53 protein-coding genes and 1 pseudogene (1 of these 54 running past the window's edge) are annotated in these 57,671 nt (G+C 33.8%); 19 read left to right on the top strand and 35 right to left on the bottom strand.

Annotation, left to right across the window (positions count from 1 at the left end; all coding sequences use genetic code 11):
* Positions 1 to 116 precede the first annotated feature (116 nt).
* Positions 117 to 617, bottom strand: coding sequence for a hypothetical protein (locus ACTNEP_RS15870; RefSeq protein ID WP_441163003.1), 501 nt, complete (start codon positions 615 to 617; stop codon positions 117 to 119).
* A 57-nt stretch (positions 618 to 674) separates the two neighbouring features.
* On the opposite strand from ACTNEP_RS15870, the gene ACTNEP_RS15875 reads away from it, so the two are divergent.
* Positions 675 to 1,797 (top strand): IS3 family transposase gene (locus ACTNEP_RS15875; protein WP_099098695.1). Its coding sequence is split into 2 segments (ribosomal slippage): positions 675 to 949 and positions 948 to 1,797, totalling 1,125 coding nucleotides; the frame shifts between segments, so codons are not numbered across the junction.
* 101 nt (positions 1,798 to 1,898) lie between these two features.
* On the opposite strand, the gene ACTNEP_RS15880 is transcribed toward ACTNEP_RS15875, so the two are convergent.
* The 5 genes from ACTNEP_RS15880 to ACTNEP_RS15900 all read right to left on the bottom strand — a co-directional run bounded on the left by ACTNEP_RS15880 (position 1,899) and on the right by ACTNEP_RS15900 (position 6,595).
* The gene (locus ACTNEP_RS15880) at positions 1,899 to 2,852 is read right to left on the bottom strand and encodes a hypothetical protein (protein ID WP_441163004.1); all 954 of its coding nucleotides are present in this window, start codon (positions 2,850 to 2,852) and stop codon (positions 1,899 to 1,901) included.
* Positions 2,853 to 2,874: 22 nt separating this feature from the next.
* Positions 2,875 to 3,900 carry a restriction endonuclease gene (locus ACTNEP_RS15885; RefSeq protein WP_441163005.1) on the bottom strand — a complete coding sequence of 342 codons (1,026 nt, stop codon included), beginning with the start codon at positions 3,898 to 3,900 and terminating at the stop codon, positions 2,875 to 2,877.
* A 648-nt stretch (positions 3,901 to 4,548) separates the two neighbouring features.
* The gene (locus tag ACTNEP_RS15890) at positions 4,549 to 5,037 is read right to left on the bottom strand and encodes a hypothetical protein (protein WP_441163006.1); all 489 of its coding nucleotides are present in this window, start codon (positions 5,035 to 5,037) and stop codon (positions 4,549 to 4,551) included.
* A 685-nt stretch (positions 5,038 to 5,722) separates the two neighbouring features.
* Positions 5,723 to 6,019 carry a hypothetical protein gene (locus tag ACTNEP_RS15895; protein WP_441163007.1) on the bottom strand — a complete coding sequence of 99 codons (297 nt, stop codon included), beginning with the start codon at positions 6,017 to 6,019 and terminating at the stop codon, positions 5,723 to 5,725.
* 336 nt (positions 6,020 to 6,355) lie between these two features.
* A complete protein-coding gene (locus tag ACTNEP_RS15900) occupies positions 6,356 to 6,595 on the bottom strand; it encodes a hypothetical protein (protein WP_441163008.1) in 240 nt (79 codons plus the stop codon).
* Between the two features lie 555 nt (positions 6,596 to 7,150).
* On the opposite strand from ACTNEP_RS15900, the gene ACTNEP_RS15905 reads away from it, so the two are divergent.
* The 3 genes from ACTNEP_RS15905 to ACTNEP_RS15915 all read left to right on the top strand — a co-directional run bounded on the left by ACTNEP_RS15905 (position 7,151) and on the right by ACTNEP_RS15915 (position 8,083).
* The gene (locus tag ACTNEP_RS15905) at positions 7,151 to 7,360 is read left to right on the top strand and encodes a hypothetical protein (RefSeq protein ID WP_100332641.1); all 210 of its coding nucleotides are present in this window, start codon (positions 7,151 to 7,153) and stop codon (positions 7,358 to 7,360) included.
* 71 nt (positions 7,361 to 7,431) lie between these two features.
* Positions 7,432 to 7,788 (top strand): ankyrin repeat domain-containing protein, encoded by a 357-nt coding sequence (locus ACTNEP_RS15910; protein ID WP_441163009.1) that lies wholly within the window; start codon positions 7,432 to 7,434, stop codon positions 7,786 to 7,788.
* Positions 7,789 to 7,882: 94 nt separating this feature from the next.
* The gene (locus ACTNEP_RS15915) at positions 7,883 to 8,083 is read left to right on the top strand and encodes a hypothetical protein (RefSeq protein ID WP_441163010.1); all 201 of its coding nucleotides are present in this window, start codon (positions 7,883 to 7,885) and stop codon (positions 8,081 to 8,083) included.
* Between the two features lie 178 nt (positions 8,084 to 8,261).
* On the opposite strand, the gene ACTNEP_RS15920 is transcribed toward ACTNEP_RS15915, so the two are convergent.
* From ACTNEP_RS15920 to ACTNEP_RS15930, 3 genes are all read right to left on the bottom strand, one after another.
* Positions 8,262 to 8,549 (bottom strand): nucleotidyltransferase family protein, encoded by a 288-nt coding sequence (locus ACTNEP_RS15920; RefSeq protein ID WP_441163011.1) that lies wholly within the window; start codon positions 8,547 to 8,549, stop codon positions 8,262 to 8,264.
* Positions 8,550 to 8,574: 25 nt separating this feature from the next.
* A complete protein-coding gene (locus tag ACTNEP_RS15925) occupies positions 8,575 to 8,817 on the bottom strand; it encodes an HNH endonuclease (RefSeq protein ID WP_441163012.1) in 243 nt (80 codons plus the stop codon).
* Positions 8,818 to 9,313: 496 nt separating this feature from the next.
* Positions 9,314 to 9,556, bottom strand: coding sequence for a YesK family protein (locus ACTNEP_RS15930; protein ID WP_100332646.1), 243 nt, complete (start codon positions 9,554 to 9,556; stop codon positions 9,314 to 9,316).
* Positions 9,557 to 9,900: 344 nt separating this feature from the next.
* On the opposite strand from ACTNEP_RS15930, the gene ACTNEP_RS15935 reads away from it, so the two are divergent.
* Both ACTNEP_RS15935 and ACTNEP_RS15940 read left to right on the top strand, forming a co-directional pair.
* Positions 9,901 to 11,217: an IS1380-like element ISBco1 family transposase gene (locus ACTNEP_RS15935; RefSeq protein WP_441163013.1), complete on the top strand. Its 1,317-nt coding sequence runs from the start codon at positions 9,901 to 9,903 to the stop codon at positions 11,215 to 11,217.
* Between the two features lie 252 nt (positions 11,218 to 11,469).
* On the top strand, positions 11,470 to 12,006 hold the full coding sequence (locus ACTNEP_RS15940) for a hypothetical protein (RefSeq protein WP_441163014.1): 537 nt from the start codon (positions 11,470 to 11,472) through the stop codon (positions 12,004 to 12,006).
* A gap of 113 nt (positions 12,007 to 12,119) precedes the next feature.
* Here ACTNEP_RS15940 and ACTNEP_RS15945 read toward each other — a convergent pair whose 3' ends face one another.
* The 9 genes from ACTNEP_RS15945 to ACTNEP_RS15985 form a co-directional block, all read right to left on the bottom strand.
* The gene (locus ACTNEP_RS15945) at positions 12,120 to 15,308 is read right to left on the bottom strand and encodes a DEAD/DEAH box helicase (protein ID WP_441163015.1); all 3,189 of its coding nucleotides are present in this window, start codon (positions 15,306 to 15,308) and stop codon (positions 12,120 to 12,122) included.
* Positions 15,309 to 15,335: 27 nt separating this feature from the next.
* Positions 15,336 to 17,831 carry a BREX-1 system phosphatase PglZ type A gene (gene pglZ / locus ACTNEP_RS15950; protein ID WP_441163016.1) on the bottom strand — a complete coding sequence of 832 codons (2,496 nt, stop codon included), beginning with the start codon at positions 17,829 to 17,831 and terminating at the stop codon, positions 15,336 to 15,338.
* Between the two features lie 49 nt (positions 17,832 to 17,880).
* On the bottom strand, positions 17,881 to 21,381 hold the full coding sequence (gene pglX, locus ACTNEP_RS15955; RefSeq protein WP_441163017.1) for a BREX-1 system adenine-specific DNA-methyltransferase PglX: 3,501 nt from the start codon (positions 21,379 to 21,381) through the stop codon (positions 17,881 to 17,883).
* A 51-nt stretch (positions 21,382 to 21,432) separates the two neighbouring features.
* Positions 21,433 to 24,996 (bottom strand): BREX system P-loop protein BrxC, encoded by a 3,564-nt coding sequence (brxC, locus tag ACTNEP_RS15960; RefSeq protein ID WP_441163018.1) that lies wholly within the window; start codon positions 24,994 to 24,996, stop codon positions 21,433 to 21,435.
* Positions 24,997 to 25,007: 11 nt separating this feature from the next.
* Entirely contained in the window at positions 25,008 to 25,556 is a 549-nt protein-coding gene (locus ACTNEP_RS15965) for a BREX protein BrxB domain-containing protein (RefSeq protein ID WP_441163019.1), read from the bottom strand.
* The gene (locus ACTNEP_RS15970; protein WP_441163020.1) at positions 25,553 to 26,155 is read right to left on the bottom strand and encodes a DUF1819 family protein; all 603 of its coding nucleotides are present in this window, start codon (positions 26,153 to 26,155) and stop codon (positions 25,553 to 25,555) included. The genes ACTNEP_RS15965 and ACTNEP_RS15970 overlap by 4 nt, the downstream gene beginning before the upstream one ends.
* 18 nt (positions 26,156 to 26,173) lie before the next feature.
* Positions 26,174 to 26,422 carry a TIGR04540 family protein gene (locus ACTNEP_RS15975; RefSeq protein ID WP_047184324.1) on the bottom strand — a complete coding sequence of 83 codons (249 nt, stop codon included), beginning with the start codon at positions 26,420 to 26,422 and terminating at the stop codon, positions 26,174 to 26,176.
* 126 nt (positions 26,423 to 26,548) lie between these two features.
* Entirely contained in the window at positions 26,549 to 27,400 is an 852-nt protein-coding gene (locus ACTNEP_RS15980) for an ATP-binding protein (RefSeq protein ID WP_100332653.1), read from the bottom strand.
* Entirely contained in the window at positions 27,345 to 28,268 is a 924-nt protein-coding gene (locus ACTNEP_RS15985; protein WP_144089683.1) for a hypothetical protein, read from the bottom strand. Before ACTNEP_RS15985 ends, ACTNEP_RS15980 begins: the two co-directional genes overlap by 56 nt.
* Positions 28,269 to 28,833: 565 nt before the next feature.
* Between ACTNEP_RS15985 and ACTNEP_RS15990 the strand changes: the two genes are divergently transcribed.
* Both ACTNEP_RS15990 and ACTNEP_RS15995 read left to right on the top strand, forming a co-directional pair.
* Positions 28,834 to 29,091 carry a hypothetical protein gene (locus tag ACTNEP_RS15990; protein WP_100332655.1) on the top strand — a complete coding sequence of 86 codons (258 nt, stop codon included), beginning with the start codon at positions 28,834 to 28,836 and terminating at the stop codon, positions 29,089 to 29,091.
* Between the two features lie 426 nt (positions 29,092 to 29,517).
* Positions 29,518 to 31,014, top strand: a complete 1,497-nt coding sequence (locus tag ACTNEP_RS15995; protein WP_100332656.1) for a recombinase family protein — start codon at positions 29,518 to 29,520, stop codon at positions 31,012 to 31,014.
* Between the two features lie 100 nt (positions 31,015 to 31,114).
* On the opposite strand, the gene ACTNEP_RS16000 is transcribed toward ACTNEP_RS15995, so the two are convergent.
* The 7 genes from ACTNEP_RS16000 to ACTNEP_RS16030 form a co-directional block, all read right to left on the bottom strand.
* Positions 31,115 to 31,423, bottom strand: a complete 309-nt coding sequence (locus ACTNEP_RS16000; protein WP_062351127.1) for a nucleotidyltransferase family protein — start codon at positions 31,421 to 31,423, stop codon at positions 31,115 to 31,117.
* Positions 31,424 to 31,632: 209 nt separating this feature from the next.
* Positions 31,633 to 33,273, bottom strand: coding sequence for a mercury(II) reductase (merA, locus tag ACTNEP_RS16005; protein ID WP_040037805.1), 1,641 nt, complete (start codon positions 33,271 to 33,273; stop codon positions 31,633 to 31,635).
* Between the two features lie 24 nt (positions 33,274 to 33,297).
* Positions 33,298 to 33,690, bottom strand: a complete 393-nt coding sequence (gene merR, locus ACTNEP_RS16010) for an Hg(II)-responsive transcriptional regulator (RefSeq protein WP_040037804.1) — start codon at positions 33,688 to 33,690, stop codon at positions 33,298 to 33,300.
* 209 nt (positions 33,691 to 33,899) lie between these two features.
* Positions 33,900 to 34,133 (bottom strand): arsenic metallochaperone ArsD family protein, encoded by a 234-nt coding sequence (locus ACTNEP_RS16015; RefSeq protein WP_438819050.1) that lies wholly within the window; start codon positions 34,131 to 34,133, stop codon positions 33,900 to 33,902.
* Positions 34,134 to 34,222: 89 nt separating this feature from the next.
* Positions 34,223 to 34,642, bottom strand: a complete 420-nt coding sequence (arsC, locus tag ACTNEP_RS16020) for an arsenate reductase (thioredoxin) (protein ID WP_040037803.1) — start codon at positions 34,640 to 34,642, stop codon at positions 34,223 to 34,225.
* 15 nt (positions 34,643 to 34,657) lie between these two features.
* Positions 34,658 to 35,956, bottom strand: coding sequence for an arsenic transporter (locus tag ACTNEP_RS16025; RefSeq protein ID WP_040037802.1), 1,299 nt, complete (start codon positions 35,954 to 35,956; stop codon positions 34,658 to 34,660).
* Between the two features lie 15 nt (positions 35,957 to 35,971).
* Entirely contained in the window at positions 35,972 to 36,316 is a 345-nt protein-coding gene (locus tag ACTNEP_RS16030) for an ArsR/SmtB family transcription factor (RefSeq protein ID WP_087941717.1), read from the bottom strand.
* Between the two features lie 296 nt (positions 36,317 to 36,612).
* Here ACTNEP_RS16030 and ACTNEP_RS16035 point away from each other — a divergent pair, with 296 nt between their 5' ends.
* Complete coding sequence (locus tag ACTNEP_RS16035; RefSeq protein ID WP_040037801.1) at positions 36,613 to 37,566, top strand: arsenic resistance protein; 954 nt, start codon at positions 36,613 to 36,615, stop codon at positions 37,564 to 37,566.
* A gap of 166 nt (positions 37,567 to 37,732) precedes the next feature.
* Here the strand turns inward: ACTNEP_RS16035 and ACTNEP_RS16040 are convergent.
* Positions 37,733 to 38,084, bottom strand: a pseudogene (locus ACTNEP_RS16040) (P-type ATPase); the annotation flags it as partial.
* A 271-nt stretch (positions 38,085 to 38,355) separates the two neighbouring features.
* Entirely contained in the window at positions 38,356 to 38,988 is a 633-nt protein-coding gene (locus tag ACTNEP_RS16045; RefSeq protein WP_441163021.1) for a YdhK family protein, read from the bottom strand.
* A gap of 481 nt (positions 38,989 to 39,469) precedes the next feature.
* Between ACTNEP_RS16045 and ACTNEP_RS16050 the strand changes: the two genes are divergently transcribed.
* Both ACTNEP_RS16050 and ACTNEP_RS16055 read left to right on the top strand, forming a co-directional pair.
* Positions 39,470 to 40,942 carry a multicopper oxidase family protein gene (locus tag ACTNEP_RS16050; protein WP_441163022.1) on the top strand — a complete coding sequence of 491 codons (1,473 nt, stop codon included), beginning with the start codon at positions 39,470 to 39,472 and terminating at the stop codon, positions 40,940 to 40,942.
* Positions 40,943 to 41,224: 282 nt separating this feature from the next.
* Positions 41,225 to 41,614 carry a hypothetical protein gene (locus tag ACTNEP_RS16055; protein WP_040037995.1) on the top strand — a complete coding sequence of 130 codons (390 nt, stop codon included), beginning with the start codon at positions 41,225 to 41,227 and terminating at the stop codon, positions 41,612 to 41,614.
* A 144-nt stretch (positions 41,615 to 41,758) separates the two neighbouring features.
* Here ACTNEP_RS16055 and copZ read toward each other — a convergent pair whose 3' ends face one another.
* The 3 genes from copZ to ACTNEP_RS16070 are packed head-to-tail and all read right to left on the bottom strand — an operon-like array spanning position 41,759 to position 44,651.
* On the bottom strand, positions 41,759 to 41,965 hold the full coding sequence (gene copZ, locus ACTNEP_RS16060) for a copper chaperone CopZ (protein WP_040037994.1): 207 nt from the start codon (positions 41,963 to 41,965) through the stop codon (positions 41,759 to 41,761).
* Between the two features lie 36 nt (positions 41,966 to 42,001).
* Positions 42,002 to 44,386 carry a heavy metal translocating P-type ATPase gene (locus ACTNEP_RS16065; protein ID WP_441163023.1) on the bottom strand — a complete coding sequence of 795 codons (2,385 nt, stop codon included), beginning with the start codon at positions 44,384 to 44,386 and terminating at the stop codon, positions 42,002 to 42,004.
* Between the two features lie 13 nt (positions 44,387 to 44,399).
* The gene (locus ACTNEP_RS16070; protein ID WP_046128617.1) at positions 44,400 to 44,651 is read right to left on the bottom strand and encodes a metal-sensing transcriptional repressor; all 252 of its coding nucleotides are present in this window, start codon (positions 44,649 to 44,651) and stop codon (positions 44,400 to 44,402) included.
* Between the two features lie 312 nt (positions 44,652 to 44,963).
* Here ACTNEP_RS16070 and ACTNEP_RS16075 point away from each other — a divergent pair, with 312 nt between their 5' ends.
* The 8 genes from ACTNEP_RS16075 to ACTNEP_RS16110 all read left to right on the top strand — a co-directional run bounded on the left by ACTNEP_RS16075 (position 44,964) and on the right by ACTNEP_RS16110 (position 52,979).
* The gene (locus ACTNEP_RS16075; protein WP_441163024.1) at positions 44,964 to 45,689 is read left to right on the top strand and encodes a cytochrome c biogenesis CcdA family protein; all 726 of its coding nucleotides are present in this window, start codon (positions 44,964 to 44,966) and stop codon (positions 45,687 to 45,689) included.
* Positions 45,690 to 45,701: 12 nt separating this feature from the next.
* Entirely contained in the window at positions 45,702 to 47,090 is a 1,389-nt protein-coding gene (locus ACTNEP_RS16080; RefSeq protein WP_441163025.1) for a sensor histidine kinase, read from the top strand.
* A complete protein-coding gene (locus ACTNEP_RS16085) occupies positions 47,083 to 47,763 on the top strand; it encodes a response regulator transcription factor (RefSeq protein ID WP_204798084.1) in 681 nt (226 codons plus the stop codon). Before ACTNEP_RS16080 ends, ACTNEP_RS16085 begins: the two co-directional genes overlap by 8 nt.
* 187 nt (positions 47,764 to 47,950) lie before the next feature.
* Positions 47,951 to 50,113, top strand: a complete 2,163-nt coding sequence (locus ACTNEP_RS16090; RefSeq protein WP_441163026.1) for a copper-translocating P-type ATPase — start codon at positions 47,951 to 47,953, stop codon at positions 50,111 to 50,113.
* 196 nt (positions 50,114 to 50,309) lie between these two features.
* Positions 50,310 to 50,885, top strand: coding sequence for a thiol-disulfide oxidoreductase ResA (gene resA / locus ACTNEP_RS16095; RefSeq protein WP_040047918.1), 576 nt, complete (start codon positions 50,310 to 50,312; stop codon positions 50,883 to 50,885).
* A 33-nt stretch (positions 50,886 to 50,918) separates the two neighbouring features.
* Complete coding sequence (locus ACTNEP_RS16100) at positions 50,919 to 51,623, top strand: cytochrome c biogenesis CcdA family protein (protein WP_060681782.1); 705 nt, start codon at positions 50,919 to 50,921, stop codon at positions 51,621 to 51,623.
* 163 nt (positions 51,624 to 51,786) lie between these two features.
* Positions 51,787 to 52,314: a CueP family metal-binding protein gene (locus ACTNEP_RS16105; protein ID WP_062351106.1), complete on the top strand. Its 528-nt coding sequence runs from the start codon at positions 51,787 to 51,789 to the stop codon at positions 52,312 to 52,314.
* A 335-nt stretch (positions 52,315 to 52,649) separates the two neighbouring features.
* Entirely contained in the window at positions 52,650 to 52,979 is a 330-nt protein-coding gene (locus tag ACTNEP_RS16110; protein ID WP_062351103.1) for a four-helix bundle copper-binding protein, read from the top strand.
* Between the two features lie 342 nt (positions 52,980 to 53,321).
* On the opposite strand, the gene merA (ACTNEP_RS16115) is transcribed toward ACTNEP_RS16110, so the two are convergent.
* The 5 genes from merA (ACTNEP_RS16115) to ACTNEP_RS16135 form a co-directional block, all read right to left on the bottom strand.
* Positions 53,322 to 54,968 carry a mercury(II) reductase gene (merA, locus tag ACTNEP_RS16115; protein WP_062351100.1) on the bottom strand — a complete coding sequence of 549 codons (1,647 nt, stop codon included), beginning with the start codon at positions 54,966 to 54,968 and terminating at the stop codon, positions 53,322 to 53,324.
* A 41-nt stretch (positions 54,969 to 55,009) separates the two neighbouring features.
* Positions 55,010 to 55,408 (bottom strand): Hg(II)-responsive transcriptional regulator, encoded by a 399-nt coding sequence (merR, locus tag ACTNEP_RS16120; RefSeq protein WP_062351096.1) that lies wholly within the window; start codon positions 55,406 to 55,408, stop codon positions 55,010 to 55,012.
* 223 nt (positions 55,409 to 55,631) lie between these two features.
* Positions 55,632 to 56,156 (bottom strand): spore coat protein, encoded by a 525-nt coding sequence (locus ACTNEP_RS16125; protein WP_062351093.1) that lies wholly within the window; start codon positions 56,154 to 56,156, stop codon positions 55,632 to 55,634.
* 61 nt (positions 56,157 to 56,217) lie between these two features.
* The gene (locus tag ACTNEP_RS16130; RefSeq protein ID WP_188383800.1) at positions 56,218 to 56,778 is read right to left on the bottom strand and encodes a hypothetical protein; all 561 of its coding nucleotides are present in this window, start codon (positions 56,776 to 56,778) and stop codon (positions 56,218 to 56,220) included.
* A gap of 284 nt (positions 56,779 to 57,062) precedes the next feature.
* On the bottom strand, positions 57,063 to 57,671 hold the 3' portion of the coding sequence (locus ACTNEP_RS16135) for a multicopper oxidase family protein (RefSeq protein ID WP_062351088.1). The gene runs 864 nt beyond the window's last position; only the last 609 of its 1,473 coding nucleotides appear in the window; its start codon lies off the right edge, out of view; its stop codon occupies positions 57,063 to 57,065.

Consider the following 57,671-nt stretch of genomic DNA (forward strand, 5'->3'; position numbering starts at 1 on the left):
GGATTTGGACGGGTTTACCACCTGACTTATCCATTATAAAGGACTTTTTCTTTGCGCAAAACAATAAAATTGAACATTTCGAGTATTTTTAATAATAAAATTAATTTAATGTAACGCTAGTGAAATAAAATGACCCCTTTAAAGAACTTTAGATCGACATAATCAGGGTATAGCGCTATGGCTTTTTCAATTCCAGGCAATGCAGTTTCGAATGTACCTGTCGCAATTAAGACAGAATATTTTAATTTGTATACCATAGATGGAGGAAGAACCTTTTCAGTCAAGAAGGTGAGAATGGATAAATTCACACGTTCTAATGCCTTTTGAAATTGTTGCTTGTTATAGTATTCCAAAGCTATATAATAATGGGCCCAGGCAACATCTTCTCCTGTCTTAATTTGTTGTTCTAACATCATAATGTTTCGCTCAGCCTTTTCCTTTTTCTCAATAATTGGAATTAGGTAACCATAATGATGCACTTCGATATCCAAATGTCCTATTTTACTTTTCTCTATGTTTGTCAGGTCTAAACGTTCATGCATTTTTTTGATGAATTTAATTCCTTTATTGCGGAACATTCTTGTATGGGCCATATCGGCAGATTTATTTTTATCCATTTTTTATAATGGACCCAAGATTTTAGACAGCAAGAAAGGATATGTTAAGGTAGGTTTATGAAACAAAAAAGGAAACGATATTCACCAGAATTTAAAGCACAAGTTGTATTGGAAATTCTTAAGGAAGAGAAGTCTTTAACTGAGCTGTCCTCTGAATATGGGATTCATGTTAATCAGCTGCGGAAATGGAAAACACAATTTCTAGAACAAATGCCGCAACTGTTTCAAAAGCAGAACAAGGATCAAGAAAAGATGAAAGCTGATTATGAAGAACAAATTGAAAATCTATACGCTGAAGTAGGCCGATTAACCACGCAATTGTCGTGGCTCAAAAAAAAATCTGGCATCTACCACAACTAGGCAAGAACGTGTGAATATGATCGAATGGCAAGACTCAGAATTATCCATTACAAAACAGGCAGAGCTATTAAGCCTTAACCGTTCAAGCCTTTATTATAAACCAGTCGGGCCTTCAGCAGAAGATGTAGCCATCAAGCACCGTATCGATGAAATTTATACAAAATACCCATTTTATGGGTCTCGTAGGATAACAGCACTGCTAAACCAAGAAGGAGTGAATATCAATCGCAAAAGAGTACAACGTCACATGCGAGAAATGGGGATTCAAGCTGTTTATCCGGGTCCAAATTTAAGTAAACGGAATCTACAACATCGAATTTATCCATATTTACTGAAAGGAGTGAACATTAACTATCCAAATCACGTTTGGAGCATTGACATTACCTACATTCGACTCCAACGAAGCTGGATGTACTTAGCAGCGGTTATTGACTGGTATTCCCGCTATGTCATTAGCTGGGAGCTGGATCAATCCCTAGAAATTGGATTTATCCTAGATGCCGTTCAAAGGGCCTTCTCTATAGCTAAACCCGTTATCTTTAATAGTGATCAAGGCAGCCATTTTACCAGTCCCAAATATATCAATCTACTAAACTCTAAGGAAGTTCAAATCAGCATGGACAGTAAAGGACGTGCTTTGGACAATATTATCATAGAACGTTTTTGGCGCAACATAAAGTACGAAGAAGTATATCTAAAAGATTATGAAAGTCCAAGGGAGGCTAGAATAAATATAAGAGATTACATTGATTTTTATAATTACAATCGCCCTCATCAATCGCTAGATTATAAAACACCATCATCAGTTTATTTTAATTAAACAGGTTCGTCATTGCCCTTCCCATCTTTGAGAAATTATCTTTCATGCGACAGAACCTGTCACATGAAAGGCATGGTTGGCAAGATGGGAAGGAGCAAAACTCAATGCACCTTAAATTTATAAAAAAGTTGTCTTGACGATGGGGTCCACTTTACTACCTTCCGATCCTTTTCTTTTATATTTCTAATTACATTTTCAGCAAATTCTTCACGGCTTTTAAAAAATGGCGTCGGAAAAGGTAATTCATGCTCACCATGCTCTTTATCAAAATTTAGTGATAGAGCATCATAAACATCCTCTAGTGTTACTTTTACTTTATTTCCCCTTCTAGTAGTTGTCCAAATCCTGAGATTGGAACAAAGCTTATCAAACAACCCTTTAGCAATCATTAAATTACAATTAAATGTATCTTGTAGAGATTTCAGCATAGAATTTTCTAATTCCTCTAATGAACCTTCATTACTTCTCATTACAAATGATTTTAAAAAACCTAATTCTAAAAATTCTTCACCTATTGATGATTTAAATTCATTCCACTGCACTGCTAAATCTCTATCATCAATTAATTTTTCAATTTCCACAATTGATTTTGATTGTTCTATATATGACTTTATTACTTGAATAAATTCATTTAAAGGTAAAGCACTATACTTCTCACCATCAAAAGTTCGTGTAGTTCTATTTACCCCTAAACTTCTATTGGTATATAAGACGGGTGTAATAGTCTTAACACCATTTTCCCTAGCTTCTTTCCAACCACTTGCTAATGCTCTTATTAAACTAATTTTGGTACTTCCACTTCCCCTAGTAGTTGTTTCTATTAATTTTGAAAATGTAAGATTTCCCTTTCCTGCATCTCCAACCTCATGCTTAACTTGAAAACACACTTCTTCAATATTGCCAATTCCAACAACTACATCATCAATCGTATTATGAATATCTGATTGAAAAATCACATATGAAATATTGCTATCCGGATTAATCATTTCTATAACTCGTTGTAAGCCCACGTACCATTCGTACCAGTATGGATCTCCAATTCCCGGTGTTGACATTTTATCACCTCTAAGATTGGTTTTATTCTACTTCACTATCCAACATCCAAACCCTCTTAATAGGAATCTCTTTTTTGATTTCATCGCTCAGTTTTTCATAGTTCTCAAAGATTTGTTGAATAATAGTTTTAGAATCCCAAAGACGAACTTTGAAAAATTGCTTAGGAATTTCCTTAGTGACAGAAGATTTAAATCCACTCCATGAAACTAACAAGCCGAATTCAGCACTATAATTGCTCATAGTTCCAATTAATTGGTCCAGAGTAGGTCTATCAAGAGGCGTGTCAGATGTTTTTACTTGAACACAAATTTTTGGATCTCCAAAACCAAGTGTATTGGAAGCCGCTAGTATATCTACACCGTGATCCGCACCCTCTGGACTTCTATACGTAGTAAATCCTTTTGCTTTCAAGATTTCCTCAACCAAGTTTTCCATCTTATGTCCTTTAAATCGTTGAATAATCCTCTCAGAAATTTGGTCATAAATATATTCTTCTAAATCAATCGAAACCGTTTCTTCATTCTCCTCTACTAGTTCCTTCACATTCTTATTTTTTGGTACATGCCAATTATTTTTACGCATTTCTCTAATACGCTCTTCAGCATTATTTCTGTGTATTTTACAGACCGTCATAAAGGCTCCTAATGAATACAATATATCCTGATCAAATCGATCCCTTGGTATATCTTTTGCAATCCAGTTTACATTTCGATAATGATAATAGGGACTTCCAAGTAATTCATCATACACATAATCACCCGTAACTTCACCTATATGTATAGTACGATTAAATTTAGAGGGCAATACAACTAAATCTCCAAGTTCCATTGAATGTGCTATAGGCCAAATTTGAGAAGCCCAATTTATTGCTGTTTTTTCTTTATCCAGATCATAATGTTGTATTAAGCTTTTATATAGGCTTTCTTTAGATTCAATTATTTTTAGATTGATATTAAGGTCATCCCAGGTAAGATAGACTCTTCCATCATCTAGGAATTTATTTTCAAATTCTCCTTGTTTACCTGCACGAAATAACCAAACTGTCATTTTAAAACCTCCTCTGATAAACCCATCCAAATCATATTCATTTCCTAAATTTCTTATCCCTTCTTAAATACTATTATAACATTCTTAATAAACCAAATTATGGTATGGGAGCTATCGCTAAATATTCAAATACTAGAAATACCACTAGAAAGAATACAAAAAGAAGGCAACATCCTGTAAAGATGTCCCCTTCTTATCATTAATTATTAAGTAAAAGCTCAAGAAATTTCTTTGACTGTCTCTTTAGCACAAACATTTAACACAATTTCATCATTTAAAACCGTATCGATATCCTAATATATTACGTGATACTTATAAGTAGAAAAATTTCTATAGTAGGTTATAATGTATATTACATCTTTAATTAGTTGTCTAATGAATTGCAATAAGCCAGCATTTTAAAATGCTGGCTGTTGTAATCTCTTCTGATAGTCCGCACGCTTTTGTGAAAGCTAATTAGTATGAGTAGAAAGAAAAAACAAATACGAAATATATTTTTCATCTTTTTATACAAAAACTTTTTTACTTAACTCAGTACGGGATTTGTGTAAAAACTTTAGGTTTAGTTAGGTAATTTATACGAATCGCAAATTCTAATTAGATAAAGAGTCTAAGTTCTTGTACCAAGATTCTTTATTTCGGGTTTTATTAATCTTCCTCTGAATTCTGCTTAATACCAATACCATAATGATCTAAACCCATGGTTAATAAAAGGTTTACAAGCACATTGATTTTCATAGATTTTTCTTTGCTTAATTGCTTAATTGTCTTATATAGATTTTCTGTTAAAAAGAACGTCTTTTTTTCTGAAAGTGAATCTTGATCTATTTCTAAGTAATCCCTAAATAGAGTTAAATACTTATCCCTATTTTCATCGCCGTAATCTCTACGATTTTCCTTTACTTTAATGTAAGGTTTATCTTCTTTTAACCGCTTAATCGTTTTAGTAATATCTCTTGTTAGTGATTTTTCTTTGACAATACCTCTATACACCCACTCAAAACTTTTTTCATCGTATTCAACAGCTGCATTAGTTAATTTTAATTTTAATTGTGTTGGACTCATTCCTAGTTGTTCTGCTAATTCTTCCAATTTTTGACCTTCGTTCAGTCTTTCAATAACCTCTTCAATTAACATTGACATACCTCCTCAAAGTTTTAAATATTATAACTTTGAAAAGGTCATATTCTAATAATTATTGTTGATTTATTTGAATAAATGCACTTTATATTCCTATCAATTTCTCATTAAATACTTTAATTATGATGGTCGAATTCAATTCAAGTTTGGAATTAATTCTTGTCTTATTCCGATAAAAATCCATTCCTAATCAACATTCGAGCGTATTTGGAGTAAATTTCAACCCAATTTATGTTTGATTCTCAGTAACCTATAGTTTTTCTTGTGTTTCTAATTACAGTTTCATAACCTTAATTGGGTATACCATAACATACCCACTTGAGGTTATGAACAAGCTCATAGCCCTTACATCGAACAATCCCTGATATTATCGCTTTTTTGCAATATAAATCCGCACGAAATACACAACAATAATACTCTAAGAAAATCTAAAATGACTTAATATCAATGATTTTTTTGGACCAATTTTGACAATAGTCTTACAATAGTACAAACAGATTTAAAACCACTCAATATATTTATAACTTTTAGAGTGTGCTTGTTCTCTTTGAAACAAAAAGAATTATTTTAGACAAAACTATGAGAGCTACAGCACATACTGGAACAGTTACTGGCAATAGAAATAGCGTATAAATTGACGCCCGCTTTATATTTCGACAAATTTTATACGAATTATAGAGAGTCAAGGACCAAAAATGAATGTTCCCCAAAAATGGAAGAGTGGCGGAAAAAACAAAATGACAACGGTTAAATTACCAAACAGTCCAAGTTTCCCAACCACTTTAGTAATTGAATCAACTTCATTAAACCTTAATAAAACCCAACCCATACACGCGACAATTAAACCTATAACACTAATTAAATAAAAAGTAATAAATGGTGAACTTAGTAAGGAAACGCCGATAAAATCACTTGATACCGCAAGCAATAAGAGTATAAATCCTAACCAACTACACAATCTCACAAATATCTTTTCCAAAAAACTCACCCCATTAAGCAAAAGTCAATCTTTTTGTTTTTTCGCTTGTTTGAATTAAACAAATTTTTTTCTATTGTAGCATACGTCAAATAAAAAATCTTTCCGGTTAATAACTAGAAAGCTATTTCAAATGTTTAGGACACTATGTCCTAAACATCCTCGTTACTAGGACTAGTTACTATCATCCGTAACGTTTACCTAAGTCTATTTTTATAGGATAAAGAGAGCTTGTTTGATATAGACAAATTTAATAGGAAACGATTAATAGTAACCAACATTCGAAACAAAAAGAGATGACCACTGTCCTTTGACAGCAGCCATCTCCTATTCTGTTTCTTATATACTATGCATACCAATCATTCCCCCGTCTGGAAAGATTAATCGATTACTTTCATCAAACTTTAACTCCTCTTTTGCAGAGAAAAAATAGAAGGAATCACCACTTCCCATCTTCTCTACTTCCTCTTTGTACCGGATTCGAAAAATAGCTTGTACCTCCTCTAAAGACTCTGCATCAATTACTGTAAATAATTCATCCTTTTCCTTCGTACTTTTTACGATGTAGTAAGATTCCATGTTCTACTCCTCCATTTCATTCATTTTTATAAAATAAAAAACATCGATAAGAGTGCTAACGATCGTAATCGCCGCACATCTTACCGATGATTTTTAACCAATTCTATGGACCCAAAAGGCCTTTAATTTTGTTATTGATTAAGTAAAAGTAAATAAAAATATCATTACATTATTATTCTAACTTGTAACATTCTGTATTTTAAGCCTTCTTGTAACTATCTTCAAAATCTATTTTTTTAAAACATCTTTGAATTTGAATGATATGAAAGTATAAGATTAATTGAAAGAAGGAAAATGCTAGTGTAACTAAATAACGCTTCACTTAACAATAACGCAGTGGGAGTAAAAATAGGCTAAACAAACTGTATAACCCACTCCATTCCACTAAATATCAAGCATTGTTCTTATTCATGCCTTTAAATTGGACATTTATGACCATGAACTGCCCAGTTAAGGAAATGGAGTATACATTTGATATTTATTGATTCATAATAGATTGTAAATAGCTTAGTATGTAATAATGAAATCATACGAATCCAAAGCAAGGTGAAGTTAATGGACTTCTTTAAACTTATTTTTTACATCAATGCGATGGCAATCAGTCTGAATGTAGCAGCAACCTATTTAGTTATTGTAAATCTGATTTTAAATCAACCAATACACCCTTTTTTAATTTTAGGTTTAATTGTTGGTTATGGAGTGATGATTAAGTACAACTTCGTGTTTCATGAACTGTGGGATAAATGGTTTAATCATAAAAAGTAAGAGTGGAATAGTATCCAACAATACTCTTTTTCTTAGTATGATTTATTGAAAAGTGAAAGAGGTGTTCAGAAGTGGACTATTTCATGCTTTTGCGAAATGAAAATGTATCAGATTTAGACGAATATTTAAAAACACATGACGTGAATGAGGAAATAAATGAACAAACCCTTTTATATTGGGCGGTTCATGAAAATAATTTCACCTTTACCAATAGGCTTATTCATCATGGTGTCGATGTCAATAAGAAAGATAAACTAGGTAGAACTGCACTTCACATTGCCTGCTATTTTGGTTTTTATGATATTGCGGAACTTCTATTACAACATGGTGCAGTAGTAGATAGTACCTGTTTTAAAAGGGCATCTAGTGGCTGGGATAGCCATTATCAATCAGAAATAATAGAATTGCTTAGGAAGTATGTTCAGTAACTATCAGAAGCTAAAATTACCGATATAATCGTGTAACAAGGAAGTGGGAGAAACACAGTTATCAACAACTCTACATTTGAAAGGTGGGTAATTGATGAATAAACCTAGAGATAACAAAGAGTTCTGTCCATATTGCAATGCTGATCTGCAAGGAAAAGATATCCCAGAAAAAATACGTCATCACTATGGTAGTGCGACGCACGGTTCACGAAAGATTGCAATTTATAGTCGTGAGGAAGACCGAACCCTGAAGTGGCAGTGTCCTGATTGTGGAGGGGAATGGGAGCGGGAATGAAATAATATGTTGTTGGTTTTGATAGCAGGAGACATTATGTAGCCGGCAAAATATTTGGAGATAAAAATGTAGCGAATGCATATTTCCGTGATTTAAATGGTGAATTAACGGGAGCAATGATTGGAGAGACTACATCTCAGCTAATAAATGTGAAGGCCCGGCTTTTACTTGTATGTTTTCACAGTTGAACAGCTTCTGCTAATATAGCCTGTCTTATACTGCAATGAATGGCATTTTCTGTAACAACATCAACACTTATACCAAGTAGATCTTCCAGTTCATGTTTAAACCGAATCAGATCAAATAAACTTCTTTCTGGATCAATATCAACTAGTAAATCAAGGTCGCTATTTGGTCCATCTTCCAATCTTGCTGCCGATCCAAATACTCGTATATTATCAATCCCATGCTTCTTTCCGATTTTTATGATTACATCACGCTTTTCTTCAAGAACATCACATAACACCGTTCATCCCTCATTTTTTGCCCACTTAAACCTGTCCATTCAATTCTACGCTACCTATAAATCCCTCATACTCCATGTCATCTTTATCTTGATTGCACTTAATGCAAGTACAAACACAGTTTTGTGGGGTGCTGCCGCCTTTTGCTCTGGAAACTTTGTGATCAATTGTATCAACGTATGCGATGTTCTTTATAATCCCGGCAAAATAATTTCCATTCCAATTATCTTCCAATACGCAATAATATGTTTCAAAATATGGTTTACTCAATATTAATACTAAATTTTTCTGAGGATATTATATCAAAAATGGCGGTAATGGTGTGTTATTGCAGCAAAAAACCCTTGCTGAATTATCAAGAAACTTGAACAAATGGAAACAAAAATATGGCGTCAAGCGAATTGAGTTGTTCAGTTCATATAGTCGCGAAAAGCAAAATGAATCAAGCATATTGATTTAATCGTTGAGTTTAACGATTCGGACCTATCTTTTGATCATATATAGAATTAAAATTTGAACTTGAGGATTGTTTTCAGAAGTCGATAGATTTGATGATAGTAAATGATATTAAACCTGCTTTAAAACAGAGTATTCTAGGGAGTGCAATATTTGCAGAAGAAGCCTAGATTGTCATGGAATTATTAGCAAACCTAGATAGTAAAGAGATCCAATTACTGATAAGATTCATTCGAGAAGAAATGGAATACTATTAAACTCAAAAGTCTTTGAAGAAATTTCTTTAAAGTCTTCTATGTCATTTATTTCGCTACTTGCGTTCGTTAAGAATATAAATATACATACATGCAGAAAATATCAGCATTCCAAAACTAATAACACCTAACCCCATTCCAATCCATCTACCGATAAAAAAGGAACTAAGTAAAACGGACACAAAGAATACAATTGTTATATTTGCAGCTCTTGTTTTGTCTTTTACTATTAATAAACTAAATACAAATACCACCATATTCGCAAGAAAGCCTATCAAAATTGGTATTAAAATATCCATTTTATCTTTCTCCTACTTTTATTTAAAATATATATACTTACTTCCATACTAAAGTATAAATAATGGGTAGTGAAGATATATATCTAAGATTAGAGCCTTGTTGAAATCTAGCGTTATGTGTATTCAATTCCAACTCTTATAGTTAAAAATAGTAATAAATATCTATAAATATGATGTTGAAAATATAACCTGAATTATTCACAGAAATTCAGAAACTTATTATAACTTATGGATTACCAAGCCTTTTCGGCTTTATTGTAATTCATTAAAAAAATGAAAAAAGAATCCATTTCTGTTAAAGTTAAAGTAACCAAAACAAAAACCAAACAGAAAGGACTCTTTATATGGTTACTTTAACGCAAAAAACACTTGATTTCAATCATAAAATTAAATTGTCAAATGATGGAGGTTCTCTTTCCTCCGATAATACAGGTGAGTTTCTTTTTAGAGAATTCGATGAAAAAATTGGTTTTTCAAAGACTTTAGTTAAGTACTTGAGACCTAACGATTCAAGGAAATATTATCTTCATTCAAATGAAAACTTGTTACGTCAAAAAGTCTATCAAATCATTGCCGGGTATGCGGAAGATGATGCGGCTGATCAGTTGACTCATGATCCTGTGTTTAAGGAAATCATTGAAACTCCAACACTTGCTTCCCAGCCCAGTTTGTCTCGCTTTTATACACGATTTGATAAAGATTCAATTGAACAATTAAATCTGGCTAACCAAGAAATGCTTGATAAGATTCATTGTTTTCGACAATCGAAAGAGTTATTTATCGACTTGGATTCGACTCATTCGGATACATATGGGGACCAAGAATCTTCGTCATATAATACTCATTATGGCACGATGGGTTTTCATCCATTAGTCGCCTTTGATGGTGCGACTGGTGACTTTTTGAAAGCACAACTCCGTCCCGGAAATGTTTATACATCAAATGGTGTGGTGGAATTTATTCGGCCTCTCATTAAACATTATAACGAAATGTTTCCGGAAACTACCCTGTTTCTTCGTGGAGATAGCGGGTTTGCTGTTCCGGGATTATACGATCTGTGTGAAGAAGAATCTGTTTTGTATATTATTCGGTTGAAATCGAATTCACAACTACAAAGTTTAGCGAAGGAATACCATCCTTCTTCCGCACCTTTAGATGTTTCCAAGACGGAAACCTATTATGAAGAAACGATTTACCAAGCAAAATCATGGTCAAAACCAAGAAGGGTGATTATTCAATCGGTACGTCCTGCAGGTGAGCTGTTCTTTACCCATTCCTTTTTTGTTACTAACTTTGAATTAGCTTTTCCTCAAGATATCGTCCGAGCTTATCAAAAAAGAGGGACGATGGAAAACTATATCAAAGAAGCAAAAAATGGCTTTTACTTTGATCATATGAATAGCCACGCTTTTCTAGTGAACGAAGTAAAAATGATGTTAACACTTCTTGCATATAATTTGACCAATTGGTTACGAACTCTTTGTTTTCCGGAAGGTCAAAAAACTATGCAAATTGATACGATACGTACTCGGTTAATTAAAGCGGCAAGTAAAGTCGTGAAATCAGGCAGATCCCTTTACTTCAAACTATCATCGAGTTTTGTGTATCAAAATTTCTTTTGGGATGTACTGAATCGAATTCAAAAACTACAATTGGAATGACCAATAGAATACTTCTCATAACTGAAAAAAATAAATTTTTCAGTCAAGGGGGAAGTATGCCCAAAATACCAGAGTTGTTCTATTGAAAATTCAGTTATTTTATGAATTGGCTACGGTTCTTAATTAAATACCGTTATGTTCAACTAATTTAACAAATTTTATCAAATGGGATTTGTAGCTATGAATATTTCAGGTATAAATAAATTTTGAAATAATGAAGTTTGCAAATCTGGAAAGGAGTCGTGATAGATCTTGAAGAAAAAAATCTTTCTAGCTGGATTAATAGCGATGATTTTAGCTGTTATGACCGCATGTGGTTCTGAACCTAGTAGTGATGCAGCAAATGAACAGGACACAGAAGAAACCGTAGAAGAACAACCAAATGATTATTCTACAGATCCAGAAAAACCAATTGTATCGAATGGATCTAATTCAAACAGTGAAGACACCACTGTAAATAAAAATAGCACCCAGTCCATTGAAAATGATACTAATACGTCCGAAACCAATGATAGTAATATAGAAGCAGACCCTTCGAATAATCAAATAAAGGAAGAAAGCATTCATCTTTCTAGCGGAAGTGAAGCAATTCAATATTTGGCAAAGGAATTAGAAATGGAAAATAATGAGGATATTATTTTTGATGACATGGGTGGTTCCTTAGAAGAAGATGCACAAGGTTCTTATTACACGATAACATTATATTCAAAAGAACTGAAAGAAGCTGGTGGTTCTGGTACCCTCGAAAGTTATAAAGTGTATCAAAACGGAAAATATGAACTACAATGATGTTTCTGTTAGAATGGAACTATAGGTGAATCAAAAAATCCACCCTAACTTCTCCTACAAAGTTAAACGGGTGGATTTTATTTTTCTTTATTGAATTCATGGACAACTAACTATTATAAAAGCAGTTTCTGTTGGACAATTCGAATAAAGTGATGTTCTCTTACTTTATTATCTACGATTTCATAGACATACACTTTACTCTTAATAGCCTCATAATCCCCTTCTACCGATTGTCGTTGGAATTGTTTGATATCATTCGTTACGACAATTAAACGACTTTCTCCATCTGCTTCTTCACTAATAAAATCAATTAATCCGAAAGAAGGCTGTTTTCGAATATTTATTCTACCTTGACTCAATTCATATTCTTCTATTACATGTAAATAATCATCTGATATAACTCGACCACATTCTACATTAGTAGGCGTTACTTTAAATTGAGCAATTCGCTTTACTGGTTTTAATTGAATCGAACGTTCTCGATCTATCGCATTCAAACGTTCTTTACTTCGATCTTCCATCTCATCTATTTGAGCATAGGTTTGATTAATTAAAGCACTGTTTTTACCACCGACATTTTCCTCTTGATATTTTTGTAAACGTTCTTGCAGAGTCTCCATTTGATTTTCAAATGATTTTCTAAGGAAAACACGTTTTCTATTAGTGTATTCCTCGCGCTTTCTTTGTGTAGTTTTTAGTAATTTTCTAGCTTGTTGAATGACATATCGTTTAATATCTTGATCCTCATTCTCATAGGTCTTGATTACTTCTAAGGATTGGTGAAAAAGTAAGTATGGTGATATTTGGACAAACTCACCATTTTCACGTTTACCGGTTAACATCAACTTCTGCTCCAGCTCTCTACCATTACCGTCAATAATCGAAACTTGATTTAACTCCATAATCATTGGTTCCGTTATGGAAGCATTTACTTCATATAACGGCAGAATGGTTTGCTGCATTTCTTTTGCGGTTAACTTCATGACTAAGTTAAACAATGGATCATCGTTCTCGATCATTGGGAGTTTATCCGTTTCTTTTGCTGAGGTAAGAGCAAAGCGTATGGAGTTATCAAATTGAAACATCAACTTTTGATCACGTGCAAAGTCACGAATACGTTTTGGGAAACGATCAATCCGAGCTATGGTTTGGTCATTCGATACACTCATTCGTGTTCTAGTATTTTTTAATCCATTAACAACAAAACGTCCATAAAAGCGTGTTGGAACACTATGCATGGATACTTCATCAAATGAACGCTTCGCACCTGGCAAATCAAAATTGTCGTCTAAACGTTCATTTTGGGCAAGTTCAAGCAGTCGCTTATGTTCTTCTGATAATGTTTTTTCCATATGCTCGATGATTTCATCTAAATTTTCACGATCTAAGATGGCTTTTTCCATAACGGAAGATAAATCTGCTTGTTTATCCTCTAGAACTTCGCCAACAAAGTCATAGACTAGATCTTGTCCAAGGTCTTCACGCATTTGTTCCATTTTCGTTAACAATCTTGTTAACACATCACCTTCACGAGTATTAGTGGCAACTAAGTTAAATACAAATACCTCATTTTTCTGACCAATACGATGAATTCGCCCCATCCGTTGTTCCAATCGATTTGGATTCCACGGAATATCATAATTTATCATTTGGTTACAAAATTGTAAGTTGATGGATTCACCACCTGCATCGGTAGCAATCATAATTTGAACGTCATTTCGGAACTTCTCGACTTCCTCTTGTCTTCGGTCCATCGAAAAGTCTCCAACAATTTTAGCTATATCCGGTACATAGGCTTTTAGTTTCTTCTCAAGATAATTTAATGTATCTTTGGATTCAGTAAAAATCAAGATTTTTTCACCTTTTGCCAATAAACCGCCTGCACCAAACAATGTCTTTTCTAGCTCTAAAAATTTTCGTTCATTTTCATTTTGTCTGATTACATTTGCTTTGCGAATCAATTGATCCAGCATTTCGATTTCTGTTTGTAATTCATCATAGTCTAGTTCTTCAAATTCACCCTCGGCATATTCCTCTAGTAACTCCTGTTCTTCTAACGATATATCTTCGTAATCTTCATATTCTAGCATGATTTGTTCTGCTTTTTGCCCTGTTTCTAATACACGTTGTAGTCGTTCTTTTCGTCGTACTAAAGAGAGATAAATTGCTTCGGTTGAAGAACTTAACCGTCTTTGTAAAATCATCATAGCAAAAGCAACATTAGGTTTATTGTTTTTCTTCGCCCGATTAAAATAGTGCCGAACATATTCTGTGACCGCATCATATAAATCAATTTCTGCTGGACTTAAGTTAAATCCTAGTGTTTTTGTCGTACGTTTAGGGAACAACGGCGTGCCATCAAAATTAACCATATTTTCCTTTAAACGACGAATGACATAAGGGTTACTTTTTTCAAAAATGGAGTCCCCTCGATTGAGATTAGAAAATATATCCGGATCAATTAGACTCATTAAGTGACGAAAATTCTCTTTGTCTCCTTTATGCGGAGTTGCGGTTAATAGCAAGGTGTGTTCTGTATGCCTTAATAAAGTTTCTCCAAGTTGAAACATTTTTGTACGCTTCACTTTTCGTTTCTTTTGACCAACGGTATATGCTGCCATTTTATGCGCTTCATCCACAATCACTAAATCAAATTGAGCATTTATAATCATATTTTTAATGTCCTCACGAGAAGCCCAATACATCGATACAATGATTTGTTGGTGCATCTCAAATGGATTCATCTCACCGGATGCTTTTAAATAATCACGGGTAATGATTAAAAAATCCTCATCAAATTTTTCTTTTAACTCTGCTTGCCACTGTTTCAACACAAGAGGTGGTACTAAAATTAATGTTTTTCGAACCATATTTCGGGCTTTTAGTTCTCGAATTAGCATTCCTGACATAATCGTTTTACCAGCACCAGGATCATCCGCTAGCAGAAAACGTACTTGTGGAGCTTGAAGCATTTTGCTATAGACAGCTTCGATTTGATGCGGAAGAGGGATCATATTCTTATTCCCACGCGCTCTTGATTGGGAATATTCTCGTTCCGTTTTTAATACATGATATTGCAAATAATGCTGAAAACGCTCCTTTAAATTGTCCGATACGTCTTCTTCAGAATATCGCTCCACTTCATGCAGCTGATAACTCTCCAGATAGTTTTCAAAGAATTGATTGGATTCTCGTCCAACTGCTTCTACTAAATATAAATCTTCATCTATCGTTTCGATATGTTTAATCTGAACCGGCTCTGGCCAAAAGGAAGCTCCTACAATTTCCCCTTTTTTAAGCACAATTACACCTTCTTTTCCTTCTCAAACTTAATACAATGCCTCGTATAAGCGTAAAACAAACTCTTCTTCTAAATAAGGCTCTGTTCCTTTCTTCGTAACATGCTCGATTCTTAATGTACACGTCTCACCAATTTTATAATGTTTTTCAATCAAACTAAATTCAACTTGTCTATTTCGGTCCTTATTTTCTCCTTTTAAATCAAATACGAGTTCCACTTCATTGGAAATACGTTCATCGCCTTGATAGAACGCTGCACGTACTTTACGTGAGGTATATTCATCGGACACACTCTGCTCTTGATAAAATGAAATCGGCACACGGTAGTTTGTAATTACTTTTTGTACCATCGCTACTGCAATATCAACAGGCTGTGCTTTTTCAATACGGCGGTAGTCGATTAATGGTACAACTGCTTCTTGTGGTAATGCACCGCCATGAATGAATTGTAGACCTCCACCTGTTTTAAATCGGTTCAACCCTTTTGCTAAAACAACTTCAACATTTTTTAATGGGGTTTGTTCTTCCTTTAACTTTATTGCTCCTTCAGGAACTGATAGTTGGTATCCAATCGCAAATCTACGATTACCGTCCATTACTTGACCTGCCACAGCTGAAATTTTCCCATATTCTTCAATTTGTTTAAATTGAAATAAAAATCCATGATCTGCGGTTATAAAAATCCGTTTTGCTTGCAGTCGTGATAACCGGTCTACGGCATAATTTAGATCTTGAATGGCCTGGTGAACCGCTTCATAGGTTTCTCGTTCTGACTTCGCTGAATCTCCTAATGCATCAATATGGTCATGGTATAAATAAACTAATCGTTTTCCTCGTAATACCTGTTCAGCTTCAGTCGTTTTCATATCGAGTAATGCTTTTAATTTAAGTACTTCGGTTTGTGGTTCAACAGATTGTAAGATTTTACGTCGATTATCCAAACCCTTTGTTGATTGACCGTCTGCATAAACTACTTTATTCTCATCCACGGTTAGTTCTCGATGTGGCAAAAGAGATGCCATCCCTAATTGTGTATATGTTGGATAACTGGCAGTCATCGGTTGGATCGTGGATGTTCCATTTTCCCTTTCTTCTAATTGGGTATGTAGTTCATGGGCTGCTTCGTATCTTAAAGCATCGGAAATAATAACAAATACCCTAGTTTGTTCTTTTTCCAATATAGGACGTATGTGTTGCGCAAAAAATCTTCGTTGTGGCACCAATGTTGATATATAACCTTCCGTTAGCTTATAGTTTATCTCTTCTGATATATGACGTAAGAACTTATTTTCGTACCAATTTGTTAATCGGCTTGCAATCTCTTCTAACATTTCCTTTGATTCTAGTTTAGTAAAATCATGCATAAAATGACGATATGCTTGATCAACTTCAAATACGTATGCTGCGTAACTTTCGTATAAATCATCTTCCTTATACATACGTATAATGGTTAATTTCAATTGCTCCAGCCGTATTGCTTGGAATAAGGTGTTATATATGGCATTTAATTGGCCTTTCGATCCCCAATGGGTTTGTAACCGTTGTTCAATTAAAGATAATCGCTCACTTACATGAATAATTTGATGAAGAAATTCATCGATACATTTTTCAATAATCAATGCATCTACAACAGGGAAAGTATCTACCATTGTGAAATGATCTAACTCTTGTTGTGAAAGTACTTCTCTTAATCGATTTACTCTTTCCCAATCTTTAATGCGCTCTTCTAATACTTCTTTGTCACTACGTTGTAGCCATTCTTCAATAAATAATGCACAGACGTTAGGTGCGGATGAGGTCCACTTATCTTCCCATTCATCAACAGAAAACTTCGCGTTTCGCTTAAAATGTTGATAGATTAAGACATTCATTAATTCGACTAATGGTTCTTCCGTCTGTTCTAAGGATATACCGAAATATCTACCAATAATTTCGAATGCTCGTTCTAATGAAAAGTTACGCTTTAATTGTTTCATCAAGTCATTTTCTTGTATGTATAATTCTTGTAAAAGAAGTTGACGTGTAATTAACCGAATATCCGGCACAGGTGCTTTGGTTACCACCGCCATCATACTCAATTCAAATTGGTTTTGATCAGCTTTTTGAGGTAATACTTTTGTCAATCTCCTTTTACGTTCTTTACTTCCAAAGAACAAAGGATATTGTTCCATCATTGGACGTAAGACATGATCTGACACTTGTAAGGTTTCGGATAACAAAGCAGTTTCATCTGCTTTAAATTCAGCACTGTATAACAAGATATCCAACAACATATTATCTGCATCTTCCGGTCTTGGCCCATCGGTATAGATTAAAAATGATTGATTTGGTTTCTCTAGTTCTATTTCAACTTTTAATTGGAAAAAGTTACGCTCATTTACATACCTTACTTCTACCTCTTCTAATTGTTCTTTAAGTTCTTCCACATCCACTTGAGCTTGTGCATCATACCAAAATACAATAGCACGCCCTTTTGTTTCTTTCTCTTGCTGTATTTTTTCTTGTAATTTCTCTATTACATTCATAACTTCCACCTCGTTATGTAAAGAGAAAGAGGGAAACTCCCTCTTTCTGTTATTTAATCTTTGCTAGAACTTTATCGAATTTGGCATAGTTGACTTTCACACCGTCATCTAAATCAATTTCAATTTGTTCATTTGCATATACTGCTAAATGCTTATCAAATTCCTGGAGTTCTTCTATCTTCTTCTGGTAAGCTATTTTAGCTTTTTCAAGGTTACGTCTATCTGTAGCAGATAGACTTGGATTTGCTAACCGTGTATCGATCATTTCAATCTCATTTTGATATTTCGCTTGAATCTCCTGCAAATGATCAAAACGAATCGTTGCCATCGTATCAGGCTGATATCGATGCATATAAATGAGCGTCCGTAATCCTTTTTGTTTACCAGAATCAACTAACCAATAAATTGGTCGTTTTTGATATGTTTTACAATGGTCTTTGAAAAATTCATCTAAGAAGTAACGCCGTAACCGTTCTTCTGGAGATTCATTCTTTTTCATCTTTAATGATTCAGCTAACCAGCGCACGTTTTCGTCTACCGTATCTGGACTATAGGCAACCGATAAAAACTCTCTTAGGCGGACAATGATATCATTTTCAAAATAGTGGTCGTCTGTTAAAAGAATAAGACCATTTGGGTTTGGTTTAAAAGTCTTGTACTTCGATTCATCAAACTCTCCACCAGCATATACTAAGCCTTCTATGTCTAATGAATATCGACCCATTTCACATCCGATGTAATAAGATAAAAAAGACCTTGTTTCTCTTTCACGATTGGCTATTGAGATTGTAATTTCATTGTCTTCTACTTCTGAAGAAAGTTCATCTTGTAATTCAAAATAATTAATATATATTTCATTTAAATCTTGTTCATTGTGTTTTAAATTATTAAATCTATTAATAGTTTCTTGACCCCAATTTTCAAAAGCCTTTGATATGGTGTTACCTATTTTATACTGTAAAAAAGGATGATTTTTGAAATCCCAAGAAGTTTCAAAGGAATCCCAATCTAATTTTGATATATGAATGTTTTCTTTTGTTAGTTTATTCACCATATCTTTCAATTCTTTGCTCAAAACTGGAAGTGGTAGACTAGCAACATTTCCAACTTGGAAGTTTAAGGTTGGATTTATAAATGAAATAAAATATGGAGAAACTTTACTTGCTAGATAACTTAAATATATATATATATCTTCATCAGGAAACAACGAAGATCCTCCTACATCAAACAGGAAACCTTTTGGCGTATATCTGACTCCAAAATTTGAAGAACTTACGAATGACCAAGTTATACCTTCCTTAAACATATAATCTAGATTTTGTGGTCTTGACTTTAATTTACCATTTGAATCTTTGAAATTTTTAATTTCATATCCATCATTTTCCCAATTAACAATTTTTTCAAAATTTCCATACCACTTCCTATAAGATCCCCCCTTGTTATAGGGGAACCATTTATAATCTGATTGTTTAGCTTTTGAACTTGTCTCAATTCCAAATCCAATTCTGTTATGACTAACTTCATACCAATTTCGTAAAAATCTATCATTATCAGCTGTTGCCATACCTTGTCGTGGTTTTGCTATTTCCTCAAGTGTATTTGATTCCTTAAAAATTTCTCTTACCCTTTTAGTTGCCCAATAAGCAATTGGAGAGCCAGGAATATTATGGAAACTTTTTTGATTTATATATAATTTATTTTTACTTTGAGAAAAATGATCTCTCTTAGAGAGTGAATCATTATAATCAACCAATCTTATAAAAGCGCTATTATAATTAGGCACTGCAATTTTCCGAAACGTTTGGGAAGATGTTTGAACTACTTCACCACCTATGTCATCAAACGCCTTACTCCCTAAATGAACCAAATTTAAAATTGTACAATGATTTAGTATGTACTTTCTTAAGTCTTCAAAGCTACTTAAAAACATCCAAGAGTGTTGTGTTATTGAACTATTTATACCATACGTTTCAGTTAAATCATTAATTCTCTCGATGAATGCAGCATATAAATCAAAATTTGATTTATTGTAATTTTTCTTGACATATTCCTTTAATAATTTATTCATTCCCCTATTCCCCATATATGGCGGGTTAGTAATTACTACATCATACAGTGAGGACAAAACTATAGATTGCTTTAAGATTTCTTTAAAATCCTTTAACTGATCATATGCAATTATATTATCTATTGAAACTTGAACTTCACCAAGATTGTCTATACGACTCAAATACTTTTCATATTTTATCTTTGGAGGAGTTAACAATGAACCATAATTTTTGGCATCTTGAAATAAGTAAGTAATTAATTCAATCTCTTTTTCCTCTTGTTGATTAGTAGCTAATATTGTTTTTAATCCATCTAAATCCAAGTTATTAGATTCAATTATAGCTAAAATATTCAATTTTACGTTTTGCTTAAAAATGCGCCTTGACTTTTCACGTGCCTTCATCATTAAAACAAATGAAGCCATTTGAGTGGCTCTTTCATCAATATCTATTCCATAAAGATTATTTTCTAGAATAAGTTTTGGAATTTCTCTGCTTAAGTATCCTGCTTCTTCATACATTTTATAGAGTAAGTCAAATGCATAAACTAATATATGGCCAGAACCTACACATGGATCAATAATTGTTATTTCTTCTAGATTAATTGATTTATATCTAATTTCCTCAAGTTTCAACTTTACTTCTTCAGCTTGAGTAGCTGGTTCAATGTAATATTTGAGTGACTTTTTAATTTCTGAATTCGGATTAGCCTCTAACCATAATTGTCCTAAAGAGTTTTCAACCATATACTGTACAATCCATTTTGGTGTAAAAAATTGAGTAGCGGCTGGTATCTCATTCTTTTCAGCCTTTTTATTCTTTCTTAATTTAGCGAAAACTGCATCTTTCGGCTCTGCATTATAATATTGATACAACCAACCTATAACTTCTACTTCGTTAAAACTATTAGTTAACTCTTCGTTATCGATTAATTTAGAAATAATAAATTCACTATCCAATAAATAATCCGGAAGTAGTAACTCAGTATAGTCGTTTATTTTTTCAAATAAAGTTGGCAGTACTTTATTTAGGTTGTTACATTGTGCAACAAATAGTTTCCTATATGCTTGCTCGTTTTCTCCTCTTTGAATTAAGATATTGATTTCCTTACTATCAACATCCAAATTCATCGTTTCATATTGAAGCAAGATATCTGGTTCGTTCTTGCCAGAGCTACTGGATAGTACATTGACACGGTCAGGTAAGTAGTTATTTACTTCCATATACCGAATCGCTATAATCCGGTTAAACCACGTATAAGCTACTTCTTCAATTAATTGTCCATAACCAACCGTATTTAAACGGTTTTGTAGTGTCCGTAAGGCGTGCTTTAAGTCTTGAGGAAATGTCTTGCCGTTGACAATTAATTGTCCATAATTCTCTTCAATTGTTAGCTCAGAATTTTCTTTCGTAATCCCATATTGTTCTGCCTTCAATGCCACTTTTTCAAGCAAGTCACGTCTCGCTTCTACAGCAAATTTTTTTAACTCTGCTTTATTCATTTATTTCACCCCTACTATGTAGAGGAGCAGATAATATTCCTGCTCCTGAATTTAAGCTTTCACAAAGTAATGCGTCTGCAATTCCTTTAATAATTCTCGTTTTAGCGAATCAACTGCACGTTCCAAGTCTTCTTCCGTTTCAATTGTATCTACACGACTGAAAAACTTATCATACAGGTCTTTACCTGTAATTGGTTTTGGTTCTCTTTCTACCGTATCTGTTTCTTCTCTTATTTCTTTCAACATTTGTCGTGCTTTTGATTTTGTCGAGTCAACCAGTTCACCAAGCTGTTGTTGATTAATACGAGCGCTTGAAATGCGTTCACTGTTCTTTATCTTTTCATATAGTTGAGTTGCACGGTCTATTCTCGACTGAATATAAGCTGTAATTGTCTCATATTGGGAGTATTGTTCATATAAATCTTTTAATTGCCCCATTGATTTATCAGATTGAACCAAAACAGCTTGTTTTTGTTTGTCTGTTTCTTCTTGGATGATGTTCTTTAAATCATCGGTTAGCTTTGGTAATTGACTAATATCTTTCGATGGTTCTTCTTGCAATAAAATTTGTTTCATTCGTTGAGCAATATCTTCTAGTTCTTCATTATGAATAATTTCTAAATCCTGTTGATGATTTTTTAGAACTTGCACTGCTTCATCAAACTTTACAATTGGATTTCCTTCATAGAATCCTTGAAGCATTTCGATAATATCAAACCATTCCTCCATATCATCTTCATACTGAATGAAGGTGCGACAGAATTGTTCTGGGTCACGTATCGATAACAATTTTTGTGTATCTGTTACGACTCGTCGAATATGACTCTCGCCAGGATATGGATAGTCACTCGTAGGATCTTGTTGACGTCTTCTTTCACGAATCTTCTCAATCGGCTCAACAAACTCCTCATGTACTTTTTCACGGATGATTTCTTCATACGCATCGTACGTATCGAAAATCTGTGTTAACGAGAAGAAATCACGCACTAGTACAATAAGTTCCTGTTTAACTTGTCCATCCATCTCAACGATTGGCATTACGACAATCCGATCACGTTCAGATATCCTTTCCAATCTATCGTAGAACCTTTCTGAATTCGGATTAAATGGTTCACCTGCATAAGTAAATCGGACTTTTCCTGCATTCATCAGGCCTAACAAGATACCAATTGTGTCTTGTTCTTCCCATCCATAAGGCACTGCTTCATATTTTTGTACAATCTCTTTTAATGTTCGTTGATCATGATAACGTTCCAGTTCTTCGATAAAGACTTTTACTTCATCGACTGCATTTTTATTTACATCACTGAAAAGGTTTTGTTGTCCTAAATTTTCCGCAACCTGTTGCCATTCTTGTTTACTATTTCTAAAAGAGATTGGTTCTTCTATATAATGAAATTTTGTAAATGTATTTCGAATGAGCATATCCATTGCTTGATTCACTTTATGTTCAAAATCTCCATTAAAGTCTCGGCGCTGACTATGGATATAGAATTCCGCATTTTCACATGCTTTAGCTAACAATTCTTCTGCTTTTTGAGAATACTCATCCACTTCTGCTAGTTTTGCTTCAAAAATCCGTTTCTGTTGTTGCGTTGTAGTACTCGATTGTTTTCGACGAACATAACTGTCAACTTGTTGGATATATGCTAATGCTTTTTCTGCTTCTGCCACATATTCTTTATCTAATAAAATAATCAGATAACCAGAATTAGCTTGTAGTGCTGCTTCTGAATCGGTCATACCTTCTGTATACACTTGCATCGTTAATTCATGATTCATTTGACCCTTCACGTAATTATCGAAGCGTTTATTATAATCAAAGTGTTTGGTTTGTTCATTATGTTTGTATTCGTACTTCGGATGACGATACATCACGTTGAAAAACAGATTTGCTAACCGCTCTTTAACTACAGCTGAGTTATACTCTTCTGCACGAATCTCACGATTAATTTCTTGTTCTTCATCGGATAAGAAAGAATAGGTTCCATCAGCATGTTGCTCAATGAACATCGCGGTTTGCAGACGGTTTAATGATTCTTTGATTTTATACTCTAAAGGCTGACGTTCATCATATACGGTCTCCACCATCAAGGTTGCAATATTACTTGGAGTGGATTTAATTGCATCAATTCCTTTAATTAAATAGAGTACTTGCAATACTTGTACATCATATTCTGTTAACCCTTCATCATTTTTGGCACGATCTGCTGCTCTTGCAATCGTACTTGTAATGGATGATTCTAAATAATCTCGAATTGATGGATAAAATTCAGCCATGGTGACCATATTGTCTACATTTTCACTCGCATTTAATTGAGCTGCTTCTTGGAAAGCTTTTAGTAATGACCGTTCACCACGTGATGTATGCTGTCCTCCTTCACCCAGGTTACGAATCTTCGTAAAAATCATTTGTAGTAATTCGATTTGATAAGGAACAAACGGATAAAAGGAAACAAATTCATCGATGCTACGATAACCTGAACGGAGTTGTGTGTGCGTTCTATCAAATGCTAATCTATTTTGAATTAGTTTTCCTTCTTGGTCATGTATGGTTTTTAATGTATCTTCTCCAACTTCTGTTTTCTCTAAGAGCCTCTTTTTAATAACCTCATCGGTATTCGCACTTGATAGGTTAATTTTTGTTTCAAAGCGACCTTGAATTTTAGAGAAGTCTTTTGTACTATCTAAATCTGATACAGTTGCTTCTAGCTTTTCTTGTGATGTTACGATTACCCATGCTTGACCTTGGCATAAATCACCTAATTTTTCTGTAATCGTTTGTAGGTTTAGCATTAAGCTCGTATTATTACCGATATATTGTCCAATTTCATCCGCTAGGAACACAATGCGATAATCCGGGCCTTGTTTTTTACAATAATCGGCAACTAATTCCGCTACACGTTGTGCATCAATCGAAAACCATTCTCTACTTACATCAAAAAAAGTTTCAGCTGTATCCCGATCGTATCCTACTGTTTCTAATGCTTGAATTACCTTCTTTTTACGTAGTAATATTTTTAATCGGAATTCTTCCCACGGTTTACCATTTTGGTCCAGAATCGCTTGTTTAAATTCCTCATACTTTCCATCTTCATCTAATTGACGTTCCATTTCTGCAACCCAAAGTGTATCAGAATACCCTAAATGGTTATTAAACACTCGTAGAAATACCTCAATGATACGCTCTTTTTCAGCATCTTTTGACGAAGAGGTGGAACGTGAATCAATATTAAATAGTAATGCATCTGTTTTTTTCTCAGATACCTTTTTCATCATGTTAAGTAATTCTTGATTATTGGTCTTGTCTTCAAAATATTCGGCAGGAGTTTTTCCATTAATGGATTGATTATGTAATAAATAAGATAAAATCTTCAGGAAGTGAGATTTACCAGATCCAAAAAAACCTGAAATCCATACACCTATTTTTGTTGAAGGCTGGTCATATACTGCTAAATAATTTCGATAAAATCGTTCTAAGTAATGTTCGCTTTCTTCTGTCAGTACATATTCATCTAATTCTGTTTTTACTACCTCTTCGTCCACTTGCTCTGCTTGAACAACATTGTTAATTGGACGAAAAATATCTTTTTTAAATAGTTCTTTAATTTGCATCCCTTTTCCCCCTAGGAAATACGTGATAATTGATAGTCGTCTTCATAGTCCAAAATGCCAAATAGTTTTAGCCTCAGCCCTGTAAATTCACCGGGATAAAACAAGACAATCGGCTTTTTATAGCCTTTACTGGAAACAATTTTTAGTAATTGACTTGAGCGTAGAAACGGGTGAGCGGTACCAACACCTGTAATAAAAATTAAATCCGCTTCCTCCGTTTTATCCTTAAACTGTTGGAACATAATATTACCTTCATTTAAAATTGGATCGATTACATCTATTAATCCACGCATCCCTTCACTTTCTGTTAACTCATATAGTTCTTCTAGTTCATCTTCGTCAAAGAATGAAAGTAAGAATTCAAACAGATTTACTTCCTTTATCTTAAGTGACGTGCGTTTCAACATATTTTTTACATAAACACGTACTTGTAGCTCATCTTTCGCTGGATAATCCAATACAAAATGAGGAATATCGCTCCCAATCCCTTTTGGTTGGGTGAATCCGTCTTGGTTAATTCGCTTTTCCATTTGTTCTAATCGTTCATATGTAGACTTCATGACTCATTCACCTTTTCTAAAACTGAAAAAGAATACAACAATGGCATATTCTTTTCAGCATAAGTTTTTAAATCTCGGCTTATATGTATTGGGTTAATGGTATATTTTGTCTGGTCAATTTGTTCAATCATTTTTGCCTCTTTAAAAAATAACATTAAGGTACTAATTAGACGTTTAATCGTCTCAGGCCTCCATCCATTAACTCGCTCGCTTACACTTGCTTTACCTTCAAAGAAATAATGAAAATCATTACGATACAGTGGTTCCTGTTGTTCATACTTATAAACAATAACTTCTATATAAAATTCTAATGGTATTCGATAAACTTGAAGAAAGGTATACAACGTTAATGCCTTTCGATCATAATCATTCGCTCGTAAAAAGTGCTGTTTCATTTCATCGTCTAAGGAAGCTGCACGATTATAAACCATGTTAAATCTATTTTTTATACTCAAAGGACTTCTTAATTGAAATAAATTATTCTCCGTCACTTCTTCTAAAATCTCTTTCTTATTTTTCCCTTGCAAAATAAGATTGATTACTACCGCAATGTCATTCTCTGACCATTTTTCTTTCGTGAATCCTGCTGAATATTCCATTTATTCTATCCCTCCTCTCTATTGTGTTTTATTTATTTGGTTGATTACTTTATCAACTACTTCAAGTCTTCGTTTTCCACATTGTTGACGAATTATCGTGGTATAACTCCCATTCTTCATAAGTTTATTCGTATTATTTATGTACAATTTTTGAATCAAATCCATCATTGCTACTTCATCAATTTCATCTTCCCAATATTTATCGATAACTTGGTTAATAGACGCTGCAAGATCACGTTGAGTTCGTTGAAATATTTTAATTTCCATTTAAGAGTCACCTACTCTTACTTTTTTTATACTTTATCTTTATTTTATTCTACCACGAAAGTACCATAATAGAATAATAAAATTGAGCCGCTACCAAAGGTAACGGCCCATTATTAATTGACAGACTTATTCATCTTCAAAAAACAATTTAGCAACTTTATCATTCTCTTGTTTGGATAGGGTGCTACGTACAGATTCTTCAGGCATGGGAATTGGAAAAGTCATTTTTTCCACCCGACTCTTTATACGACCGCTTGGGTATTTTCGGTCTAACTCTGTAATTGGCATATTTGAAGTTATAATGGTTGGTTTATTATCCATCATTCGTTCATCTAAAATCTGAGTTAAGATTTCTTCCACCCAATCCGTAGTTTTTTCCACACCTAAATCATCCATAACTAAGATATCTGCTTCAGTTAAAGATCGAATGATATCGTATGAATTTACCTCTTTTTGATGAAAAGTATTCTTCAATTCACTTAATATATTTACCACTGAAATATAAAGTGGATTTATTTGATATTTCATCATTAGTTCATAGATGATAATGATAGATAATAGTGTTTTTCCTGTACCTTTTGTCTTGCTATAAATGTAGAGACCCTTTCCCATATCATTCATTGTTTCAAAAGATTTGATAAATCCAGATGCTACCTTTTGCGCATATTTTGCATGCTTTATAGCATCTTTACTTTGATAATGGTTAACGTTAAAATCTTCTAAGCTCTTATGATGATATTCTTTCGGAATTCTAGCAGTTTTAATAGAATTTAGTAATTGTCTTTGCTCTCTACACTTGCAAAATGTCATCGCTTCTGTCCCATCTTCTCTGCGATAATGAATCATACCACTTCCATCACACTCATTATAAATACACTTATTTGACGGCTTAGTGATTTTCCCTGGCTTTTTCAACGACAAATCACCCATATCGTTCGAAATATTCATCTTCGACATAATCTCCTGTATTCTGTTCATTGTTAACAACCTCCTGAAAAAAATAGTTTTTATGCGCTTGATCAAAAATATAGTTTGTTACATATCGAAAAGAACGAATTTGATCGTTTTTGTGTTGTGGCTTAAACTGGCGAAAACAATCCTCAATCCATTTCAGAACTAGGTTAGTGTTCCATTGCTCTTTGACTACTTCTAAAATAGCTTTATAGTCATTAGATGATATTTTGGACTTTCCACTAAGCTTCAAATAAAGTTCACATATTTTATTAAATTGTTTAGAATCATTGGATTTCATATCATCATCAATTGACAATGAAGATGATATTTCTGATAAATTATTTGTATTAGTATCTGTAGTAATCTCTGGTATTGCAGTAATACCTGTGCGTTTCGAAAACTCATTATAATTATTCAACTGTTCAGTATTTGTTTCTCGAGCATCAAAATCTGCGCTTCCAGTTAACAAATTTTCATCTTCGAAACGGTATCCAATCTTTTTTAAATCTGATGTCACTTTTACTAGATTTACGCGATATTGAAATGTTTTATCCCATCTATAGATAGGATTGCTTCTTTTATTTAGATATCCCTTTTTTACCAGTTGATTTATGTGCTTCCGCACTGTATTTACAGATACGCTAAGCATCACTTCTTCTTTTAACTCTTCTGCCTTCTTATAAATCCATCCATATTTTAGGGAAACATCACCTTCCTTACTGCCATTTTCTAACCTTGTTTTTTCTTCTAGTAAATATTTACTTACATCCTTGGTACGTTCACTCCAGTAAATAAACTGATTTAGTATGATTGCTTCTTCTGTGCTGCCTGTTAATTTGACGTACTCCTCTTTAATTACAGCTCTTTTTAGTTTCTTTTTAATTTCTATCACCTTCCTCTCCGTTTTAATTGAATAATTTTTAGTCCTGTTGCTTTATCAACGATAAAGCCTAAATATTATAAAGTGGTGTTTTTCATATTTTAATAGGTTAGATAAAATTTTTTTATAAATTTAAAAAGATCACTACTGAAGCCCAGTAATACCTTTTAAATGAACGTTATTTAAGTTTGTCAAAAAGATAATAGTCTCTTTTTTCATTTGATCTGTGATTTGATTAGATTGATATATAACTTTAAAAATCCTAAATATAAACATGACTCTAAATTGACCGTTTATGACTATTATCTACCCGGTTATAGACAAAGTGTATATTTCTTACATGAGTATCGCTATAATAGTTTCATTAGATTAAAGGAAGGTCCGTAATCGTATATTTAAAATCTAAATCAACTGAAACATCACATCAGACAATGATTAAATACAACTTCGTATTTCATGAGTTATGGGACAAATGGTATAGAAATGGAAATAACAAAAATTTTTCTTTACATAATACTGCAGAAATGCCCAAAATATAGAAGTATATATGAAAAGAATATAAAAGGAGATTTTATTAGTGAGAGCATTTGATAGAACGGGCTTTTTTATCCACCAGACAACAAAGGTAAGAATACGTAAGTTCTTAGACAAAGGAATAGAGGTATATACCTATTCGAAAGATGGTAAATTAGGTTTCATACCATATTGTAACTTAGTAACCAATATAGATAATCTTTATGAAGGAAAATCACTTTATGTCCACTTTCTTGGATATAAAAAACCCCATCTCTTTTTTACCGAAGAGGGAACAGTATTATTTCCTGATCTTCCGTAACAGGAATATTAATTAAAGACCAAAATACTACAATTATTCAAAGCTTGAGGAGTTTGAACATACCTCAAGCTTTTTTGTGTAATTAAAAACTGTAAATGATATAGCTACTCTAAATGATCGATATAAAATTTCAAGTTGCAAAAAAAAAGTTTTTATTTCCTCTTAAAATATCATTTTTTCGCGGTTATCATATTTCAGCAAATGACTAGCCGGCTGTTATTTGTGTGTTTAATCCACAAATAGATAAGGGGAGAGTTCATTCATTATGATAAAAAACGAAATTTTAGATTTTGATAAGCATTACAAACTTAAACTCGCAACAAATAAAGAGTTAACAAAAATAAAAGGCTATGACTTTCTAAACTTCCTAACAGACTTAATGATTAAATACTCGGATACTTTTATTACTGAATTGGAGGATGAAAGATGATAACTAAATATACAAGAGCATACGCCTATGTTCGTATTAGCACAAATAAACAACTAGATAACACATCTATTGAACAACAAATTGAAGCAATAGAAAAGTATTGTAAGGAAAATAATATTATTCTTGTAAAAACATATGTAGAGGAACCAGCATCCGGGGAGAGTTTTTCAAATAGACCTGAGTTTAAAGAGATGTTTTATAATGTTTTCCAAGAGGAGAATAATATTGATTCCGTCATCGTATTTAAACAAGACCGCATATCACGCAATTCTTTAGATTCTCAATATATCTTTAACCGTTTAAAAAAGGCTAACAAGAACCTAATTTCAATAGCTGATAATATCGACACAAACGATCCTAACTCAAAGCTTATTTATCAGATATTAGGTATTATTGCAGAAGTCGAAAAAGATCTAATCGCTTTTCGTACATCACTAGGTATGGAAAAAACCTTTGAAAATGGAGACTTCAACGGTGGAAGGGTATTTGGATATAATTTAGTAAATAAGAAATTAGTTATTAACGAAGATGAAGCAAGAGTAGTGAAATACATTTTTGATTGTTACTCTAACAAAATGTGGGGTTATCGAAAAATAGCTAGTAGTTTAAATATGCAAGGTATCAAAACCAAAAAGGATAATTATTGGTCTATTACTGCTGTTAGAACTATTCTCAATAATAAAATCTACAATGGTTATGTTAAATGGAAAGGTAAATATAAAAAAGGGAATCATTATCCTATTATTAGTGAAGAGCTTTGGGAAAAAACCCAAAAGCTTTTATCACTACGTAGTTATACCCAAGAAAAAAAACACAACGGCTCTTTTCCGTTATCAGGTCTATTAAAATGTCCTACTTGCGGAGGAGCGATGGTACAAGGAAATGCAAACAAAAAATACAAATATTACGTGTGTAGCCGTTTTAAAAACAGTGGCTCTAAAGCATGTAAGTCGAATCTTGTAAAAAAGGAGTATGCAGAGCAAGAGGTTTTATCACAGGTTATGAATTACCTTAACGATTTAAACCTCTCTGTACCATTACAAACAGTTGTTATGGATAACCTAAAAAGTGAACTTGAACCAATTGAAGAGGAACTTAAATTACTAGAAAAAAATTTAAGAGAACTAAAAAGAGAGAAGCAGGATCTCATACAACTTTATACGAAGAAAATAATCGACATTGATACACTTAGTGATGAAATGAAAAGAGTTCAGAATCAAGAAAGTGAACATAAGGAATTTAAAATACTACTAACAAATCAGATAGAATTAAAGAATAACAATGACTTATTACCAGTAATTAACCGCATTGCTAATGATTTTAATTCATTTTTTAACTTATTAGACGACTTTGATAAGAAAGAATTACTTCGGTTGCTTATCAAAGAAATTCAAGTAAATACTGGAGAAAAGCCTAAAGATCGAACCATCAAAAAAATAGTCTACGAGTTTGATCAGAAGTTATTTAAAGAGATAAATAATGAACTTGTTTGACAACTTGCTGGCATTTTACTGTAGATTTGAACAATTTTTAGTAGGAAGCTCAATTAGCAGTCTATTTTCTAGCAAATAGACTGCTAAAATTATAATCTTATTATTTTCCCTCTTCTACAAATGTAGTAGTCAATAGAAACTCTGACTTTAAAGCAGGTTTAATATCATTTAATATGACTAAATCTATCGGCTTCTGAAAGTGATCTTCTAGGCTTATTTTTAAGTCCATGTAATTATCAAAAGATAAATCCGAGTCGTTAAATTCTACTATTACATCAATATCACTGGATTCTTTTTGTTCATCGCGGCTGTAAGAACCAAACAAACCAACTCGCTTAACACCGTGTTTATCTCTCCAAGTATTTAGGTTTTTTGATAATTCATCAAGGATTGCTTGTTTCGATAACATATTATCATCACCATTTTCCGACATTGGTTTTTTATTTTCGTTATAATTCCGAACCCATTAACAAATGATATAAGTCCTAATAATACTCTACCATTAATTACACATTCTACTGAACCGCAACCAGCCAAATTACTATTAAATTGCTGTTATTCCTGTAAAGGGTGAGATAGTTTAAGTGTATTAATTAAAGCTCCTATAAATAAGGAGCTTTATCCTGCACAACAAGATAATTTTGATACATCCTTATCAAATGTAAGGGCAGCTAATTTTATTCCCTCTGCCGATGTTAAATATGGAGCAAAGCTTTCTTTTAAATCCTCTACGGTTAAGCCAAATTTAACGGCTAATGTCGCTGCATAAATCACATCTCCTGCATTTTCAGCTACGATATGAACCCCTAATACTTTTAACGTTTTTGCATCAGCTACAAGTTTAAATACACCTGTTGTTTCCCTATTTACTATCGCTCTTGGGACTGCATCTAACGGTAATACTGATGTTTTTACTTCATAGCCTTTTTCTTTTGCTTGTTCTTCCGTTAAACCAACTGTTGCAATCGATGGATTTGTAAATATAACGCTTGGAACAACGGATAAATCTATTTTTTTATTTAATCCACCATCTGCATTATCTGCAACAACTCCACCTTCATAGGCTGCTACATACACAAATTGCGGTCCTAATGTCACATCTCCTGCTGCATAAATCTTTTCATTACTTGTTTGAGCAAATTCATTTATCAGTATTTCCTTTTGTTTTCCAACATCAACACCTGCAGCACGTAAATTTAAAGAATCCGTATTTGGTTTTCTTCCTGTTGCAATAAGTAACTGCTCTGATTCAACGACTTTTTTCTTACTGTTTACAGTTAGATAAACCTTTTTTATCTCCCCATCTTGTTCGACACACTCATATGTTGCTCCTTTGATAAGGTGTATACCCTGTTCGATTAACATTTTTTCTACTGTTTCAGAAATTTCCGGGTCATACTCTTTTAATAATCGCTCACTTCTTTGTATAAGTGTTACTTCTGAACCTAAATGATGGAAGAGTTGCCCAAGCTCAATCCCAATATATCCTGAACCTATCACCGTTAAACGTTTTGGAACTTTCTTTAATTCAAATAGCGTTGTACTTGTTAAATAATCAACTTTATTAAGTCCAGAAATCGATGGGATAGAAGGAGAGGCCCCTGTTGCAATTAAAAAGCGTTTTGCAGAAAGTTTTGTTCCATTTACCTCAATTGTATTTTCATCAACAAAGCTTGCTTCTCCCTCAATTAAATCAAATCCATATTCGTCTATTAAATCGACATATTTTTGATTCCGAAGTTCACTCACTAATTCGTTCTTTTGCTTGATTAAAGGAGCCAATTCCACTTCTCCAGCAGATGTTTGTAAACCTATAAACGGATTTATCTTAGCTAAATGATTGATTTCCCCTGCTCTAAGAAGGGTCTTGGATGGAACACAGCCAATATTCACACAGGTCCCTCCAATCGTTCCACGCTCAATCATTCCAACTTTTGCACCGTATTCAATAGCTTTAATTGCAGCAGAAAAAGCTGCACCACCAGAACCAATAATAAGAAGATCATAATTACCTTTAGTACCTAACACCACATTTTCTTGTTGTAGTAACTCTTCAATTTCTCCAGTTTGATAATTTGCTTCGTTAATTGCCCTTTTTGCACTTTCAACCTCTATACCATTAGGCAATTCAAATACTACTTCACCGCGACGGAAATTTGCTTCAGTATTTTTAGCACCTATACTTTCAAGTGCTGACTCTACGTGTTTTTCACAGCCTGTACAAGTCATTCCTTCAATATTTACCTTATATTTATTCATAATAAAGCTCCTTTCATTAATCTCTCATGTTAAAGTTTCTATTATTGGACACGCATGTAATTGCTTTTCATCAGGACATCGTTGTTTCAAGTCACCTAACATAGTTTCAATTCGTTTTAAATCCTCTATTTGCTTTTGAACTTCCTCTTGTTTTCTAGAAACAAATTCAAACATATCTTGGCAACGGACTTCATCTTTATCTACAACTCCAAGTAACTTGTAGATTTCACCTAAAGAAAAACCAAGCTCTTGTATTCGCTTGATGAATCCTACACGCTTAACGTCATAATCTGAATATAAACGATAACCAGTTTTTGTTCGGGAAGGTTCCTTTAGTAAATTTTTTCGTTCGTAATATCTAATCGTCTCTTTGTTAACTCCACATTTATCTGCAAACTCACCAATGCGATAAATCACTATTTTCACCTCAATAAAATTATAAACCATGTACTACAGTACATGGTCAAGTAGATATATATTATTAAAATTTCCCTACTAAAGTATTCTCCTTCAATGAAAAGTGGTTTTTTATTATAAAATTGCCCCCACTAGTAAATGGTTAAGATAAATTTAAAAAGGTTGGAAGTTCTCCCTACCTTTTATTTCACTTATCAGTCGTTTTATGATTATTGTTTTCCCTTTTTAAAACTCTGATAATTCTTATTCCCACCAGACAGGTTAAATACCTCTTTAAAACTCATATTAATTAATACATTCTGAGCCGCATTACCAGTAACACCCTTTTGTTCAAGGGAATAAACAGCTGATGCAACTCTAGTTAAATCTGGATCGACACTCGGTCCACAAACACCTGTAGAACAACATTTTGCTGGGTCAAACATTTCTACCTTTTTCATCATGAACAACTTCTTTATTGATGTATAGTTATATACTTATATAGAAACCGAAAAGATAAGGCTTGCGTATCAACATGCCTCATCATTCCCTATTATTCACCTGTTTCAGCAAATCGCTTAATCCGTTCACCTATTTCATCACGAACGCGCTGAAACACTTTCCAAACTTCTTCTTCCGTACCTTCAGCCTTGGCTGGATCGTCAAAGCCCCAATGTTCACGTTTTACATGAGGTGGTGTCACTGGACAGCGGTCTTTGGCATCTCCACATAATGTTACCGCCAATGTTGCGTTATTTAAAAATTCTTGATCAATGGTTTCCGATTTTTGAACAGAAATATCAATTCCAGCTTCCTTCATTGCTTTTACCGCATTTGGGTTTAGTCCATGTGCCTCAATCCCTGCACTTCTAACTTCCCATTCATCTCCGAGATATTTTTTCGCCCATCCCTCTGCCATTTGACTACGGCATGAGTTCCCTGTACATAAGAAATAAATTGTTTTTTTAGCCATAATTCATTCTCCTTTTTAAAATAGTAGAAGTGTTAGATAAAGACCTACTAAAGTAATAAAAAGTATTGGGATAGTTAAAACAATCCCGGTTTTAAAATAGGTTCCCCATGAAATTTTAATTCCTTTTTGGGAAAGTACATGGAGCCACACTAAGGTTGCTAGTGAACCAATTGGCGTAATTTTTGGTCCTAAATCCGAACCAACTACGTTAGCATAAACAAGCGCTTCTCTTAATACACCAGAAGTATTCGTTTCAGCAATGGCTAATGCATCAATCATTACGGTTGGCATATTATTCATAATCGATGACAGGAAAGCAGCTATAAAACCCATTCCAACTGTAGCAACGAATAATCCTTGTTCAGCCACAGTTTGAAGAACACTTGCGAGCGCAGAGGTCAGCCCGGCATTTCCCAATCCATATACGACGACATACATTCCAATTGAAAAAATAACGATATTCCACGGAGCGCCTTTAATAACTTTTTTCGTATTAACAGCGGCACTACGTCTGGCCATTATGATAAAGAATATAGCTATGGCCCCAGCAATAATAGATACTGGTAAATTTATGAATTCGCTACTAAAATAGCCAATTACTAATAATCCGAGAACATACCAAGAAAGGCGAAACATCTTTATATCGTTTATTGCTTCTTTCGGTTCCCTAAGTTTCGATAAATCATAATTCTTAGGGATACTTTTTCTAAAGTAGATTAGTAATACCGAAATGGTTGCAATTAGTGAAAATAAGTTCGGAATAATCATCCGCGAAGCATATTCAACAAATCCAATGCCAAAGAAGTCTGCAGAAACGATATTTACTAAGTTACTTACAATAAATGGTAATGAAGTTGTATCCGCAATAAATCCACTTGCCATAATGAAAGGGAATATCATTTTTTCTTTAAAATTCAAATTTCGCACCATTGCAAGAACAATCGGTGTTAGGATAAGTGCCGCTCCGTCATTCGCAAATAATGCTGCAACAACTGCACCTAAAATACTAATGTAAACAAACATTTTTATTCCATGACCTTTTGCTACCCGTGCCATGTGCAGTGCTGCCCATTCGAATAATCCAATCTCATCTAGTATTAAAGAAATAAGGATAATTGCGACAAAGGATAGCGTTGCATTCCATGTGATGTCAATTACTTCAAGAACATCACTGAATCCTACTACCCCTACTAATAAGGCAATTACAGCTCCACCCATTGCGGACCAGCCAATGTTTAAGCCCTTTGGCTGCCATATTACTAGTACTAGGGTTGCAATAAAAATTAATATTGCGAGTATAAGCGTTGTAGACAAAATAATACCTCCAATTTAACAACAAGAAATTCGTGTACCATTTTCTTCAAGTTCTTTTAATTTGTAATCTTGATTAGGTAATTGATCAAGAATAGGTTTAATAAATGAATAATATTCATTTTCCTTATCTACGGAGTAAAATATCCATTGCCCTTTTCTTTCTTCCTTAACCAATCCTAAGTCTTTCAACTTACGTAAATGCTGACTAATCGATGGCTGACTGACTTGAAATATTTCAACAAATTCACAGACACAACAAGCTTGATTATCAATTAATTTCATAATCGTTAATCTTGTTTTATCACCCAATAATTTTAAAATAACTGCAGCCTTTTCCATTTCAATGGTTGTTTGCAGCACATCATCTCCTCCTTATAATTTCATTACAACATTAGCATATAACTATTTGCTTATATATACAATAAAATATTTCATTAAAATGTGACATTTAAAATAATGTTTTATTCAACAACCTGTATCAATAATACATAAAGCACGTTTAGCAATAATGCATGTATAATTATTGATGTCTATTTTACTTTATGTATTAAAGTTACAAACCAATAATATTTCTCAGTTACTAAAAAACTTAAAGTCGTTACTCTGTGGTAAAATGGCGTGAATAACAGTTATCTTGTCGTTGGGGTGATTATGAAATGGGTTTATTCGAAAAGATGTATACATTTATTATTTTCTTAGCAGTAATCATAGGCATAAGTCTAGGACAATTAGAACCAATAAGAACGAGTGCAGAGAGTTTTATTGTACCGTTATTAATATCAATGCTTTATATTACCTTCTTACAAATTCCTTTTGAAGAAATAAGAAAGTCTTTTAAAAACTTAAAGTTCACATCTACTACAGTCATCATGAATTTTCTCTGGACACCTCTTTTAGCGTGGCTATTAGCTTTACTATTTTTAGGTGATAACCCTGCATTATATATTGGTTTTATCATGTTAATGGTTACTCCTTGTACTGATTGGTACATAATCTTTACAGGTTTAGCAAAGGGAAATGTTGCTTTATCAACTGCTATTTTGCCTTTAAATTTACTATTACAGGTTTTCTTACTACCCGTTTATCTTCTAATTTTCGGTGGAACTACAGGATTTATTGAACTTTCCTTTTTGGTTGAAAGTATACTGATTGTATTATTCATCCCATTAGCTTTATCAGTCTTAACAAAAGCATTATTGAAAAGTAAACAACAGTTCGCTAAAAATCTATTATCGAAATTAAGTGCGCTACCAATTATTTCTCTAAGCCTTGCAATCGTTGCAATGTTTGCTTCTCAAGGACAATTACTACTTGATAACCTAAATTTATTGTGGAAGTTAACAATCCCTATTCTTCTATATTTTGTAATAAACTTTATCGTTGGCCGGAAAATTGGGCAGCTTCTGAAATTCTCGCAATCTGATAAAGTCAGTTTGAATATGACCACTTTAGCTAGAAATTCACCTATAGCTTTAGCAATTGCTATGACAGCATTTCCGGATCAACCTTTAATTGCTTTAACATTAGTTATAGGTCCATTATTGGAATTACCTATACTTGCTATTATCACTCAGATTTTATTGTTTATCTCTAAAGGTAAGACCACATAAGAGAAAAAAAGAACACATCAAATTTTAGCTTATGATGCGTTCTTTCTATTCTATCCTGTGTCTCCATATTAAATAAATTGGTTTACATCTTCTTTAAAGATTCTCCCTTTAATTATCGGATATATTTTAAAGAAGTGAAAATAAGTCGTTGAATGTACCATTAACTGTTCAACACATTAAAATCTGTTACAACAGGAATCCCTTTTGTTAATGCACCAGTTTTGTCAAAAGCAATCGCTTTTAAGGCACCCATTTCTCCTAGATAAATTCCGCCTTTGATAAGCACACCTTTTTTAGCTGCATTTCCAATTGCTGAAACAATTGAAATAACTAATGCACAAGGACAACCAACGACAAGAACAGCTTGCCCTTGATAAGCCCAAGTTCCCCAGCTCCCACCAAATAATAATAGGTGTATAATATTTTGCAAATTTATCTACAAACGCTTGAGATGGTGTGCGTTCATCTTGTGTTTCTTCTACAAGGTGAATAATTTTGGAGTTTGTTGTATTTCTAACTAGCTCTGTTACTTAAATTCTTTTTGTATTCTTTCTTTTATTCTCTACTCTCTCCTTCTAGGTCAACTTTGTAGTTCTCCTTCCCTTTTCATTAAAATTTCAGAAGTGCATTAATCTTGGTGATTATTCCATAGTAGTAGCAACGAATGTTTATTGTGTCAGATAGAGTTATACAACTTACCTATATATATGTAAATAATAGCAAGTACCTCTCCCAATTCAACTACTAAAAAAGAACCTACCCGATTTGGATAAGTCCCTAATTTAATAATTATTCTACTGATGACAATTCACTTTCCGTTACCCACTTGTGGTTTTTTACTTCATCTCCTGTATCAGTTGTTACAAAATCAACCATATATACCGTTGTTTCTTCGGCAGAATCAATAACTGCATCAGCCCCGTTCATTCCTTCCATATGATCCGTATTTAAGGTCACCTCAGTACCCGGTTCAAAAGGTTCATCTCCTGCTTCTTCAATCTCTTCATGAATAACCCATTTATGATTTTCTACTGGTTCTCCACCAGTCGTTGGTGTGTAGGAAACAGTATATACCGTCGTATCGTATGCACCAACAATCGTCGCCTCAGCACCATTCATACCCGGCATATGATCGGATTCAATAATTGCTTGGCTACCAACCTCATAAGAAGGGTTGTCCGCTTCTTGTAAGCCTTCGGGAATTTCGCCAGTGCTAGAATGGTTCATACCAGAATGATCCATGCCTTCCATATCTTCATTGGTATCAGATTCCTCCATATCCATTTCATTATTATTAGCCACATTTTCTTCCGTATTAGATTCGGTTTCTGTATTCTCCTCTTCATTTGCACCTGCACATGCAGATAAGATAAGTACTGTGAATATAGTAATTATCCCTATTACGATTTTTCTACTTTGCATTTAAACAATCCCTCCTAATAAAATAAAGCTTGCTTATATTCTAACCAGTAAATTTGCAGATTATATGCAGACCTTGCAAAACGTAAATTACGAATATTTCCAAAATAAATCTCCATTCCTTTTCCAAGTGGATTACAAAAGGTTATAAAAATACAATGTCATTTAATATCAATGACATTTCAGTAGAATAATCCATTTATACTCAACATCTAAATTTAATAGTGATTAGTTTTTACTCCAATTATGCATTATTTCTCGATATTTGTTCGGTATGATAATTGCGACGATAGATTGAATGGCAAGGGAAGGAGGAAAATGTATTAAAGGTAATTTTCTAACTCGTGGTGATTACAACTAAATAACTCATCAGAAATCTAAAATGCAAAAACCGAAATGATATTTTCAACAACTTATACTTGACGAATAAAGGAGCGAACAAATGAAAAAAAGTATATTGACAGGTGCAGGCTTGTTGCTAATATTGACGGGTTGCACAAACATCACAACAGAACAACAGTCTGTAGAACAAACTATGGAATCTGGAGAAATGCAACATGAAGAAAATATGGATATGAACCACGGGGACATGGAAGGTATGGAAGAACACATGGACCATGATAATATCCCCCCTCTTCAAGCCTCCAAAGGAACTCAGGAGTTAGTAATACCACCCCTGCTAGAAAAACAGAAGGAATCAGATTTCGATTATGAGGTGGTCGCACAAGAAGGCACGACGCAATTCTTTGATGGCTCTCCAACCAATACTTACGGATATAATGGGAATTTGTTGGGTCCGACTTTACAGTTGAAAGAAGGGGAAACCGTTAAAGTGAAGGTCCGGAATGAATTAAACGAACCAACAACCTTTCACTGGCACGGTCTTGAAGTACCGGGAACTGAGGATGGTGGTCCGAGTGATGTAATTCAGCCGGGGGAAAGTAAAATCGTCACCTTAAAAGCCGATCAGCCGGCAGCGACATTGTGGTATCACCCACATCCACACAAATCGACTGCTGAACAAGTTTTCAAAGGGCTTGCAGGAATGCTCTACGTGGAGGAGACGGATGAAGAAGCTCCTGCTTTGCCACATACTTATGGTGTAGATGATATCCCTCTCATTTTTCAGGATCGTCTCTTTGACGAAAACAAGCAACTGGATTATAAAAATCTGATGAACAGTGATGGAACAATCGGAGATGTATCGCTCGTTAACGGTACGATTAATCCGAAACTGACTGTGACAAAACCGCTGATGCGTTTTCGAATCCTAAACGGCGCGAACGCCCGAAATTACACGTTCCGTTTAAGCAATGGGGCCACATTTACTCAGATTGCTTCAGATGGCGGGTTATTGCATGAACCGGTTGAAATGGATGAGATTACGCTGTCCCCATCGGAGCGCGCTGAAATCCTAATTGATTTTTCAGCGATGGAATCCGATGAGCCAATTGCCATTACTGATGAAGAAGGTAATGCTCTGTTGCCTTTTGATTTGGATATCGACGGCGGAACGGAAGAAATGGAATCCATATCTTGGACCGATGACACTACCTTCCTTAAAGAAGAAGAAAAATCCTTACCGGTCTCCAAGAAGATCGAACTGTTTGGAATGATGGATAAGGTCACCATAAACGGCAAGAAATTCGATCCTGAACGGATTGACTTGCGGCAAAAGAAAGGAGTTTCGGAAGTTTGGGAAGTTTATAACAAGCCAGACGAAATGGGGGGAATGATACATCCATTCCATATTCATGGTACTCAGTTCAAAATCATATCGCGTGATGGAAGGGAACCAGCTCCGAATGAACAAGGGCTGAAAGATAGTGTTCTTATTGAACCGGGCGAACGAGTAAGACTGCTCGTCACCTTTCCAGAAGAGGGAATCTATATGTACCATTGCCATATTCTAGAGCATGAGGATAACGGTATGATGGGGCAAGTAGAAGTATACTAATTTTACGGAATAAACATTAAGAAGGGCTGTACCGATTGTTTTGGGTTACGTACAGCCCCTTTTTATTTTGCTGACAATTCATCCTAAAACGTTGGTTAATGCCAAGAGATTTTAGGTATCCTTGAAATAATCTACTGTTGCCTTCGAAAAGTTCCACTAAAAATATTTATATAACAATTTTAATTAACCGTTTATAATATTTTCATATGATATAGTAAAAGTAAATTGGTACTTAAATCACTTTTTTGGTTCAGAGAAAAAGTGAAGTCGAGGTGAGATATTTTGTGTTTTTCCTATAGTTTTATTGAACAACAAACTCATGAAATGTCCAAAAAGATATGGGAAAGCTCCTTATACAAATTAATTAGGGTTGACTTTGCAGGTGGCAACTGTTTTGAAGTCCAAAGTAGATTAAATGATTGGGTAAGTCTTGAAACGGAAATGGGGAACAAGTCCGCTTTAATTACAAAAGTTATTTTGGAGGACTTAGAAGGAAAGCATTATTCTATTGAACCGAATGACAATGGGGTAAGATTTGCAAAAGGAGAAATCACTTATAAAGAGTATAAAATTCTTCAAAAGAAAGGGAATGCTCTTTGGATTACAATTTTTATTGTTGGGATTTTAGTATTTTTTACGTTGATGTCAGTGTTGGTAAAGTTTGTTCTTTAATACTATCTAATTTCTAATGGTTAACATATTGGTTCCCTTAGTGAAAGTAACATTATTTATCCAAATTTGAAACCACCCTCACACCTTATTAAATGTATATTAAAAGGCTGGTCTTCTCTATGAAAACCAGCCTATTTCGTATATTTAGGCAACATCATAGCCTTGTTCTTCAATTGCATCTTTCATGGCATCAACATTTACCTTTGATTCATCAAAAGTAACATCTACTTTTCCAGCTTCTAAATTAACCTCAGCTGCTGATACGCCATCTAATTTTTTCAATGCACCTTCAACTGACATTTTGCAGTGACCACAAGACATGCCTTGTACGTCTAATGTTTTCTTTTCCATTATATTTTCACCTCCTTTAAATAAATTTAATATATTTTATAACTTCACTCTTTTTAGTCGAAGTGAGTTAGTAACAACACTTACTGAACTTAACGCCATTGCTGCGCCAGCAATCCACGGCGCAAGTAATCCAATTGCTGCAACTGGTATTCCGGCTGTATTATATCCGAATGCCCAGAATAGATTTTGTCGGATATTTCTAATCGTTGCATGACTGATTTTAATTGCCTTCGGTATAAGCAATAGCTCACCGCCAAGAATCGTTACGTCAGCAGCTTCAATAGCCACTTCTGTACCAGTCCCAATGGCAATACCAATATCCGCTATAACAAGTGCAGGTGCATCATTCACACCATCTCCAACCATTGCAACTTTCTTACCTTGTTCTTGGATCTCTTTTACTTTAGCTGCTTTTTCTTCAGGTAATACTTCAGCGATTACCTGATCAATTCCAACTTGTTTTGCTATTGCTTTGGCTGTTCTTTCATTATCACCTGTTAACATAAACACTTCTATTCCTAAATCTTTCAATTGCTTAATAGCCTCTGGAGCCGTTTCTTTTATAGTATCTGCAACAGCAACTGTTCCCCGGTACTCACCATCAATGGCAATCAACATCGCTGTTTTACCATCAGTTTCATAATTAACTAATTTTTCTTCATAACCTGCTGTATTAATTTGATGATCATTCATTAACTTTCTATTACCAACAAGAATGTTTTTTCCGGAAATTTTTGCTTCAATACCATGACCCGGTACTGCCTCAAAATGTTCTACTTCCAAAAAGTCGATATTATTCTCTGTAGCATATGCCACAATTGCTTCTGCAAGTGGATGTTCAGACCCTTTTTCTGCACTAGCCAATAATTGTAATGTCTCTTCATCACCTGAAAAATCAGTTACTTCTGGTTTTCCTTTTGTGATTGTACCCGTCTTATCAAGTACGATTGCTTCTAACTCATGTGTTCCCTCTAGGTGTTCCCCACCTTTAAATAAGATTCCACTTTCTGCAGCTTTTCCTGTTCCAACCATAATGGATGTTGGTGTTGCAAGTCCTAAAGCACATGGACAGGCAATAACAAGTACAGCAATTGCTGCAACTAAAGCAGGTTCTAACTGACCCGGCTCGACTAAAGTAATCCATATAATAAAAGTAAGGATAGCAATACCGACCACTATTGGAACGAAATAACCTGAAATAACATCTGCCAATCGTTGAATTGGCGCCTTTGATCCTTGAGCTTCCTCCACAACCTTGACAATAGATGCAAGGGCCGTATCTTTTCCTACTTTTGTTGCTTCCATTTCAATGGAGCCATTTTTATTAATAGTAGATCCAATTAATTTTGCCCCTGAATCCTTTTCAATTGGAATTGATTCTCCTGTAAGCATGGATTCATCTACCGAAGTTCTACCTTTTACAACCATACCATCTACCGGTATCTTTTCTCCCGGTTTGACAATTAAGCGATCTCCAACGACAACTTCTTCTACAGGAATCATTAATTCTTTACCATCTCTAATTACACGAGCTTCTTTTGCTTGTAAATTAAGCAATTTGGATAAAGCATTTGTTGTTTGACTTTTCGCTCTCGTTTCCAAATATTTACCAAACAAAATTAACGTAATCAAAACAGCACTGGTTTCAAAGTATAAATGTGGCATATATTCTGGATTGCCAATAGTCTTAAATGCTTCGTATAAACTATAGAAATAAGCCGCACTTGTACCTAAAGCAACAAGTACATCCATGTTTGCCCCACCATTACGTAGGTTCTTATATGCACCTTCATAAAATTGCCATCCAATGATGAATTGAACTGGTGTCGCCAAAGCAAATTGGAACCACAGGTTCATGAAGATATCTGGTATACTCATCCCAAATAAATGAACAAGCATTGTTAATAATAATGGTGCAGATAGTAAGACTGAAATAATTAATTTCGTCTTCATATTTTTTAGTTGTTTTTCTTTATAAGTTTGTTTTTCTTTCGCTTCTGCCTTTGGTTTAGCATCATAGCCAACATTTTTGATTTTATCAATTAATGATTTTACATCAACTAACCCCGGATTATATTCAATCGTTGCACTTTCTGTCGTTAGATTAACAGTTGCATGTTTTACTCCATCTTGTTTGTTCAATACTTTTTCAATACGGGTAGAGCAAGCTGCACAAGTCATTCCAAAGACATCTAGGTCTGTTTTCTCCGTTAGAACACCATAACCAACATTCTCTATTTTTTTCGATATGTCTTCAATAGAGGTTTTCTCTGGATCATAATCTATCGATGCCTTTTCTGTTGTTAAATTAACTTGAGCCTTGACCCCATCCATTTTATTCAAAACCTTTTCAACACGATTAGAACAGGCTGCACAGGTCATCCCTGTTACACCAAGTGTTGTATGATTTGTTTCACTCATAATAATTCCCTCCTTACTTAGAAAACTGCTTCATGACATTCAATAATTCTTCAATGGTTTCCTTACCTTCACCTTGTTTGATAGCATCACTAACACAATGTTTAATATGTCGTTCCGTGATAGAAAATCCTACATTTTTTAATGCCGATTGAATGGCACTTATTTGTACTAAAATATCTACACAATAACGATCATCTTCCACCATTTTCTGTATTCCACGAACTTGACCCTCAATTCGTTTTAAACGATTAATTATTTTTTGCATTTCATCTTTTGTTCTTGGTTTACTCGGATGATCATGTAAGAATTTTTCCTCCAAATGAATCACTTCCTTATCTTTATATATTTACGATACCCCCGTATAGTATTATTGTCAATGGATAAACTTTATATTTTGTTATATTTCCCCTATTATTTAACAATCACATTAAAACGCACTTTCTATTAATATTTTGAGATTCTCTTTCTTCATTATTACCTTTGATTAATATTTGCTGAAATCTGCACAAAAAATGGACATTTTTTTTATATGTTATTTAATGGATAAGACTATTAAAGGCAAAGTGAGTGAATTGATATGTTCGAACTTTTTAACGAAATAGGCATCATGTTAAATGAGCCACTTCAACAAATTGCATATGGATATGAACATATACCGCTGTTATTTGCATTTTTTCTTGGTTTAATTGGCGCAGTTGCTCCCTGTCAACTTACAGGTAATATTAGTGCAATGACTATTTATGGGAATAAATCATTAATTGAAAAAGTCCCTTGGTTACACGTATTTCTATTTGTTTTAGGTAAAATAGTCGTTTTTTCAATTATTGGTTTAGTGATTTGGTTACTCGGAAAGGAAGTACACAGTACTCTTACACAAATGTTCCCGATTCTAAGGAAATTAATAGGGCCATTACTTATACTAGTTGGTATATTTATGCTCGGATTATTTAGTTGGAGGAAAACCGGAAAAATGTTTAAAATCCCTACTAGGCTTAGAGACAGCTATCTAGGAAGCTTTTTAATGGGTGCAAGTTTTACGTTAGCATTTTGCCCTACTATGTTTGTATTATTTATACTAACCTTAATGCCAGTTGTATTAGAAACATCATATGGATTTGTATTACCTTCTGTATTTGGAATTGGAACCTCTCTCCCACTTTTATTAATTATTTTTCTTATTTGGTATTTTGGGGCAAGTGGGATTATATTAAAGAAAAGCAGAAAAATAGGTTCACTCGTTCAGAAATTTGCAGGGGTTATTATTCTTGTTATTGGTATTCTGGATACTTTAACTTACTGGTAAAAGAGGTCAATTATGTTTAATAAATTATCCTTAAAAATTGGACTATTATTCTTTGTATTCATGTTAATTATCGAGGTTTTTGTTTATTTTATTCTATATACAAATATAGCAAATGAACGTATTGATGAAGTAATGAATAGTTTATTAGCTCGTGCCAATACACATAGTGCTGTCTTGGAAAACAACTTTAATTCATCCACGTTGGAGCATGTTGCTATCATGGAGTCAGAATCGGAATTTGCTGTTATTATTACCGATGCCAATGGTAACATCATCATTAATTCCGATCCTGTCGAAAAAGAAATGTTTGAAGTAATTGATCATACGGATTATAAGGATATACCCAGTGTAGGAAAAGTAGTAGAACAACGTTGGTCGGAAAAACAATATATAGCGGTTGATAGCCCCATTACTATTGATGAGGAACATCAAGGGCATGTCTTTATGTTTGCTAATACCAATATTGTAAAAAATATGGTTAATCATTTGAGTGATCAATTTGTCATAGTTGGACTAATCACCATTGTTCTAACCATCTTTACCGTTTTTATTCTTTCTCGTTTTATTACGTTACCATTAATGAAAATGAAAGAAGCCACCGAACAACTAAGCGAGGGGAAAAATAAGGTGCAATTACATATGGAACGAAAAGATGAACTAGGTGAATTAGCCGGTTCTATCATGTGGTTATCTAGTGATCTAGAACGATTAAAAAATGACAGAAATGAATTTTTGGCAAGTATCTCTCACGAACTTAGAACGCCATTAACCTACATAAAAGGGTATGCGGATATCATCAGTAAGCAAGACATAACGGACGAAGAAAGAAAAGAATATCTGGATATTATACGGGAAGAAACGGAGCATTTGACAGTTCTGGTTAAGAATTTATTTGACCTAGCTAAAATGGATGAGAATAAGTTTGTAATTAATCGAAAAAGTGTTAGTTTAAGACAACTAATCCAAACGATTGAAGAACGAATTGCTCCAGTAATGGAAGAAAAAAATATTACACTTTCTACTTCATGCCCAGTAAATATCATAGGTAATATTGATCCCGATAGAATCCAACAGGTTTTATTAAATATACTGGATAATGCCAGAAAACATACACCCGATGGAAAGTCTATATCATTAGAAGTAACCCAGAATGATAGGGAAATTACTATAACTATTTCAGATGAAGGGGAAGGAATTCCAAAAGAGGAATTACCATATCTATTTGAACGGTTATACCGTGTAGAAAAATCGCGTTCCAGAGAAAGTGGTGGAACGGGATTAGGATTAGCTATTGCAAAAGAAATTATAGAATCTCACGGAGGTACGATTGAAATCGAAAGTGAACTTGGTAAGGGTACAAGGGTTATTATTCATTTAACAAGAGGTGAATATAATGGTTAAAGCTCTATTAGTAGATGATGAAAAACGAATGTTAGATTTATTAGCATTATATTTGAGACCGCATAATTTTATATGTAAAAAAGCTATTAGTGCTAAAGAAGCATTATCTTTATTAAAAGAAGAAACCTTTGACATAGTACTTATAGATATTATGATGCCTGAAATGAACGGCTGGGAATTATGCCAAGAGATTAGAAAAGATTCGGACATCCCTATCATTATGGTATCTGCTCGTGAACAGAAAGAGGATATTATAAAAGGGTTAAAATTAGGTGCAGATGATTATGTGACGAAACCCTTTGACGAAGATGAGCTATTAGCAAGAATAGAAGCGGTATTACGTAGAATGAAACCTGCGAGGAAGATTGAAGTAAATGGTCTCTTATGGAATGAGGATGAGTTTGAGTTATCATATAAAAATAATACATTAAAGTTAACGCCAAAGGAATTTACCATGCTAGGTTATTTTATGAGAAAACCAAACCAAGTGTATACTAGAGAACAATTAATTGAATTAATTTGGGGATACGATTCGCACACAGAAGGAAGAACAGTTGATTCGCATGTACGGAACATGCGAGATAAAATTCGTCAATCTGGATTTCCCATAGATGATTATTTAATAACTGTTTGGGGTATTGGATATAAATGGGTAAACAAGCCTTCATTATAGGTATAAAAAGGTCTTTAATACAATTATAAAAGAAGACCTTTTGTTTTGACACAAATCTTTTACATAAAATCATAGCCTAATTAATACTGTACAGGGGTATAGTATGATATAGTATGGATAGAAGGATGAATAATACAGAAAATAATAGGAAATTCATCTAAATATCCATACCAAAGGAGGAGTAATAATGAATAACAAAGGAAATGAAGAGAATCAACACAACCACAATAAGCATAAAGAACATGACCATCATAATCATAATCAACATGAGGAACAAAAACATCACAGTCATCAACATCATAATCATGAACATGAAGATATGCATGGTCATCACAAACATGGACATGAAGAACACAAAAATCACGACCACAGTCATGGACATAGTGGGCATCATGGTGGACACGGCGGACATCACGAACATATGGTAGAAGATTTTAAGAAACGTTTTTGGATATCCCTAGTTTTATCAATTCCTATTTTATACTTATCTCCAATGATTCAAATGCTGATTGGATATGAAGTAAATTTCACAGGTGATACCCTCTTACTTTTCTTGCTTTCCACGATTGTCTTTTTCTATGGTGGAAAACCATTTTTACTTGGTGCATGGGATGAGTTAAAAGAGAAATCGCCTGCAATGATGATGTTAATTTCTTTAGCTATCATCGCCGCTTATGTATATAGCACACTGACAGCATTCTTTATCGAAGGCAGCGACTTCTTCTTTGAACTAGCTACTCTTATTGTAATTATGTTGTTAGGACATTGGATAGAAATGAAATCCCTGATGGGTGCTTCAAAGGCACTGGAAGAGCTAATCAAGTTAATGCCAAAAGAAGCCCATAAACTGGACAAATCCGGAAATATTGTTGAGGTAACAGTCGAAGATTTACAACCGGGTGACCTGATTTTAGTTAAATCGGGTGAAAAGATTCCAATTGATGGTGAAATTTACGAAGGAGAATCTACCGTCGATGAGTCTATGCTTACAGGAGAATCTGTCCCTGTTGAAAAAGGACCCGGAATGGAAGCGATAGGTGGTTCCGTCAATGGTGATGGTGTATTAAAAGTTAAGGTAAGTAAAACAGGAAATGACACCTACCTATCCCAAGTTATTAAATTGGTAAGCGATGCAGAAAAATCGAAATCAAAGGCCCAAGGCTTTGCGGATATTGCTGCTAAATGGTTATTCTATGTTGCTCTTGTAGTAGGGATTATAACCTTTGCAGTTTGGTGGACTAACGGGGATTTAGATTTTGCTTTGGAACGAATGGTTACCGTTTTAATTATTGCTTGTCCACATGCACTTGGTTTGGCAACACCACTAGTAACATCTAGATCTACTTCCATTGCAGCTAAAAACGGCTTGTTAATTCGAAATAGAGTAGCATTTGAAAGTGCATTTAAATTGGATCGCGTGGTGTTTGACAAAACAGGAACACTTACGGAAGGTAATTTTGGTGTTACAGATATCCATCCAAGTGAGGGAATTAGTGAAGAAGAATTATTGAAATTAGCTTATTCTGTTGAAACACAATCAGACCATCCAATTGCTAAAGGAATTGTGAAAGAAGGAAATGATCGTAATTTAACCCCCCTTGATGTTAAGGATTATCAGAATTTAACTGGGAAAGGGTTAGTAGCTAAAATCGGTGATGCAGAAATTGCTGTTATTAGTCCCGGTGCTATGAAAGCAAATAAAATTTCTTTTGATGAAAAAATTTATGACCAACTGGCTTTACAAGGGAAAACAGTCGTATTTGTTCTTAAAGATAATGTCTTACAAGGAATGATAGCCCTAGCTGATATCATCCGTAAATCTTCTTATAAAGTTATTAAAGAATTAAATGACCGTGGCATTGAGACGGTTATGATGACTGGTGACAACACACGTGTAGCAAATTATGTAGGAGAAAAATTAGGTATTTCCAAAGTCATCGCTGAAGTACTTCCCCATGAGAAATCAAATAATGTGAAGTATTTAAAACAAAATGGAAAAAAAGTGGCGATGATTGGAGATGGAATTAATGATGCGCCCGCCTTAGCGGAAGCTGATTTGGGAATTGCTATTGGTGCAGGTACAGACGTTGCGATTGAAACAGCTGATGTCATACTAGTTAACAGTAATCCAGTAGACATTTTAAATATCATTAAATTGTCTAAGGCAAGTCGCAGGAAAATGGTTCAAAATTTAGGATGGGCTGCTGGGTATAACATTGTTGCTATTCCTTTAGCTGCAGGTGTATTGTACAATGTTGGGTTTGTCATAACCCCTGCCGTCGGAGCCGCAGTTATGTCACTCAGTACCATTATTTGTGCAATAAACGCTCAATTATTAAAAATCGATTAATAGAAACAAATAGTTTATGTTTGGCTAAGCATGTATGGTATTGCTTAGCCTTTTATTTTTCTGTAGGTAAATTTCTGTTCATAAATAGTACAAAGAATCTGCTTAATTTCTGCAAACTTGTAACGTAATCTAACAGAGAGTGTCTTTAGATAATACCACCGTTATACTATATTTCTATAAGGAGTGATACATACTTATGAGTTTGGAGGAAACAAAAAAGAAGAAGAAAAATAAAAGGAAAAACAGATTAATTTTTAGAACTTCTATATTAATTGTAATGGTTGGAGCTATTATATTTGCATTAGTGTCCAATATACAAGCGGATAAAACCATTTATCAAGTCGGAGATGAAGCACCTGACTTTGAATTAAAGCAAATTAATAAAAATAATGAATTAGAAACTATACGACTAAGTGATTTTAAAGGGCAAGGTATTATGCTGAACTTTTGGGGTACTTGGTGTAAACCGTGTGAAGAAGAAATGCCTTACATGCAAGAGCTTTATCCCGTATATAAAGAAAAAGGAATTGAAATCATTGCAGTTAGTTTGGATAATACAGAATTGGTTGTAGATCGATTTATTGATAAATATGATCTAACCTTTCCAATTCCCCATGATAAAACAGGAGAAGTCAGGGATTTATACAAAATAGGACCAATTCCAAGTTCCATATTCATTAATCCGGATGGGGAAATTCAAAGGATTGTAAATGGGGCCTTATCATTAGAAAGTTTGGAGAGTTACTTTAAAGAAATATTACCAAAACAATAGACTACGATTTTCTAATAAAGGGGGATAAAATTTTTGAATGAAATAAATATATTTCTAGCTTTTGGTGCTGGTTTCCTTTCTTTTATTTCACCGTGTGTATTACCACTATATCCGGCATTTTTATCTTATATTACCGGAATGAGCGTAAGTGAGATAAATGAAGAAAATAAAAAAATGAATAAAAAAGCTCTTTTACATACCGTTCTATTTTTACTAGGGTTCTCAAGCATTTTTATTATGATTGGTTTTACCACCTCTTATATATCGGAATTCCTATTAACCTACCAAGATGCCATTAGACAAATTGGTGCTATTTTAATTATTTTCTTTGGACTAGTAATTGTTGGAATTTTTAATTTTAAATTTCTAATGAAGAATAAAAAAATCACATTCAAAAATCGTCCCGGCGGTTATGTTGGTTCTTTCATCATAGGAATGGCATTCTCTTTGGGATGGACTCCTTGTACCGGTCCAATACTAGCTATTGTGTTATCATTAGCTGCAACAAATCCTGATGTTGGTATGATTATGATGATTAGTTATGTTTTAGGTTTTTCGATCCCATTTCTATTATTAGCATTGTTTATTGGTAAAATTAAATGGATTAAAAAACATAGCCTAAAATTAATTAAAATTGGTGGATACATTATGATTTTCATGGGAGTAGCACTATTCTTTGATTGGTTGACGAAATTAACTTCCTTCTTAGCTGGATGGTTTGGTTTTTATGGATTTTAAAATATATTTTCCATAATTTATCTATTACATCTGCACGAATAATGCATATTTGAACATTATAATTTGTCTTGTAGATTTTGTTACAATGTAGAATATCGTTTGTTTTACATGGTAGTATATATTAAGATTTAACAAATTAGATGAAAGAGGAGTCGAACAATATATGAAAAAAGGATTATTGGCAGTAATTGGATTATTACTTATTTTAATAGTTGCTGCTTGTAGTGAAAGCGAAAGTGCATCAAATGAAAAAGAACCACAAGATATCAAGAAAATGGTCCAAGAATACAGTGTCGGGGATTCTGGTGATGTGTCTGCTTCTATTACTTCAGAAGAGCTGATTGTAACTGATAGTGATGGTAAAGAGACTACCTACGATCTTCCCGAAGATGAATTTTTTGTTTCCATCGCACCATTTGTTGAGACAACACACCCTTGTACTAATCACAGCTTAACAGGTTGCCAAGGAGAATTAGTGGAAAAAGAATTTGATGTTTATATTCAAGATGAAGATGGTAATGTGGTTGTTGATGAAACTATGACATCATTCGAAAATGGATTCATTGACTTTTGGTTGCCACGTGACAAAACATATAACGTGAAGATTCAATATGATGGAAAAACAGCTGAATCTGAGATTTCCACTTTTGAAGGTGACAATACTTGTATAACAACAATGCAATTAATCTAGTATTATTACCTCGTGATACTATTTAAAAAATAGAATAAAGATTATTTGGAAAAATTATATGGTTTTATAATATTTTCATTAGAATCGAGTGTTTTTAGATAAAGCACTCGATTCTTTTTTGCTAAATTTTACTATTTAGGATTCTTTCTTTGGCTCCCTTTTATCCTTATTACTACTGACTGTAAACGAACTAAGTTATAGATTAATACCTGATAATCAAATAATACAGAAAATAAAATTCACACTATGATTGAAGCACCCTTGTTGGATAAAAAATTATATCAAGGGGGATAGTAAAATTTGTACTTAATCTTGAATCAAAGGAGGATTTTCAGATGGCCGTGTCTTATGAAGAATGTATTAAAGCTTGTTTAGAATGTATGGAAGCTTGTAATGGGTGTTATGATGCTTGTTTAAAAGAAGAGAATGTAAAAATGATGGCGGATTGCATCCGCTATAATAGGGAATGTGCTGACATTTGCGCATTAGCAGCAAAAGCAATGCAATCGGATAGCCCTTTTGCTAAGCAGATTTGTAAGCTTTGTGCTGACATTTGCGAAGCATGTGGAAAAATGTGTGAACAACATAACCATGCTAATCATTGCAAGGAATGTGCGGAATCTTGTTTTAAATGTGCAGAGATTTGCCGAACAATGGCATCTTAAAAATAAAAACGGCAAAATTAGGTCTAGCAAGGTCAGTTTAGGAAAAGAAAAATAAAAATAGAGAAGCTAATAGCAATTATTTGGCTTCTCTATTGTTATAACAAGGATAGGGAGGTTATCAATACGAATTTAACATCGAAATTGGTATGTAAATTAGCAACCGTCTAATAATCAAATTCACGCTACATCCTTTGTTATTTTACTTGCTAATAACATGCTGTTTTCGTACAAGAAAAGGACGATTATTCTACTAAATAGATTAATCACCCTTCCGTATTTTAACTTCCGTTTTCAATTGTCTTCTTCAACTAAAGCACCATAGTTTAAGTATATTTATCGCATTTATCCTGCACAACAAGATAATTTCGCCACATCTTTATCAAATGTAAGAGCAGTTAGTCTTAATCCTTCTGCCATTGTTAAATATGGTGCAAGACTATCTTTTAAATCCTCCACAGTTAAACCAAACTTAACTACTAGAGAAGCTGCATAAATCACATCACCTGCATTTTCAGATACAATATGAACTCCGAGAACTTTTAATGTTTTAGCATCAGCAACAATCTTAAATACACCTGTCGTTTCATGGTTTACTAATGCTCTTGGAACGGCATCTAAAGATAATAGAGATGTTTTTACATCATAGCCCTGTTCTTTTGCTTGTTCTTCTGTTAAACCAACTGTTGCAATGGAAGGTTTTATAAACGTGACAGTAGGAACAACTGATAAATCTAATCTTTTATTTAACCCACCAATCGCATTATCAGCAACAACTCCACCTTCATAGGCTGCTACATACACAAATTGCGGCCCTAATGTTACATCTCCTGCTGCATAAATCTTTTCGTTACTAGTTCTAGCATAATCATTTATCAGGATTTCGTTTCTTTTTCCGACTTTAACCCCTGCTGCACTTAGATTTAAAGTGTCCGTATTTGGTTTTCTTCCAGTTGCAATAAGTAATTGATCGGATTCTACGACATTATCTTTGCCATTCACCGTTACATAAACCTTTTTCACCTCACCAACTTGTTCTATACGTTCATAAGTTGCTCCTGTTACAAGGTTTATACCTTGTTCTGTCAATACTTTTTCTACGGCTTCTGAAATCTCTGGATCATATTCTTTTAAAAGACGCTCACTTCTCTGTATAAGCGTTACTTCTGAACCTAAATTATGAAACAGTTGCCCAAGTTCCAATCCGATATAGCCTGAACCAATAACCGTTAATCGTTTAGGCATCTTTTTTAATTCGAGTAGTGTTGTACTTGTTAGATAATTCACTTCTTCAAGTCCTGAAATCGTTGGTATAGATGGCGAAGCACCTGTTGCAATTAAAAATCGTTTTGCAGAAAGTTTCCTCCCATTTACCTCAACTGTATTTTCATCAAAAAACTTAGCTTCACCTTTTATTAAATTAATGCCATATTCATCAATTAAATCTATATATTTTTGATTACGAAGTTTGCTAACTAATTCATCCTTTTGGTTCACCAAAGAGGATAAATCGACTTCCCCTGCAGATGTTTGTAAACCTGTGAACGGATTTTCTTTTGCGAAATGATTGATTTCCCCTGCTCTTAGAAGTGTTTTTGATGGAACGCAGCCAATATTTACACAAGTTCCTCCAACTATTTCGCGTTCAATTATTCCCACTTTTGCACCATATTCTATTGATTTAATGGCGGCAGAAAAGGCAGCCCCACCTGAACCGATAATTAGTAAATCATAATCATCTTTGTTGTGTAACTCAAAGCTTTTCAAGTCCAGCAATGAAATTTCTTCTATTTCTTCTGGTTGATAATTAGCTTGCTTAATTGCCTGTCTTACACTTTCAGCATTAATATCATCTGGTAATTCAAAAACCGATTCGCCACGCTGAAAAATGGTTTCGATATTTTTAGCACCTATTCCATTTAATGCAGTATCAATTTGTTGTTCACATCCTGTACAAGTCATTCCATTGATTTTAACCTGATATTTTTTCATTATTTATCCCTCCACTACCATCTTTAGATTCAACAGTATTTTCAATCAAAAATTAATGATTCAATAATAGGACATTGATATAATGCTTTTTGATCTGGACATCGACTCTTTAAGTCCTTTAACATTGACCCAATACGCTTTAAGTCTGCAATTTGTTCTTGAATTTCTATTTCCTTTTTTGATACAAATTCAAATATATTTTTGCAACGAATTTCATCATTATCGACAACACCAAGTAATTTATAAATTTCACTCAATGAAAATCCCAAGTCTTGCAGTCTTTTGATAAATTTTACCCGCTTAATATCATCATCCGAATAGATCCTATAACCTGCATTGGTTCGGGAAGGTTCTCTTAGTAATGATTTTTTTTCGTAATATCTTATTGTTTCTTTATTTACACCACATTTCTCTGCAAATACACTAATTTGGTAACTCAAATTATTCACCTCTATAAATATAATAAACCGTGTACCTTAGTACACGGTCAAGTATAATATTAGGTTTCTCTTCTTCAAGTATTCTGCCCGTTTAAGTAAGTAATATATTTACAAACTCTACTTATATCATACCATATTTATAAAATGCTCAGAAAACAATTAATAGAAAAATCGGTAAAAGTCACCGTTTAGTTTAAAGTTATGATCATGCCTTTTTCTAAATTTAATTATTTAACAAGTGTTGAAAATGTTGATAGGTTTTTACCTGTTCCTGAGCATCTGCATGGGGAACAAATGACCAACCCATACGATTGATAAAATCAGAATATCTTTTTTGAATTTCTAACTGTTGCAAAGCCATTTCCACATGCGCATTTCTAACATTTCTATCTTTCATTAATAAAGCAGAAGTATAATTTTCATTTGACATCAATTTGGCACCAGCATGTGCTTCTAATGCAATCCATTTATCGTTGTATTTATTAACTCCCGTACCATCTGCTCTTTGATTGCTTACATCATACATATTTAAATCTGGAACTTCAACATACTCATTATTATCAGGATTAATTAAAGATAACATTACCCTAACATGCGACATCATGACATTTATCTGGAGAGCAATAATACTTTTCAAATCTGGATTTGTAGTATTAATATGATAGACTTTTAACTTATTTATCATTCCTTCGTGTGTAGACAAATGTTCGGCCATTAAGCCAAGGTCTACAGATGGTAAAGTTGACATATAACTCACCTTTCATTAAATAAATTCCCTTTAATATATGCTGTTTAATGAAAATCTGTTATTAATGCCCACTCTTATCTAGAAAGTGAAAATCAAGTGGATCAATGTAATTCAATACCAAAAATAATATTACAATGGTAAAAATCATTAAGAATGGATATTTAAAAAAGGAAAGAATTTGTTGGTTGGCTTGTTTACGAATTGATTCTTCAGCTGCATATAAAACAAGTAACAAAACCATTGTTATCAACACAGCTATAATATTAATGATCGCATTCGGCCTAGTCATTGCTACCATATCTCCTAGCATGGCTCCCATCATCCCCCCCATTAGTCCGGAGAGTATGCCATCAATGACAGCAGGAAGACCTATAGGTAATCCTGCTAAAAAACCAACAACCAATCCAATTATTATAGCGTAAATGGTTGATTTAAATAAATCACCATGAAAGATGACCCCTAAAATAGTTCCCATTAGAATTCCTGCCGACATCCCTAATGACATGGATATCATCATTCCATTCATTTTTGTTACCCAATTTCGGTAATGCACTACATAGATAATGGTTGTTATAACTTGGGTGGCACACAACAAAAGTATAAAAAATAATGAAATTGACATTATTTCAACCCCAATCTTAGTTTGTCCACTTTTATTGTATTCACTGTTAACCCGCATTATGATATACCCATATAGGGTTTATTTTTATATTTACTGATAACAGTACAAGAGAGTTATCGTAAAAATAATCGAAACCTCCGTTCCTTCATCTAAGCTATTATCTATTTGAATTTCCGCTTAACCAAAAAATACGGTGAATTATGTCACCGTATTTTTTGATTATAATGAGTATATTTCCGAAATGCTCATATAGATTATTTATATAATATTTAAGCTTCCACTTTTTATTCCACTTTAAATTGTCCCATCATTCCTGCATCTTCATGTTCAAGTATATGACAATGATACATAAATACACCAGAATGATTAAATGTAGCAATAGCCCTAACTTTTTCTCCCGGATACACAATAAACGTATCCTTCCATCCAGTTTCATTAAGTGGCGGTGGATTTCCATCACGATCAATTATTTGAAATTGGACACCATGCGCATGGAAGGGATGAACAGTCCCTCCCATCATTCCCATTCCACTCTCATTGGAAACTTCCCATATTTCTGTTTCATGTATATCCACAAATTCGTCGATTCGATTCATATCCATTTGTTTTCCATTAATGTTGACCATAGGCCCCATTCCTTGAAAAACAAATTCTCTAGTTCTTACTGCTTCATAAGGATCAATCTTTTCAATGGTAGTTAATTGTTCTGGAATGGTATAGTTGGATTCACTTTCACCGTTTACAACAAACTTCATAAACTCTGACCCTTTATTCGATAATTGAATTGTATCTCCATCCTTAAAATTTGAAAAATCAACTAGGATTTCTGCCCTCTCGGCTGGACCCAGAATAAGCTCGTCCATTTCTATTGGATTTTCAAGAAAACCACCATC

The sequence above is a fragment of the Gracilibacillus sp. HCP3S3_G5_2 genome (genome assembly GCF_052063305.1).
Taxonomy (GTDB): Bacteria; Bacillota; Bacilli; order Bacillales; family Amphibacillaceae; genus Gracilibacillus.

Coding starts and splice junctions, on each gene's coding strand:
- ACTNEP_RS15870 (WP_441163003.1), bottom strand. CDS start 617: ATGGATAAAAATAAATCTGCCGATATGGCCCATACAAGAATGTTCCGC.
- ACTNEP_RS15880 (WP_441163004.1), bottom strand. CDS start 2,852: ATGTCAACACCGGGAATTGGAGATCCATACTGGTACGAATGGTACGTG.
- ACTNEP_RS15885 (WP_441163005.1), bottom strand. CDS start 3,900: ATGACAGTTTGGTTATTTCGTGCAGGTAAACAAGGAGAATTTGAAAAT.
- ACTNEP_RS15890 (WP_441163006.1), bottom strand. CDS start 5,037: ATGTTAATTGAAGAGGTTATTGAAAGACTGAACGAAGGTCAAAAATTG.
- ACTNEP_RS15900 (WP_441163008.1), bottom strand. CDS start 6,595: ATGGAATCTTACTACATCGTAAAAAGTACGAAGGAAAAGGATGAATTA.
- ACTNEP_RS15905 (WP_100332641.1), top strand. CDS start 7,151: ATGGACTTCTTTAAACTTATTTTTTACATCAATGCGATGGCAATCAGT.
- ACTNEP_RS15915 (WP_441163010.1), top strand. CDS start 7,883: ATGAATAAACCTAGAGATAACAAAGAGTTCTGTCCATATTGCAATGCT.
- ACTNEP_RS15930 (WP_100332646.1), bottom strand. CDS start 9,556: ATGGATATTTTAATACCAATTTTGATAGGCTTTCTTGCGAATATGGTG.
- ACTNEP_RS15935 (WP_441163013.1), top strand. CDS start 9,901: ATGGTTACTTTAACGCAAAAAACACTTGATTTCAATCATAAAATTAAA.
- pglZ (WP_441163016.1), bottom strand. CDS start 17,831: ATGAATGTAATAGAGAAATTACAAGAAAAAATACAGCAAGAGAAAGAA.
- pglX (WP_441163017.1), bottom strand. CDS start 21,381: ATGAATAAAGCAGAGTTAAAAAAATTTGCTGTAGAAGCGAGACGTGAC.
- brxC (WP_441163018.1), bottom strand. CDS start 24,996: ATGCAAATTAAAGAACTATTTAAAAAAGATATTTTTCGTCCAATTAAC.
- ACTNEP_RS15965 (WP_441163019.1), bottom strand. CDS start 25,556: ATGAAGTCTACATATGAACGATTAGAACAAATGGAAAAGCGAATTAAC.
- ACTNEP_RS15970 (WP_441163020.1), bottom strand. CDS start 26,155: ATGGAATATTCAGCAGGATTCACGAAAGAAAAATGGTCAGAGAATGAC.
- ACTNEP_RS15975 (WP_047184324.1), bottom strand. CDS start 26,422: ATGGAAATTAAAATATTTCAACGAACTCAACGTGATCTTGCAGCGTCT.
- ACTNEP_RS15980 (WP_100332653.1), bottom strand. CDS start 27,400: ATGAACAGAATACAGGAGATTATGTCGAAGATGAATATTTCGAACGAT.
- ACTNEP_RS15995 (WP_100332656.1), top strand. CDS start 29,518: ATGATAACTAAATATACAAGAGCATACGCCTATGTTCGTATTAGCACA.
- ACTNEP_RS16000 (WP_062351127.1), bottom strand. CDS start 31,423: ATGTTATCGAAACAAGCAATCCTTGATGAATTATCAAAAAACCTAAAT.
- merA (WP_040037805.1), bottom strand. CDS start 33,273: ATGAATAAATATAAGGTAAATATTGAAGGAATGACTTGTACAGGCTGT.
- ACTNEP_RS16015 (WP_438819050.1), bottom strand. CDS start 34,133: ATGATGAAAAAGGTAGAAATGTTTGACCCAGCAAAATGTTGTTCTACA.
- arsC (WP_040037803.1), bottom strand. CDS start 34,642: ATGGCTAAAAAAACAATTTATTTCTTATGTACAGGGAACTCATGCCGT.
- ACTNEP_RS16035 (WP_040037801.1), top strand. CDS start 36,613: ATGGGTTTATTCGAAAAGATGTATACATTTATTATTTTCTTAGCAGTA.
- ACTNEP_RS16045 (WP_441163021.1), bottom strand. CDS start 38,988: ATGCAAAGTAGAAAAATCGTAATAGGGATAATTACTATATTCACAGTA.
- copZ (WP_040037994.1), bottom strand. CDS start 41,965: ATGGAAAAGAAAACATTAGACGTACAAGGCATGTCTTGTGGTCACTGC.
- ACTNEP_RS16065 (WP_441163023.1), bottom strand. CDS start 44,386: ATGAGTGAAACAAATCATACAACACTTGGTGTAACAGGGATGACCTGT.
- ACTNEP_RS16070 (WP_046128617.1), bottom strand. CDS start 44,651: ATGCAAAAAATAATTAATCGTTTAAAACGAATTGAGGGTCAAGTTCGT.
- ACTNEP_RS16075 (WP_441163024.1), top strand. CDS start 44,964: ATGTTCGAACTTTTTAACGAAATAGGCATCATGTTAAATGAGCCACTT.
- ACTNEP_RS16080 (WP_441163025.1), top strand. CDS start 45,702: ATGTTTAATAAATTATCCTTAAAAATTGGACTATTATTCTTTGTATTC.
- ACTNEP_RS16085 (WP_204798084.1), top strand. CDS start 47,083: ATGGTTAAAGCTCTATTAGTAGATGATGAAAAACGAATGTTAGATTTA.
- ACTNEP_RS16090 (WP_441163026.1), top strand. CDS start 47,951: ATGAATAACAAAGGAAATGAAGAGAATCAACACAACCACAATAAGCAT.
- resA (WP_040047918.1), top strand. CDS start 50,310: ATGAGTTTGGAGGAAACAAAAAAGAAGAAGAAAAATAAAAGGAAAAAC.
- ACTNEP_RS16105 (WP_062351106.1), top strand. CDS start 51,787: ATGAAAAAAGGATTATTGGCAGTAATTGGATTATTACTTATTTTAATA.
- ACTNEP_RS16110 (WP_062351103.1), top strand. CDS start 52,650: ATGGCCGTGTCTTATGAAGAATGTATTAAAGCTTGTTTAGAATGTATG.
- merA (WP_062351100.1), bottom strand. CDS start 54,968: ATGAAAAAATATCAGGTTAAAATCAATGGAATGACTTGTACAGGATGT.
- ACTNEP_RS16125 (WP_062351093.1), bottom strand. CDS start 56,156: ATGTCAACTTTACCATCTGTAGACCTTGGCTTAATGGCCGAACATTTG.
- ACTNEP_RS16130 (WP_188383800.1), bottom strand. CDS start 56,778: ATGTCAATTTCATTATTTTTTATACTTTTGTTGTGTGCCACCCAAGTT.